Origin of the sequence: Actinoplanes sp. G11-F43, from assembly GCF_050589265.1 — a bacterium.
In the GTDB taxonomy this organism is placed as follows: Bacteria; Actinomycetota; Actinomycetes; order Mycobacteriales; family Micromonosporaceae; genus Actinoplanes.
This window is the reverse complement of sequence record NZ_JBNZCE010000030.1, coordinates 1-56,785: the sequence shown is the minus strand read 5'-3', so window position 1 is coordinate 56,785 and position 56,785 is coordinate 1. Positions and strand designations below refer to the sequence as shown.

At 71.7% G+C, this 56,785-nt stretch carries 49 protein-coding genes and 1 pseudogene (1 of these 50 cut by a window edge); 24 read left to right on the top strand and 26 right to left on the bottom strand.

The window, feature by feature from the left end:
* The 4 genes from ACQ0O7_RS32960 to ACQ0O7_RS32945 all read left to right on the top strand — a co-directional run.
* Positions 1-816, top strand: partial view of an alpha/beta fold hydrolase gene (locus tag ACQ0O7_RS32960; protein ID WP_430787966.1) — the 3' portion only. Its footprint begins 39 nt before the window's first position; the window shows 816 of its 855 coding nt (coding positions 40-855); its start codon lies beyond the left edge, outside the window; its stop codon occupies positions 814-816.
* Positions 817-837: 21 nt separating this feature from the next.
* The gene (locus ACQ0O7_RS32955) at positions 838-2,130 is read left to right on the top strand and encodes a glycosyltransferase (RefSeq protein ID WP_430787964.1); all 1,293 of its coding nucleotides are present in this window, start codon (positions 838-840) and stop codon (positions 2,128-2,130) included.
* Between the two features lie 150 nt (positions 2,131-2,280).
* Positions 2,281-3,336: a 4-hydroxyphenylpyruvate dioxygenase gene (gene hppD, locus ACQ0O7_RS32950; RefSeq protein ID WP_430787962.1), complete on the top strand. Its 1,056-nt coding sequence runs from the start codon at positions 2,281-2,283 to the stop codon at positions 3,334-3,336.
* A gap of 93 nt (positions 3,337-3,429) precedes the next feature.
* The gene (locus ACQ0O7_RS32945) at positions 3,430-4,566 is read left to right on the top strand and encodes an epoxide hydrolase family protein (protein WP_430787960.1); all 1,137 of its coding nucleotides are present in this window, start codon (positions 3,430-3,432) and stop codon (positions 4,564-4,566) included.
* A 72-nt stretch (positions 4,567-4,638) separates the two neighbouring features.
* On the opposite strand, the gene ACQ0O7_RS32940 is transcribed toward ACQ0O7_RS32945, so the two are convergent.
* Positions 4,639-9,912, bottom strand: coding sequence for a type I polyketide synthase (locus ACQ0O7_RS32940; RefSeq protein WP_430787958.1), 5,274 nt, complete (start codon positions 9,910-9,912; stop codon positions 4,639-4,641).
* 141 nt (positions 9,913-10,053) lie between these two features.
* On the opposite strand from ACQ0O7_RS32940, the gene ACQ0O7_RS32935 reads away from it, so the two are divergent.
* Both ACQ0O7_RS32935 and ACQ0O7_RS32930 read left to right on the top strand, forming a co-directional pair.
* Positions 10,054-10,986, top strand: a complete 933-nt coding sequence (locus tag ACQ0O7_RS32935) for a hypothetical protein (RefSeq protein WP_430787956.1) — start codon at positions 10,054-10,056, stop codon at positions 10,984-10,986.
* A 2-nt stretch (positions 10,987-10,988) separates the two neighbouring features.
* Positions 10,989-11,576, top strand: coding sequence for a GNAT family N-acetyltransferase (locus tag ACQ0O7_RS32930; protein WP_430787954.1), 588 nt, complete (start codon positions 10,989-10,991; stop codon positions 11,574-11,576).
* Here the strand turns inward: ACQ0O7_RS32930 and ACQ0O7_RS32925 are convergent.
* Positions 11,520-12,635: a hypothetical protein gene (locus ACQ0O7_RS32925; protein ID WP_430787952.1), complete on the bottom strand. Its 1,116-nt coding sequence runs from the start codon at positions 12,633-12,635 to the stop codon at positions 11,520-11,522. The genes ACQ0O7_RS32930 and ACQ0O7_RS32925 overlap by 57 nt on opposite strands.
* Between ACQ0O7_RS32925 and ACQ0O7_RS32920 the strand changes: the two genes are divergently transcribed.
* Positions 12,625-12,846 carry a hypothetical protein gene (locus tag ACQ0O7_RS32920; RefSeq protein ID WP_430787950.1) on the top strand — a complete coding sequence of 74 codons (222 nt, stop codon included), beginning with the start codon at positions 12,625-12,627 and terminating at the stop codon, positions 12,844-12,846. The genes ACQ0O7_RS32925 and ACQ0O7_RS32920 overlap by 11 nt on opposite strands.
* 157 nt (positions 12,847-13,003) lie before the next feature.
* On the opposite strand, the gene ACQ0O7_RS32915 is transcribed toward ACQ0O7_RS32920, so the two are convergent.
* Complete coding sequence (locus ACQ0O7_RS32915) at positions 13,004-13,717, bottom strand: HAD family hydrolase (RefSeq protein WP_430787948.1); 714 nt, start codon at positions 13,715-13,717, stop codon at positions 13,004-13,006.
* A 37-nt stretch (positions 13,718-13,754) separates the two neighbouring features.
* Positions 13,755-14,621, bottom strand: a complete 867-nt coding sequence (locus ACQ0O7_RS32910) for an aldo/keto reductase family oxidoreductase (RefSeq protein ID WP_430787946.1) — start codon at positions 14,619-14,621, stop codon at positions 13,755-13,757.
* Between the two features lie 70 nt (positions 14,622-14,691).
* Between ACQ0O7_RS32910 and ACQ0O7_RS32905 the strand changes: the two genes are divergently transcribed.
* A complete protein-coding gene (locus tag ACQ0O7_RS32905) occupies positions 14,692-15,123 on the top strand; it encodes a winged helix-turn-helix transcriptional regulator (RefSeq protein ID WP_430787944.1) in 432 nt (143 codons plus the stop codon).
* Positions 15,124-15,251: 128 nt separating this feature from the next.
* Complete coding sequence (locus ACQ0O7_RS32900; protein ID WP_430787942.1) at positions 15,252-15,578, top strand: hypothetical protein; 327 nt, start codon at positions 15,252-15,254, stop codon at positions 15,576-15,578.
* A gap of 39 nt (positions 15,579-15,617) precedes the next feature.
* Here ACQ0O7_RS32900 and ACQ0O7_RS32895 read toward each other — a convergent pair whose 3' ends face one another.
* Positions 15,618-16,043: a GbsR/MarR family transcriptional regulator gene (locus ACQ0O7_RS32895; protein ID WP_430787940.1), complete on the bottom strand. Its 426-nt coding sequence runs from the start codon at positions 16,041-16,043 to the stop codon at positions 15,618-15,620.
* On the bottom strand, positions 16,037-16,795 hold the full coding sequence (locus ACQ0O7_RS32890) for an alpha/beta fold hydrolase (protein ID WP_430787938.1): 759 nt from the start codon (positions 16,793-16,795) through the stop codon (positions 16,037-16,039). The genes ACQ0O7_RS32895 and ACQ0O7_RS32890 overlap by 7 nt, the downstream gene beginning before the upstream one ends.
* 81 nt (positions 16,796-16,876) lie before the next feature.
* Between ACQ0O7_RS32890 and ACQ0O7_RS32885 the strand changes: the two genes are divergently transcribed.
* Together ACQ0O7_RS32885 and ACQ0O7_RS32880 are read left to right on the top strand one after the other, a co-directional pair.
* Positions 16,877-17,707, top strand: coding sequence for an alpha/beta fold hydrolase (locus ACQ0O7_RS32885; RefSeq protein ID WP_430787936.1), 831 nt, complete (start codon positions 16,877-16,879; stop codon positions 17,705-17,707).
* Positions 17,700-18,257, top strand: a complete 558-nt coding sequence (locus ACQ0O7_RS32880) for a TetR/AcrR family transcriptional regulator (protein ID WP_430787934.1) — start codon at positions 17,700-17,702, stop codon at positions 18,255-18,257. Before ACQ0O7_RS32885 ends, ACQ0O7_RS32880 begins: the two co-directional genes overlap by 8 nt.
* 120 nt (positions 18,258-18,377) lie before the next feature.
* Here the strand turns inward: ACQ0O7_RS32880 and ACQ0O7_RS32875 are convergent, their stop codons facing one another.
* Complete coding sequence (locus tag ACQ0O7_RS32875; RefSeq protein ID WP_430788077.1) at positions 18,378-19,421, bottom strand: LCP family protein; 1,044 nt, start codon at positions 19,419-19,421, stop codon at positions 18,378-18,380.
* 891 nt (positions 19,422-20,312) lie between these two features.
* Positions 20,313-21,380 carry an ROK family protein gene (locus ACQ0O7_RS32870; protein ID WP_430787932.1) on the bottom strand — a complete coding sequence of 356 codons (1,068 nt, stop codon included), beginning with the start codon at positions 21,378-21,380 and terminating at the stop codon, positions 20,313-20,315.
* A gap of 51 nt (positions 21,381-21,431) precedes the next feature.
* Here ACQ0O7_RS32870 and ACQ0O7_RS32865 point away from each other — a divergent pair, with 51 nt between their 5' ends.
* Positions 21,432-22,640, top strand: coding sequence for an MFS transporter (locus ACQ0O7_RS32865; protein WP_430787930.1), 1,209 nt, complete (start codon positions 21,432-21,434; stop codon positions 22,638-22,640).
* A gap of 69 nt (positions 22,641-22,709) precedes the next feature.
* Here ACQ0O7_RS32865 and ACQ0O7_RS32860 read toward each other — a convergent pair whose 3' ends face one another.
* Complete coding sequence (locus tag ACQ0O7_RS32860) at positions 22,710-24,119, bottom strand: hypothetical protein (protein ID WP_430787928.1); 1,410 nt, start codon at positions 24,117-24,119, stop codon at positions 22,710-22,712.
* A 60-nt stretch (positions 24,120-24,179) separates the two neighbouring features.
* Between ACQ0O7_RS32860 and ACQ0O7_RS32855 the strand changes: the two genes are divergently transcribed.
* The 3 genes from ACQ0O7_RS32855 to ACQ0O7_RS32845 all read left to right on the top strand — a co-directional run bounded on the left by ACQ0O7_RS32855 (position 24,180) and on the right by ACQ0O7_RS32845 (position 25,151).
* A complete protein-coding gene (locus ACQ0O7_RS32855) occupies positions 24,180-24,506 on the top strand; it encodes a TraR/DksA family transcriptional regulator (RefSeq protein ID WP_430787926.1) in 327 nt (108 codons plus the stop codon).
* 66 nt (positions 24,507-24,572) lie between these two features.
* Positions 24,573-24,908: a hypothetical protein gene (locus tag ACQ0O7_RS32850; RefSeq protein WP_430787924.1), complete on the top strand. Its 336-nt coding sequence runs from the start codon at positions 24,573-24,575 to the stop codon at positions 24,906-24,908.
* Between the two features lie 72 nt (positions 24,909-24,980).
* On the top strand, positions 24,981-25,151 hold the full coding sequence (locus tag ACQ0O7_RS32845; protein ID WP_430787922.1) for a hypothetical protein: 171 nt from the start codon (positions 24,981-24,983) through the stop codon (positions 25,149-25,151).
* A 34-nt stretch (positions 25,152-25,185) separates the two neighbouring features.
* Here ACQ0O7_RS32845 and ACQ0O7_RS32840 read toward each other — a convergent pair whose 3' ends face one another.
* The 5 genes from ACQ0O7_RS32840 to ACQ0O7_RS32820 form a co-directional block, all read right to left on the bottom strand.
* A complete protein-coding gene (locus tag ACQ0O7_RS32840; protein ID WP_430787920.1) occupies positions 25,186-29,379 on the bottom strand; it encodes a trypsin-like peptidase domain-containing protein in 4,194 nt (1,397 codons plus the stop codon).
* A gap of 124 nt (positions 29,380-29,503) precedes the next feature.
* Positions 29,504-31,159, bottom strand: coding sequence for a lysyl oxidase family protein (locus tag ACQ0O7_RS32835; RefSeq protein WP_430787918.1), 1,656 nt, complete (start codon positions 31,157-31,159; stop codon positions 29,504-29,506).
* Positions 31,160-31,819: 660 nt separating this feature from the next.
* Positions 31,820-32,374 (bottom strand): hypothetical protein, encoded by a 555-nt coding sequence (locus ACQ0O7_RS32830; protein ID WP_430787916.1) that lies wholly within the window; start codon positions 32,372-32,374, stop codon positions 31,820-31,822.
* Between the two features lie 112 nt (positions 32,375-32,486).
* Positions 32,487-33,431 (bottom strand): LLM class flavin-dependent oxidoreductase, encoded by a 945-nt coding sequence (locus ACQ0O7_RS32825; protein ID WP_430787914.1) that lies wholly within the window; start codon positions 33,429-33,431, stop codon positions 32,487-32,489.
* Complete coding sequence (locus ACQ0O7_RS32820; protein ID WP_430787912.1) at positions 33,428-34,447, bottom strand: aldo/keto reductase; 1,020 nt, start codon at positions 34,445-34,447, stop codon at positions 33,428-33,430. The genes ACQ0O7_RS32825 and ACQ0O7_RS32820 overlap by 4 nt, the downstream gene beginning before the upstream one ends.
* Positions 34,448-34,567: 120 nt before the next feature.
* Between ACQ0O7_RS32820 and ACQ0O7_RS32815 the strand changes: the two genes are divergently transcribed.
* The gene (locus ACQ0O7_RS32815; protein WP_430787910.1) at positions 34,568-35,134 is read left to right on the top strand and encodes a TetR/AcrR family transcriptional regulator; all 567 of its coding nucleotides are present in this window, start codon (positions 34,568-34,570) and stop codon (positions 35,132-35,134) included.
* A gap of 231 nt (positions 35,135-35,365) precedes the next feature.
* On the opposite strand, the gene ACQ0O7_RS32810 is transcribed toward ACQ0O7_RS32815, so the two are convergent.
* The 6 genes and pseudogenes from ACQ0O7_RS32810 to ACQ0O7_RS32785 all read right to left on the bottom strand — a co-directional run bounded on the left by ACQ0O7_RS32810 (position 35,366) and on the right by ACQ0O7_RS32785 (position 42,406).
* Positions 35,366-35,827, bottom strand: coding sequence for a VOC family protein (locus ACQ0O7_RS32810; RefSeq protein WP_430787908.1), 462 nt, complete (start codon positions 35,825-35,827; stop codon positions 35,366-35,368).
* 507 nt (positions 35,828-36,334) lie between these two features.
* Entirely contained in the window at positions 36,335-37,666 is a 1,332-nt protein-coding gene (locus tag ACQ0O7_RS32805; protein ID WP_430787906.1) for an FAD-binding oxidoreductase, read from the bottom strand.
* A gap of 313 nt (positions 37,667-37,979) precedes the next feature.
* Entirely contained in the window at positions 37,980-38,804 is an 825-nt protein-coding gene (locus ACQ0O7_RS32800) for a sulfurtransferase (protein WP_430788075.1), read from the bottom strand.
* Between the two features lie 456 nt (positions 38,805-39,260).
* Positions 39,261-40,160, bottom strand: a pseudogene (locus tag ACQ0O7_RS32795) (ketopantoate reductase family protein); the annotation flags it as partial.
* Positions 40,157-40,732, bottom strand: coding sequence for a hypothetical protein (locus ACQ0O7_RS32790; protein ID WP_430787904.1), 576 nt, complete (start codon positions 40,730-40,732; stop codon positions 40,157-40,159). The pseudogene ACQ0O7_RS32795 and the gene ACQ0O7_RS32790, both read right to left, overlap by 4 nt.
* Positions 40,733-40,966: 234 nt before the next feature.
* Entirely contained in the window at positions 40,967-42,406 is a 1,440-nt protein-coding gene (locus ACQ0O7_RS32785; RefSeq protein WP_430787902.1) for a hypothetical protein, read from the bottom strand.
* 154 nt (positions 42,407-42,560) lie between these two features.
* Here ACQ0O7_RS32785 and ACQ0O7_RS32780 point away from each other — a divergent pair, with 154 nt between their 5' ends.
* The gene (locus tag ACQ0O7_RS32780; protein WP_430787900.1) at positions 42,561-42,689 is read left to right on the top strand and encodes a hypothetical protein; all 129 of its coding nucleotides are present in this window, start codon (positions 42,561-42,563) and stop codon (positions 42,687-42,689) included.
* A gap of 262 nt (positions 42,690-42,951) precedes the next feature.
* Here ACQ0O7_RS32780 and ACQ0O7_RS32775 read toward each other — a convergent pair whose 3' ends face one another.
* Entirely contained in the window at positions 42,952-43,950 is a 999-nt protein-coding gene (locus ACQ0O7_RS32775) for a coiled-coil domain-containing protein (protein ID WP_430787898.1), read from the bottom strand.
* Positions 43,951-44,041: 91 nt separating this feature from the next.
* Between ACQ0O7_RS32775 and ACQ0O7_RS32770 the strand changes: the two genes are divergently transcribed.
* Positions 44,042-44,716: a response regulator gene (locus tag ACQ0O7_RS32770; RefSeq protein ID WP_430787896.1), complete on the top strand. Its 675-nt coding sequence runs from the start codon at positions 44,042-44,044 to the stop codon at positions 44,714-44,716.
* Complete coding sequence (locus tag ACQ0O7_RS32765; RefSeq protein ID WP_430787894.1) at positions 44,713-46,434, top strand: HAMP domain-containing sensor histidine kinase; 1,722 nt, start codon at positions 44,713-44,715, stop codon at positions 46,432-46,434. Before ACQ0O7_RS32770 ends, ACQ0O7_RS32765 begins: the two co-directional genes overlap by 4 nt.
* A 62-nt stretch (positions 46,435-46,496) precedes the next feature.
* Here ACQ0O7_RS32765 and ACQ0O7_RS32760 read toward each other — a convergent pair whose 3' ends face one another.
* From ACQ0O7_RS32760 to ACQ0O7_RS32745, 4 genes are read right to left on the bottom strand one after another with little or no spacing between them, the layout of a single operon-like run.
* Complete coding sequence (locus ACQ0O7_RS32760; protein WP_430787892.1) at positions 46,497-47,750, bottom strand: MFS transporter; 1,254 nt, start codon at positions 47,748-47,750, stop codon at positions 46,497-46,499.
* A gap of 20 nt (positions 47,751-47,770) precedes the next feature.
* Positions 47,771-48,448 carry a 4'-phosphopantetheinyl transferase family protein gene (locus tag ACQ0O7_RS32755; RefSeq protein WP_430787890.1) on the bottom strand — a complete coding sequence of 226 codons (678 nt, stop codon included), beginning with the start codon at positions 48,446-48,448 and terminating at the stop codon, positions 47,771-47,773.
* Positions 48,432-49,283: a metallophosphoesterase family protein gene (locus ACQ0O7_RS32750; protein ID WP_430787888.1), complete on the bottom strand. Its 852-nt coding sequence runs from the start codon at positions 49,281-49,283 to the stop codon at positions 48,432-48,434. Before ACQ0O7_RS32750 ends, ACQ0O7_RS32755 begins: the two co-directional genes overlap by 17 nt.
* A gap of 59 nt (positions 49,284-49,342) precedes the next feature.
* The gene (locus tag ACQ0O7_RS32745; protein WP_430787886.1) at positions 49,343-50,632 is read right to left on the bottom strand and encodes a tetratricopeptide repeat protein; all 1,290 of its coding nucleotides are present in this window, start codon (positions 50,630-50,632) and stop codon (positions 49,343-49,345) included.
* An 83-nt stretch (positions 50,633-50,715) separates the two neighbouring features.
* On the opposite strand from ACQ0O7_RS32745, the gene ACQ0O7_RS32740 reads away from it, so the two are divergent.
* The 4 genes from ACQ0O7_RS32740 to ACQ0O7_RS32725 all read left to right on the top strand — a co-directional run bounded on the left by ACQ0O7_RS32740 (position 50,716) and on the right by ACQ0O7_RS32725 (position 54,961).
* The gene (locus ACQ0O7_RS32740; protein WP_430787884.1) at positions 50,716-51,048 is read left to right on the top strand and encodes a hypothetical protein; all 333 of its coding nucleotides are present in this window, start codon (positions 50,716-50,718) and stop codon (positions 51,046-51,048) included.
* Complete coding sequence (locus ACQ0O7_RS32735; RefSeq protein ID WP_430787882.1) at positions 51,048-53,264, top strand: CHAT domain-containing protein; 2,217 nt, start codon at positions 51,048-51,050, stop codon at positions 53,262-53,264. Before ACQ0O7_RS32740 ends, ACQ0O7_RS32735 begins: the two co-directional genes overlap by 1 nt.
* A 35-nt stretch (positions 53,265-53,299) precedes the next feature.
* Positions 53,300-53,536: a hypothetical protein gene (locus tag ACQ0O7_RS32730; protein ID WP_430787880.1), complete on the top strand. Its 237-nt coding sequence runs from the start codon at positions 53,300-53,302 to the stop codon at positions 53,534-53,536.
* Positions 53,537-53,614: 78 nt separating this feature from the next.
* Positions 53,615-54,961, top strand: coding sequence for a glycoside hydrolase family 6 protein (locus ACQ0O7_RS32725; RefSeq protein ID WP_430787878.1), 1,347 nt, complete (start codon positions 53,615-53,617; stop codon positions 54,959-54,961).
* Between the two features lie 42 nt (positions 54,962-55,003).
* Here the strand turns inward: ACQ0O7_RS32725 and ACQ0O7_RS32720 are convergent, their stop codons facing one another.
* A complete protein-coding gene (locus ACQ0O7_RS32720) occupies positions 55,004-55,711 on the bottom strand; it encodes a TetR family transcriptional regulator (RefSeq protein ID WP_430787876.1) in 708 nt (235 codons plus the stop codon).
* 70 nt (positions 55,712-55,781) lie between these two features.
* Here ACQ0O7_RS32720 and ACQ0O7_RS32715 point away from each other — a divergent pair, with 70 nt between their 5' ends.
* On the top strand, positions 55,782-56,186 hold the full coding sequence (locus ACQ0O7_RS32715; RefSeq protein WP_430787874.1) for a VOC family protein: 405 nt from the start codon (positions 55,782-55,784) through the stop codon (positions 56,184-56,186).
* Positions 56,187-56,785: the final 599 nt, after the last annotated feature.

The following is a 56,785-nucleotide window of genomic DNA, read 5'->3' as shown; positions in this document are numbered from 1 at the left end:
GCCGCGGAGCGTTTCGGCAGCCCGGCGGACCCACCGGTCCTGCTCGTCGCCGGCGCCGCGGCGCCGATGGTCTCCTGGCCCCGGGACTTCTGCGGCCGGCTGGCCGGCGCCGGGCGCTTCGTGGTCCGCTACGACCATCGGGATCTCGGGCGGTCCACGTCCTATCCGTGCGGTGCGCCCGGTTACCGTCTGGCCGACCTGGCCGGCGACGTGATCGGCCTGCTGGACGCCCTGGACCTGCCCGCGGCGCACCTGGCCGGCGTCTCTCTCGGTGGTCAGCTGGCCCAGCTGGCCGCGCTGGGCCATCCGTCCCGGGTGTCGTCGCTGACCCTGGTGTCGACCAGTCCCGCGGCGCTCGGATCGGCCGGCCGAGATCTGCCGCAGCCGTCACTGAGCGCCCTCTGCGCCCTCGACGACGTGGATCCGCCCGACTGGGAGCGACCGGAATCGGTGGTCCGTCATCTGATGGCCCTGGCCCGGATCCGGTCCGGCGGCGCCTTCGACGAGCCGGCCGCCCGGCGCGCCGCGGTCGCCGTCGCCGGCCACGGCGGTGACCTGCGGACCGCGGCCGCCAACCACGCGCTGCTCGGCGCGGGCACGCCGTGGCGGGAGCGGCTGCCGGAGATCGCCGTGCCGACGGTCGTGCTGCACGGCGACCACGACCCGCTGTTCCCGCCCGCGCACGGCCGGGCACTGCGCGACCTGATCCCCGGCGCCACGCTGATCACCCTGCCGGACACCGGTCACGACCTCTCCGGCGCCGGCTGGAACGAGCTGGAACGAGCGCTGCTCGCGGTCAGCGCCGGTTCATCCTGAACCCACGACATCGGAGGAAGCATGCAACCCCGTCCCTGCGACTGCACGCCGATGTGTGTGCTGCGCACCGAGAACCCGATGAACGTACGCCCGGCACGCAGCGACCGGGCCGCCCCGTCGGTCTACCGGCCGGACGGCGCGGCGCTCGCGGACCGGCTGACCAGTTACGCCGTGCTCGCCCATGATCCGGCCGTGCGGACCGTCGCCGCCGACTACTGGCTGCACAGCGAGCCCTACTACCGCGCGGTGATCGACGCGCTGCACCGGCTCACCGCCGGTGACGCGCCCGCCCGGGACGCGGTGCGTGAGCTGTCCGCCCGGCCCGACGACATCCGGGCCGAGCTGCGGGTTCATCGCCTCCTGGCCGGGCTGGCCACCACCCGGGCCGGCCGGGCCGACGCCGAACGGGCGGTCCGGGAGGCCGACGGCAACGTGTACATCGACTACCTGCGGGGCGCGCAGTACCTGCCGGCCCCCGCCCCGGCGACCACCGCCGCCCTGCGCGAGCGGGCCGGGCGGCTCGTGCCCCGGCCGGACGCCGCCCGGCCCGATCTGCTGGTCGTGGTGCCGCTGATGGACCGGGGCGACACCGGCCGCCTGCGCAACCTGCTCGCCTGTCTGCTGGCCCTGCGCGACCAGACGCTGCCGGCCTCGCGGTACCGGGTGACGGTCGCCGAGTTCGACACCGAACCGCGCTGGGAGACGGTGGTCCGCCCGCTGGCCGACCACTACGTGCACGTGCGCGCCGACGGCCCGTTCAACAAGTCGTGGACCCTCAACGCCGGGGTCCGGCACAGCCCGGGTCACGCGCCGGTGGTGTGCCTGCTGGACGCCGACATCCTCGCCGACCGGGACTTCCTGCGCCGCAACCTGGAGCGGTTCGGCGACGCGGGGCACGCCGCGCACCTGCCGCACACCGAGATGCTGTCGCTGGACCACGCCGCCAGTGACGCGGTCATCACCCAGCGCTGCCTGGCCGGCCGGGCGGAGGCCCCCCTCGGGCTGGCCCGCGGGCTGCTGCTGCGCGACGTGCCGGGAGCCTGTCTGTGGCTGCGGCGCACGGTGTTCGACGAGATCGGTGGCCTGGACGAGCGGTACCTGGGGTGGGGCGGTGAGGACGAGGACATGCTCGTGCGCACCTCCCGGGCCGGCGCCACCACCCAGTTCGACGACGTGCTGGTGCACCTGGCGCACACCCGCCCGGCGATGCGGCGTGCGGACGGCCGGCCGTTCAACGCCCATCTGGCGGTCGGCACCTGGCGGGGCACGGCCGGCTACGGCTCGCTGACCGGACCGGCCGCCGGCGTCCGGTAGCGCCCCGCACGCTGGGAGATGCCCAGGCGGAGGCCCCGGTGCGACGCTGAGGACGTCCTCGGTCGCCTGGCCCGTACCGCCGGCTCCGGTCCGGACGTTCACTCCGCGCGCCGACGCGACCTCCTTCGCTCTCCCGTCGGGAGTACCGCCATGACCTCAGCACCGTTCGGCGACCTGATCGTCGACCACGTCCGGTACTACACGGACGACCTCCGGGCCGTCGCCGCCTGGCTCGGCGACGGCTACCGGCTGCCCACCTTCGCCCGGTCCCGGCCGGGCGACCCGTCGCCCGCGCTGGGCATCGGCCGCGAGGGCATCCGCCTGCTGGTCACCAGCCCGGCGGACGAGACCGGCCGGCAGTACCTGCAACGGCACGGCGACGGTGTCGCCGACATCGCCCTGCGGGTGGACGACGCCGAGGCCGCGATGGAGGCGGCCCTGTCCCGTGGCGCCCGCCGGATCGGGCCGGTCCGGCACGAGGACGGGGTGACCACCGCGACCGTCGCCGGGTTCGGCGACGTCGTCCACACCTTCGTGGCGCGCGCGCCCGGGGTGGCCGGGCAGATCCTGCCCGGCCTGCTCCCGGTCACCCCGGCGGAGACCCCCGGGGGACCGCGCCTGCACGAGATCGACCACTTCGCGGTCTGCCTGCCGGCCGGTGAGCTGGACGCCACCGTGGAGTTCTACGAACGGGTCCTCGACTTCGACATGATCTTCACCGAGCACATCGTGGTCGGCACCCAGGCGATGAACTCCAAGGTCGTGCAGAGCGCGTCGGGTGCCGTCACGTTCACCCTGATCGAGCCGGACCCGCGGCACGACCCCGGCCAGATCAACGAGTTCCTGGCCCGGCACGGCGGCGCCGGGGTGCAGCACATGGCGTTCGCCACCGACGACATCGTGCACGCCGTCTCGGCGCTGGAGGCCGGCGGCGTCGCCTTCCTGGACACCCCGGACGCCTATTTCCAGATGATCGAACGGCGGCTGACCCTGGCCAAGCACTCGATCGCCGACCTGAACAAGCTCAACGTGCTGGTGGACGAGGACCACCACGGGCAGCTCTACCAGATCTTCGCGCGCTCGGCGCACCCCCGGGGCACCTACTTCAACGAGATCATCGAGCGGCTGGGCGCCCGTACCTTCGGCAGCGGCAACATCAAGGCGCTGTACCAGGCGGTCGAGATGCAGCGCAACGGCCTGCTCTGACCCCACCGTCCGTCCCGCCGGCACCAGCGGAGTCCAGGGCCGCCCGGCCGTCCGGCGGCCCTGCGTCATACCACCACCCGTACAGGAGGATCGATGCGCCCGTTCACCATCTCCGTCCCCCAGTCCGACCTCGACGATCTGCGGGCCCGGCTCGCGGCGACCCGGTGGCCGGACGAACTGCCCGGCGTCGGCTGGACCCGCGGGGTGCCCCTGGCGTACCTGCGGGAGCTGGCCGAGTACTGGCGTGACGGCTTCGACTGGCGGGCCGCCGAGCAGCGGCTCAACCGGCTGCCGCAGTTCCGGACCGAGATCGACGATCAGCCGATCCACTTCGTCCACCTGCCGTCCCCCGAGCCGGACGCGATGCCGTTGCTGCTCACCCACGGCTGGCCGGGCGCTTTCACCGAGTTCGCGGGAGTGGCCGAGCGGCTGCGTGATCCCCGGTCGCACGGTGGCGACCCGGCCGACGCGTTCCATCTGGTCATCCCGTCGCTGCCCGGGTACGGCTTCTCCACTCCGCTGCGCCGCCCCGGCTGGGACGTGCCCCGGATCGCCGCCGCCTGGAGCGAGCTGATGACCCGGCTCGGCTACCGGCGGTACGGCGCGCAGGGTGGTGACGCCGGTTCGCCGATCTCGCTGGCGCTCGGCGCCATGCGTCCGGAACAGGTGACCGGCGTGCACGTGAACATGCTGATGACCTTTCCGACCGGTGATCCGGCGGACCTCGCCGGGCTGGAGCCGGCCGACCTGGACCGGCTCGGTCTGCTGGCCCGGTTCGACGAGCATCTGTCCGGCTACATGAAGATCATGGCGACCCGGCCGCAGACGCTCGGCTACGCGCTCAACGACTCCCCGGCCGGGCTGCTGGCCTGGATCGCCGAGAAGTTCGAGGAGTGGAGCGACGGCGGGGTGGACCGCGACGAACTGCTCACCGTGGCCTCGCTCTACTGGCTGACCGGGACCGCCACCTCGGCGGCCCAGTTCTACTTCGAGGGCGCCGAGGGGGTGCGGGCGGCGGCGTCCGGGGTGGCCGGGCCGCCGGTCACCGTGCCGGTCGGGGTGGCGGTCTTCCCGAAGGACCTCTTCCTGCCGATCCGGCGCTTCGCGGAGCGTGATCTGAAGGCCGTCACCCGGTGGACCGAGTTCGACGACGGCGGCCACTTCGCGGCCCTGGAGCGGCCTCAGGCGCTGGTCGACGACGTCCGGGCGTTCTTCCGCACGGTGCGCTGACCTCTTCCCCACCCGAAAACGGCGTCCCCGACCGGAAGACCGGTCGGGGACGCCGTTTTCGGTGGACGCGGGTCAGGCCGGGACGGTCTCGGGACGCAGGACCTCCAGGATGTGACCGGACAGCCGGATCACGGTGGGTTTGTTCCACAGGATGTTCGGCGGCAGCTCGATGCCGTAGCGGCGGGACAGCCGGACCCGCAGCGACACCGTCATGATCGAGTCGAAGCCGATCTCGACCAGCGGCCGGCGCGTGTCGATGGCCGCCGACTCCATGTTGAGCTCGGCCGCCACCTGCTCGCGGACGTCGTCCAGCATGGTGCCGGCCAGGTCGTCCTCGGGCGACGTCCAGTCCAGCGCGAACCCGGCGGCCCGCTCGCCGTCCGGGCCGGCCGTGGTGGCCGTCAGGTCCCGCAGCATCGGCACCCGGGGCATGTTCGGCGGGGTCGGCAGCACCCGCAGCACCGCCTGGTACGGCAGGTGGAAGCGGTCCGCGAAGTCCCACGACCGGAACGCCTCGGCGGCCGACACCGCCTCCAGCCCGCGGCTGTTGGCCTCCATCATCGTGGTGCCGATCGACTCCGACATCCCGACGCCGCGCCACGACGTCCAGCCGAAGCTGGTGCTCCCGGCGTCCCCGGCCCGGTGCCGCCGGGCGGCGAGCGCGTCCAGGAACGAGTTGGCCGCCGCGTAACTCGCCTGCCCGGTCAGCCGGGCGAACTGCCCGCACGACGAGAACATCACGAAGAAGTCCAGCGTGCCGGGCGGGAACAGGCGGTGCAGCACCATCGCCCCGTCCACCTTCGGGGCCATCGCCTCGGCCAGCCCGTCCCGGTCGACCTTGTCCACCAGGGCGTCGCGGACCACACCGGCGGCGTGCACGATACCCCGTACCGGCGGCAGCCCGTGGGTGGCCGGGTCCAGCGCCACCGCCACCTGTTCGGCGTCGGTGACGTCCAGAGCGATCGGCTGGACGGTGACGCCGAGCGCCTCCAGTTCCAGCACACCGTCGATCTGCCGGCGGGTGGCCGGGTCGGTGACCTCGGCCCACCGGGTACGCGGCGGCAGCGCCCGCCGGCCAGCCAGCAGCAGCCGCCGGGCGCCCCGGTCGGCCAGCCAGCGGGCGACCAGCCGGCCCAGCGCCCCGAGGCCGCCGGTGACCAGGTAGGTGTCGTTCGGCCGGCATTGCAGGGTGGCGGTCTCGGCCGGCCGGTCGAGGGGCGCGAGACGGCACACCGCCGTCTCCTCCTCGCCCACACTGATCACGTCCTCGGCGCCGCTCAGGCCGGTCAGCGCCCCGACCAGACGGCGGGCGGTCTCCGGACCGTCCCCGTCCAGGTCGACGACACCACCGAACAACTGCGGGCTCTCCCCCGCGACGATCCGGGCGGTGCCCCACAGCGGCGCGTGGGCCAGGCTCTGCTCGGTGCCGGCCCGGCGCACCCCGGAGGTGACCGTCCAGAGCCGGGGCGGCACCGGGAAGCTGGCCGCGGTCTCGGCGTCGAGCATCCGCTGCACCGACTGGATCAGCGTCCAGGTGCACCGTTCGGCCGCCCGCTCGACCGGTTCGCCGGGCCCCGGCAGCGCCGGGGCGACCAGGACGGTGTCCACACCGGCCAGCAGATCCCGGGTCAGGTCCTCCGGGGCGCCGAGCGGGGTGACCGCCACACCGACCTCGGTGAGCACGGTGGCCAGCCAGTCCGCGGTGGCCCCGGCACCGACGACGGCCGCCGACCGGACGGTGGCCCGGCCCGCCGGCACGCCGGTGTCGGCCGGCCGCCACACCACCTCGTGCACCAGGTCACGGGGCGCCGCGACCACGTCGTCGGTGTCGTGGATGGCGGAGAACTTCAGCCCCAGCACCCGGCAGGCCAGCCGGCCGTCGTCGGCGTCGGTGATCCACACGTCGACGGTGTCCTCCGGCGACTTGGGGTTGCGGGCCGAGTGCACGATCAGCCGGGCCGGGGGCTCGCCGTCGAAGGCCACCGAGTCGATCCAGCACGACATCCACTGGTGCTTGGCGAACTCCGGGGTGACCATCACCGCGCTGATGGTCAGCGCGCCGTCGATCACGTGTGCCCAGCTCCCACTGTGCCGGGCCGGTGGCGCCGCCAGGGTCAGCCGGGTCAGCTGCTCGTCGTCGCCGCGGTGCATGGCGTCGAGCGTCCACGGGAACGCGTAGCCACCGACGCCCATCCGGCGGAACATGTTGTCGACCCGGGTGAAGTCCCACTCCTCGGGGCAGCGCGCCCGGACCGTGTCGGGGTCGCCGGGCCAGGTCAGCGGCTCGGTGCTCCAGTCCAGCGAGGCGGTGGAGTGGGTGATCCACTCCAGATCGGCCTCCGCCACGCCCTCGGTGGAGGCCAGCCGGGTGGACAGGCGCAGGGCGTTCTCGGCCAGCACCACCTGGACGACCCGGGCCGGTTCCACGGCGAGCGGGGTCCGCAGCACCACGTCGCTGAGCCGTGGGATCCGCCCGTCCCGGATGCCCGCGACGACGAAGCTGTTCAGCATCACCGCGGCCGGGGCGATCTCGACGTCGACCACCTTGTGTTCCAGCGGGTACGGCCGGCTCGACATGTCGAGATAGGTCTGCCAGACCTGGCGCGGCGGGGCCCCGCTGACCGTGGTCCGCCCGCCGAGCAGGTGGTGGGCGCTCGGGTCGTGGCCGCCGCCCCGCCCGCTCTCCTCCGCCTCGGCCGGGAAGATCCAGTACGGCCGGTGCTGCCAGGACATCGTCGGCAGGGCGGCCAGTTCACCGGGCGCCTGTACGGTCCAGTCGACCGCCGCACCGTGGCACCAGAGCCGGGCGGTCGCGGTGGCGAGCGCGACCAGCTCGTCGGTGTCGCGGCGCAGCGAGCCGGCCGCGAGACCGTCGTCGGCGCCCGACGCGGCGAGCACCTCGGTGATCGAGTGGGTGACCACCGGGTGCGGGGCGATCTCCAGGAAGAGCCGGTGGCCGTCGGCGACCGCGGCCTCGACCGCCCCGGCGAACAGCACCGGCTGCCGCAGGTTCGCCTGCCAGTAGGCGCCGTCCCGGGGGTCGGCGCCCCGCGGGTCGGCCAGGGCGGTGGAGTACAGCGGCACCACCGGCGCGGTGGCCGTCAGCTCGTCGGCGGCGGCCCGGACGGCCGGCACGACGGCGTCCACGTGCCCGCTGTGGAAGGCGATGTCGGTGTCGACCTCCCGCACCTCCAGGCCCTCGGCGCGCCAGGCGGTGACCAGGTCCCGCACCGCGTCCCGGTCGCCGGAGATCACCGTGGAGCCCGGGGCGGCCACGATCGCGGCGGCCACGTCGTCGCGCCCGGCCAGCCGCTCCCGGATCTCCGCGACCGGTCGCGACACCATCGCCATGCCGCCGTCACCGGCGAGTTCACCCAGCGCACGGGCCCGGCGGCAGGCGAACCGCGCGGCGTCCAGCAGCGGCAGGCACCCGGCGGCCACCGCCGCGGCGATCTCCCCGACCGAGTGGCCGATGATCGCGCCGGGGCGCAGGCCGCGGCTCTCCCACACCCGGGTCAGGCCGGCCTGCACCGCGAAGATGAGGGCCTGCACCTCGGACCCGGACCAGGGCCCGCCGGCGGTGAGCGCGTCCCGTGGGGTCCAGCCCAGCTCCTCGGTGTAGACGGCGGCCAGCTCGTCCACCGCCTCGGCGAAGGCCGGCTCCGACGCGAGCAGCTGACGGCCCATCCCGGACCACTGCGAGCCGTGCCCGGAGAACACCCACACCGGGTCGTCGGCCTGCCCGGCCACCGACCAGCCCTGGACCACGGCCGGGTCCCGTCGCTCGGCGGCCAGCGCCCGCAGGCCGGCGGCCAGGTCGGTGATCGGGCCGGCGACGACGCCGGCCCGCTGCACCAGAGGCGACCGGCGGGCGCCCAGGCTGTGCCGGACCGCTTCCGGATCGGCGTCCGGGTTCGCGTCGAGCCAGTCGGCCAGATCGCCGGCGGCGGCCCGCAGGCCGGCCTCGGACATCGCCGAGAGCGGGTGGAACGCGGGACGGTCCAGCGGGGCGGTCTCCCGCGCCTCCGGTGCGGCCGGCGCCGCGGCCGGCGGCTCCTCGACGATGACATGGGCGATCGAGCCGCCGACGCCGTAACTGGAGACGCCGGCCCGCCGGACCGGACCGCCGGCCGGCCACGGGGTACGGTCGGCGACCAGCCGCAGACCCGCCGACTCCCAGTCGAAACCGCTGGTGGGGGTGGTGTGCAGGCTCGGCGGCAGCTCCTCGTGCTGGAGGGCCAGCACCGTCTTGATCACCCCGGCGATGCCGGAGCCCGCCTCGGTGTGGCCGATGTTCGGTTTGATCGACCCGATCAGGCAGGGGTCGCCGGCCCGGCCCGCGCCGAAGACCTCGGCCAGCGCGTTCGCCTCCTCGCGGTCCCCGACCGGCGTGCCGGTGCCGTGGGCCTCCACGTACCGCACCGTCGCCGGGTCGATGCCCGCCCGCTCGTACGCCCGGCGCAGCATGTGCGCCTGGGCGTCGCCGTTCGGGGCCATCATCCCGTCGGAGCGGCCGTCCTGGAACACGCCGCTGCCCGGGATCACCGCGAGCACCGGGTCGCCGTCGCGCCGGGCGTCGGCGAGCCGCTTGAGGACGACCACACCGGCGCCCTCCCCGCGACCGTATCCGTCGGCGGCCTCGTCGAAGGCCTTGCTGCGGCCGTCCGGGGAGGTGGCGCCGGCCGCGTCCAGCGCGACGAAGAGCGCCGGGGTGGCCATCACGTTCACTCCGCCGACGATCGCCAGCGGGATCTCGCCACGGTCCAGACTCTGGCAGGCGACGTGCAGGGCGGTCAGCGATCCGGCGCAGGCGGTGTCCACCGCCATGCTGGGCCCGCGCAGGTCGAGGGCGTACGAGACCCGGTTGGCGATCCCGTAGTAGGTGGTGCCGTTGACCGCCCACGCGTTGGTACGGGTGATGTCCTCGAGCAGCCGGCGCCCGTAGTCGTTGGAGTTCGCGGCGACGTACACGCCGGTGTCGGTGCCGCGCAGTGACAGCGCCGGGATGCCGGCCCGTTCCAGCGCCTCCCACGCCAGTTCGAGGACGATGCGCTGCTGCGGGTCGAGGTATTCGGCCTCACGGGGAGAGATGCCGAAGAAGTCGGCGTCGAATCCCTCGATGTCCCGCAGGAACGAGCCGCGACGGGTGGTGCGGTTCAGGATCGCGGTGGCTTGCGGACTACTCGCCTTGTACGGTTCCCAGCGCTCGTCCGGCATCTCGCTCACGTCGCTGCGCCCGGCCACCAGGAAGTCCCAGAGCTTCTCCGGCGAGTCCAGATCGGGGGCGTAGCGGCAGCTGAGGGCCACCACCGCGATGGAGTGGGGAGGTTGGCCGTCCCGACTCATGAGGGCTCCTTTCGACCACCGGGCAGACCCCGGTTGGTGGAATCCTGGCTGCTCAGCCGACCGGCGCTCATCCGCTCGATTGCTGGCGATCGCGCACGCCGGAAGAAGTCCGGGCCCCGCCGAGTCAGCACACTCAGCGTCATGACTGTCACCGCAAGCAAGAATCCGGACGTCACCACCCCGCAACGCCCGCCGCGGCGCGGCCGGCTGGTGGCCCTCAGCGCCGTCGCGGGGCTGCTCCTGGCCGTCCTGTGGTCCTACGAGTTCGTCGATCACGTGATCGGTGACAACGTGGCCAACGCGCTGCTCGGGCACGACGCGAAGGCCACCGCGCTGGGCGGGACGATGGCCGGGCTCGCCTTCGCCTTCGTGTCCGGGCTGGCCGGCACGTTCACCGCCTGCAACATCGCGATGGCCGCCTCGATCGGCCCGCTGGGGCAGGCCAGCGCGCGGACCGGCACGCGCGGCGGACTGCCCGCCCTGCTGCGCCCGGTGGCCTGGATGACCGCCGGCATGGTGGCGGTGGCCGGCGTCTACGGGTTCGCCGGGGTGCTGATCGGCGACGGCCTGCCGCAGTTGTCCACCGCCACCGCCGGCGGGATGCCGGTGCGCCTGATCCAGTCGATGGTCGTCTTCGGTCTGATCGGGCTGGCTTTCGTCTGGCTGGGGCTGGCCACACTGGGTGTGGTGCCGGACCCGTTCGCGCGCCGCCCGGTCGCCCGGGTGGTCACGCTCGGTGCGCTGGTCGGCGGCTTCCTGATCGGCCGGCCCTACCCGCTGTTCAACAAGCTGTTCCACTGGGCGGTGGACAGCGGCAATCCGCTGTACGGCGCGGGCGCCTTCATCCTCCAGTCACTCGGCAACCTGATCATCGTGCTGGCGCTGTTCAGCCTGGTCGTGGTGCTCACTCGCGGGCGGGTGATCGCCTGGATGGCCGAGCGCCCGGCCACCACGACGGCCGTCACCGGTGCCATGCTGATCGCCCTGGGCACCTTCAGCGTCATCTACTGGAACGTCCGGCTGCCGTCGATATTCGGCTACGGCTGGTTCCCCACCATGTGGTACAACTCCTGACCGTGTCGCTGCCTTCACCGACCCTGCTCACCGCCCGGCTCCGGCTGCGCCCGTTCGCCGGCACCGACGCCGGTGACCTGTGGGGCCTGCACTCCGACGCCCACGTGCTGCGCTACTGGGACTCCCCGCCGTGGACCGGGCCGGAGCGGGCCGAGCGGTTCCTCGCCACCTGCCGGACGCTGGCGGCGGAGGGCACCGGCACCCGGCTGGCGGTCGAGCGGCTGTCCGACGGGGTCTTCCTGGGCTGGTGCGGGCTGAGCCGGTGGCACCCGGAGTACCGCAGCGCCGCCCTCGGCTTCTGTTTCACCCAGGCGTCCTGGGGTCACGGGCACGCGACCGAGGCGGCCCGGGAGCTGCTGCGGTGGGCGTACACAAGCCTGGATCTGAATCGGGTCCAGGCCGAGGCCGACACGCGCAACCTGGCGTGCGCACGCGTCCTGGAGAAGTTGGGTTTCGTCCGTGAGGGCACGCTGCGCGAGGATTGCGTGGTCGCCGGGGTGGTGTCCGACTCGTGGGTGTTCGGCCTGCTCCGGTCAGAATTCCCGGGTCTCGTCGAACCAGACGCCGGCCGGCCCGGACAGATCGCCTAGCGGGGTCACCGCGGTCAGCTGGGCGACGGCGACCTGGGCGTCCTCCCGTTCGGTGGTCTCGATGCGGGGCAGGCGGTTGATCGCGGCGACGAATCCGCGGACCGCCTCCTCGACCGTTTCCGGCCCGGCCGCCGCGTCGATCGTGGTCCGCGCGGCACGGAACGCCTTCACCGCGACCTTCGCGGACCTGGTCGGCCAGGCCGCGAACGGCAGACCGTACTCGCTCGCGAACCACTCACCGGTCCGCAGCCGCGACACCGACGCATACGCCCACTCCCGGGTCGACCTGCGCACCTGTGCGCGCAACGGTTTCCCGCCACGGTCGTCGACGTTCCACGCGATCAGCCGGGACAGTTCCGGCCACCCCTCCACAGACGGAAGACCAGCCAGATCAGGTACGAATCTCAGCTCCAGCCCGGTCAGACCGCGGAATTCGGCCAGCGCCTGCAGATTGGTGAGACTCCCGGACAGCTCCAGGTGGCGCAGATCCGGGAACTGGAGCAGGCTCGCGCAATCGAACGGCTGGCGCAGTGGGGGCACGTGCACCGCCACGGTGGTCGCGGCGGCCACCGCGGGCATCACCGGCAGCGCGACCGGTATGCCGGTCGCCGCGCTGGTCCGCGGGCTGAAGCCGAGTCTCGGGCACGGTCTTCCCCGCCCGAGCACCGGTGTGAACAGCGACAGGTCGCCGCCGGCCGAGAACCGGGTGGTCTCCGGCAGCACCACCCGGACCGGGGCGTGACTCAGCGTCAGGCCGAAATCGCCCAGCCCGGCCCGGCTCAGGTCGATGTCGTGGGCGGCGTGCGGAGTCCACGAGAACCCCTCGATCGGGCGCCCGGTGGACCACTCGATCCAGCCGGTGTCGTCACCCTCGTACCTGATCCATCGCGGCCACGGCGACCCGGCCGGGGTGCTGAACCGGTCGAAGACCGTCCAGTCCAGCCGGTCACCGGGCGCCACCGCCAGATCCGCGTGCGGGCCGCCGATCGCGCAACCGCCGACACCCGGGGCCATGATCAGCCGGTGGCTGTCCGGCCCGGTCAACGAGATGATCTCCATCAGTCAGGACGCCCGCCCGCGCGCCCTGCGAGCCGAACGCGTCTCCGTGACCACCGTGGTGCTCTCACCGGCCGAAGCTACCAGCCGGCCGGCGAGATCCGCCCAGGTGCCGGCCGGGGTGACCCAGTCCGGGAGCGGCGACCGGGCGGCGGTCAACTCCCCGCGCGGTCGTCCACCTCCCGACCCCACCCTGGTTCGGGCACACCGGTGACCGGCCGTGCGCGGGCGCAGACGTCCCGGGCACGGTGGGGCATCACGGTCGACCGGCCGTGTCCCCGCACCGGAGACGCACACGCCGGACCTGGGTGACGTGTGCGTGGCCCGTCACGGTCCGGTTCGGACCGCAGCGGGCCACGCTGAGGTCTCCGCTACCGCTCGGCCGTGCGCAGTACCCGGCCGTCCGGGTGCTGCGACGCCAGCAGCTGCGGCAGGGCGGCCATGTCGGTGAACGTGTAGGTGGCGCCGGCCTCCAGCATCACCTCCGGAGCCTGGTGGGCCAGGCTGTCCGGCGGGCAGTAACCGAACACCGTGGCACCGGCGGCCACCCCGGCCCGGACCCCGGTCGGGGTGTCCTCGACCACCGCGGCACGGGCCGGGTCGATGCCGAGGGCGGCCGCCGCCGCCAGATAGACGTCCGGCGCCGGCTTGGTGCGGGGTGTCTCCATGCCACTGAAGATCCGCCCGGCGAACACGTCGTCCAGGCCGACCTTGGCCAGCTGCATCTCGATCTTCGGCCGGTCGGCGCCGCTGGCACACGCGATCCGGCCGCCGAACAGCCGGTGGATCTCACGGACCGCCGGCACCGCTCCCGGGATCGGCAGCAGATCCAGTGCGAGGGCCTCGTTGCGGCGCCCCCGGAACGCCTGGATCCACTCGTCGGTCACGGTGAACCCGGTGTGCGCGTGGATCAGGTCGCTCTCGTCGCGCACCGCCCGCCCCACGAACAGCCGGAAGCAGTCCGCCTCCGACACCTTCCACCCGAGTTCGTGCAGCATGGCCCGGAGCACACCGTTGGTGATGCGCTCCGAGTCGACGAGCACACCATCACAATCGAAGAGCACGGCGTCGTACGTATCCAGCATGCCGCAGACCCTAACCAGTGCCGGATGACCGGCCGTGTCAGCCTCCGATCCGGTCCAGTTCGGTCACATCGGCGGCGGACAGTTCCAGCCCGGCGCCGGCGATGTTCTCCCGCAGGTGGGCGACCGACTTCGTACCCGGGATCAGCAGGATGTTCGGCGACCGCCGCAGCAGCCAGGCCAGCGCGACCGACATCGGTGTCGCCCCGAGCCGCCCGGCGACCGCGGACAGCGCCGACGACTGGAGTGGGCTGAACCCGCCGAGCGGGAAGAACGGCACGTAGGCGATCCCGTCCGCGGCCAGCTCGTCGATCAGTGTGTCGTCGTACCGGTGGGCCAGGTTGTACATGTTCTGCACGCACACGATCGGCCCGATCGCCCGCGCCTCGGCGACCTGGCCGGCGGTCGCGTTGCTCACGCCCAGGTGCCGGATCAGCCCTTCGCGCTGGAGTTCGGCGAGGGTGCCGAACGCTTCGGCCACAGGCTCCTCCACCGGCCCCTCCGCGTTGCCCAGCCGCAGGTTGACCAGGTCGAGGACGTCCAGCCCGAGCCGCCCCAGGTTCTCGTGCACCTGCTTGCGCAGGCTCTCCGGGTCACGGGCGGCAGGCCAGCCTCCCTGGGCGTCCCGGTTCGCTCCGACCTTCGTGACGACACGCAACCCTTGCCGGTACGGGTGGAGAGCCTCCCTGATCAGCTCGTTGGTGACGTACGGCCCGTACGCGTCGGAGGTGTCGATGTGGGTGATGCCGAGGTCGACGGCCTCGCGCAGCACGGCCAGCGCACCGGCCCGGTCGGCGGGCGGGCCCATCACCCGGGGCCCGGCGAGCTGCATGGCGCCGTACCCGAACCGGGTGACCTCCAGGTCGCCCATCGTCCAGGTGCCGCCGGGAAGAGAAGTTGATGTCATGCCCCCACTCTGACAAGGTGACTTCCTGTCGGGAAGCAGGCACCTGAAAGTGCGTAAGGGGTGTTCGGGTATGTCCACGACGTCGGCGGCCGGCAAACGGGCCCAGGCGAAGATCGAATATGACGCGTTCCTGGCCGTCTGCCCCAGCCGCAAACTGCTGGAACGGGTGTCCGACAAATGGGTCACGCTGATCCTGGCCGCCCTCGGCAGCGGCCCCGATTGCCAGGGCGGCCCCCGGCCGATGCGCTACTCCGAACTGTCCCGCCTGCTGGCGGGTGTCAGCCAGAAGATGCTGACCCAGACCTTGCGCGCCCTGGAACGCGACGGCCTGGTCAGCCGCACGGTCACCCCGACGGTCCCGGTGACCGTGACGTACGAGCTGACCGCCCTGGGCCTCTCCCTGCACGAGACGATGCGCACCCTGAAGAGATGGGCCGAAAGCCACATGGACCAGGTCCTCGCCAGCCGCGCCCACCACGACCGGGCCGCGCAGAGCGAATAGGGGGCCGTCGCCGCGGTAGAGGGCCCCGGCCCGGGAAGACGGGACCTGATGCCCCTCATCGACGGTGTTCTCCCGCCGATAGGAGGGGCAACCTAATCGCGCTGGTTGTGGCCAAGGGAGGCGACATCATGGTGCAGACGACATCATCACCGGTCCAGGATTCGGGGCAGGACGAGACACGCAACGGCTTCCGGGTCGGCAGCAGTCACGACGCGCCGGAGAAGGCGGGCGGCACCGCACCCGCGGCGGACCGGCCCAAGCTGCCGCCTATCGTGTGGTCGCGTCCGGACATGGGCAAGATCATGCGCCGGGATCTGCTCGGCGTCGGGGAGGCGACCGGGGCGGTCATCCTGGCGATGACCGCGCTGATCGCCACCTCGGTGGGGATCGCGCTCGTGGTCTCGGCGACTCTGAAGTTCCTCGGCGTCGACGTCACCGAGATCTACAACGGCTGAGTCCGTGTGACGACTCGTGGCTCGAACCGAGCCACGAGTCTAGGGCCGGCGGAAGCCGGCCACGGCCTCCAGATATGCGGTGAACAGGGCGGTCACGTCGGCCAGACGGCGGGCCGCCCGGTCGTCGTCGGCCAGCGGCCGGGCCGACTCCAGCACGCGCACGAACGCCCTGGTCCGCTCGTGGCCGGCGGCCAGCAGCTGGTCGAACCCGCCGGCTGCCTCGATCAGCAGGCGGCGGCTGCCGGGCTGGGGGATGGTGCGGGCCAGGCCCCAGGACACCAGGTCGCGGACGGCGGTGCTGACCGCGCCCGCGGACATCCGCAGCTCGGCGCGCAGCCGGTCGGAGGTGCAGGGTTCGCCGCGCAGCAGCAGGTAGCCGTAGACCCGGCCGGTGGTGCGCGGCAGGTGCCAGATGGCCAGCATGTCGCCCATCGTGTTGACGAAGCCCTCCTCGTCGGTCACCACCGGGCCAGCACCTCGATCAGCGCCTCCGCGGTGGCGCCGGGCGCGTCCAGGGTCACCACGTGTCCGGCGCCGGGTATCACGTACTCCATGATGTCCTCGCTCTTCGCCCATCGGGGCATGGCGGTGGCGATGTTGCCGGTCCGGTCGCGGGCGCCGCGGATCAGGGCGAGCGGGACCGGTGTGCGGTAGCCGGGCTCCGGCGCGACCAGGGACGCGGTGGCCCGCCACACGTCGAGGAACGTGCGTTTCGGCATCGCCGCGAACACCGCACGGGTCTGCTCGACGGCCTCCGGGGTGACCGCTGAGGCGCGGGCCATCAGGTCGGGCAGGCGGGCGGCCGGGATCATGGCGAGTCCGGGTGCGGCCAGTCGCAAGGCGATCGCCTCGGTACGGGTGAGGGGCCCCGCGTTCCACGTGGAGTCCAGCACGATCAGTCCGCCGGCGCGCTGGGCGTCGGCGCGGACCAGCGCCTGGGACAGGTTGCCGCCGAGGGAGTGGCCGATCAGCACCGGACGGTCCAGGTGCAGCCAGTCGAGCAGGGCGGCCATCTCGGTGAGGGCACCGGCGGCGGTGAACCGGCCGTCGAGGGGGCTGCGGCCGTGGCCGGGCAGGTCCCAGCGGATCACCCGGTAGCCGGCCTGCTCCAGGGCGAGCGCCTGCGGGCCGAACATCGTGTGGTCCATGCCGGCGCCGTGGGTGAGAACGACGGGCCGCCCGTCACCACCGCTGTCCAGGTAGGCCATCTTCAGCATTCTCTGAATATAACAAAGATTGACGTACGCGGCTAACGGTATTAGCTTTGAGCTAACGCAGATAGCCAACTGGAGGACGCAGTGACCGCATTCCTGACCGTCGACGGCGGAACCATCGCGTACGACGTGATCGGTTCCGGACCCCTCGTCGTGCTGGCCCACGGCATGGGCGACAGCCGCGAGGCCTACCGGTTCATCACCCCGGCACTGGTCGAGGCGGGTTACCGGGTGGCGGCCGTCGACCTGCGCGGCAGCGGCGAGTCGAGTGCCACGTGGCCGTCCTACACCCGGACCGACATCGCCGGTGACCTGCTCGCCCTCATCCGGCACCTGGGCGGGCCCGCGGTGCTGGCCGGCCACTCGATCGCCGGGGGCGCCGCCACCGTCGCCGCCGCCACCGCACCCGAGCTGATCACCGGTGTGGTCGAGCTGGCGCCGTTCACCCGGGCGCAGGGATTCCAGCTCGGCGATCTGCGGGTGGCCGCCTACCGCACCGGCGCGCTGCGGCTGGCCGGTGCCATGATGGGCAGTGTCGGTCAGTGGCTCAAATACCTGGAGCACGCCTACCCCGGCGTCAAACCGGCCGACTGGACCGACCGTCAAGCCCGGATCGCCGCCATGCTGCGCGAGCCCGGCCGGATGAAAGCGCTGCAGACCATGCTGACGACCTCACCGGCCGACGCCGGGGCGCGACTGGGGGACGTACGGCAACCGGTCCTGGTCGTTGAAGGATCCCTTGATCCGGACTGGGCCGACCCGGTTGCCGAGGGCGCGGCGATCGTCGCGGAACTGCCCGCCGGGGTGGGGCGGGTGGCGGTCGTCGAGGGTGCCGGGCACTATCCGCACGTGCAGTTCCCGGCCGAGACCACCGCTCTGGTGCTCGACTTCCTGCGGGTGAACGCCCGTGCCTAGGGCCGGTCTCGCCCCGGCCTCGGTGATCGCCGCCGGGGCCGACCTGGCCGACGAGGTCGGGCTCGCCGGGCTGACCATGGGCCTGCTCGCCGAGCGGGTCGGGGTGCGCACCCCGTCGCTGTACAAGCACGTCGACTCGCTGGACACCCTCCGGCGGGGCATCGCGGTCCAGGCCAAGCGGGAGCTCGGCGCGGCGCTGGCCCGGGCCGCGGTCGGCAGGTCCGGCGGGGCGGCGCTGCACGCGTTCGCCGCCGCCTACCGCCGGTGGGCACTGGACCATCCCGGGCGGTACGCGGCGACCGTCCGCGCCCCGGCCCCCGGCGATGAGGAGGACCTTCTCGCCGGCAACGAGACGTTACAGGTGCTGCTGGACATCCTGACCGGTTTCGACCGCCCGGACGACACCCGGATCGACGACGCGCGGATGGTCCGCTCCGCCCTGCACGGGTTCACCAGCCTGGAGGGCGGCGGCGGGTTCGGGATGCCGCAGGACGTCGACCGCAGCTACCGCCACCTGGTCGACGTCCTGGTCACCGCCCTGGAGCGCTGATGCTCCGTTTCTAGCTGTTGCCGACTTCCAGTTCCTGCCGACTTCCAGTTCCTGCCGACTTCCAGCTCCTGCCGACTGCCAGCTCCTGCCGACTTCCAGCTAGCTCTTGCCGACTTCCAGCTAGCTCTTGCCGACGAAGGTCGGGTTGTCCATCAGGAACTGCGGGACCTGCCCCTGCGCCACCGCGTCGAAGAAGCCGTCGACCGGGCCGGTGAACTGCTCGCCGGCGTACCTGCCGTTCAGATCCAGCCGCCCGCCCGGCAGACTGATCGTGATCATGTTCTTCGGGTCGACGTTGCGCATCGCGATCGCCCAGTCGACGATCGTGTGCCCGCCGCCGGAGAAGGTCAACGACTCCCCCGCCGCGTCGAGCACCTTCAGCAGTTTGGCGGGATTGGTGACCACGTCCTTGCTGAGCGCCTGCTCGGCGATCGCCCGGACGAATCGCTGCTGATTCTTCTGGCGGTCGTAGTCACCATTCTTCAGGCTGTACCGCTGCCGCACCACATCGAGGGCCTCCCAGGCCTTCAGATGATAGGTGCCCTTTTCATAGATTTTCTGTTCCCCGATGTACGGGTGTTCACAGCCGTGATTCGCACACTCCGGACGGCGGTCGCGGGGTTTGCCGTTCGGCTTCAGGTGCTCGGACTTGATCTCCTGGTCGATCGTCATGGTGACGCCGCCCATCGCCTCGACGATGCTCTTGAACCCGCCGAAGTTGACGATCGCGCCGGCGTCGAACGTCTTCACCCCGGTGACCTGGGTGACCGTCTTGGCCAGGTGCTGGAAGCCCTGGGTGACGCTCGGTTTACCGCCCGGCACCCGGCTGCCCAGGCTCATCGCGCCGTTGATCTTGCCGCGCCCGCCCGGGTACTGCGATTTGGCGTTCGCCGGGATGTCCACGTAAAGGTCCCGGGGCAGGGAGAAGATGTACGCCTGATCCATGCTCGCCGGAATGTGCGCCACCAGGATCGAGTCGGCCAGCGGCGGCGTGGTGTCGTCCCGCGGGTCGATGCCCACCAGCAGCACGTTGATCGGGCCCTTGATCTCGGACTTCTTCTCGGTGGCCTGGGCCGGCTCACCGATCAGGCCGGCGTCCTCGACCGCGCTGATCCGGGCGAACACCACCTCCTTGGTGACCAGCAGGCCACCACTGGTGATCATCAGGACGGCGCCGAGGCCGGTGGCGAGTTTCGCCCACAACGGCGCGCGGGGCTTTCGGGTCTTCGGCACTGATCATCCCATTTATTCATCGACTCCCGACGGTCCGCGAACTGTAGCCGACCAAGATTTCCCGCGCGTTCACAGAGAGCAGCCGAACCGATAGAGAAACGCATTATCGGGACTCTCCTCACCGTTTCCTGGAGATCCCCTGGCGAATCCCTCGCCCAGCTTGAAGACGATTCACAGGAGCGGATCTACGGTCGTCGGCATGAGTGTGCCCGCGAAGATCACCGCCAGCAAGCAGATCAGCCCGACCGTCATCTCCGAGGCAGACGCCTGAAAGGCCACGCGAATCCGCCGCAATCCACGGGCCGAGCTGGTCGTCGCTCCACAAACCGCGCGCCAACTTCCGGCGCGTTCCGCCCCAAAACTCGACACACAAACCCACATCCCACACCACGTGCCACCTTCCGGCGCGGAACGCGCCGGAAATCGACACACAAACCCACACCCCACACCACGTGCCAACTTCCGGCGCGTTCCGCCCCAAAACTCGACACACAAACCCGCACCGCAGACCGCGTGCCGAATTTTGGCGCGGAGCGTGCCGGAAGTCGGCACGCGGATCGTGCTGCGGGGCGGCGTGGTCAGATGTGGCGCGGAATGACCGCACCCTCGCCGGCGGTTTCCGCGACGACCCGGAACGGCCGGTGCACACGATCAGGGTTGGCGGCCGGGTGCCGGGGCGGCGCGCCTGGTGGGAACACCCGCCTGCGGGGCCGTGGCCGGCCGCCGGGCCTGGGACACCGGCGGAAGCACTCGGCGGTCACCGCGTGTGACTTGTGGGGCCGACCGTCGGATCGGTGAACGTCACCCGCTCGGCCCCGGTGTTCATACCGCCATGTCGGGGACTCCGTAGCGGGCGTCCAGGATCTGCATCGCCGCGCCGGCCGCGATCGCGTTCTCGCCGAGGGCGGACAGTGACACGTCGACGGTGAGCCAGTCGGCCCGCGGCACCTGGGTGCGCACCGCCCGGGTGACCGCCTCCCGGTAGACCTCGCCGTGCTGGAGCAGATCGGTGCCGGCCAGCACCACGTGCCCCAGGTCGAGGGTCTGCAGCAGGTTGACCACGCCGACACCGAGCACCCGGGCGGCCAGGTCCACGTCTCCGGCCCGGACCGCCTGGTCGTGCATCGCCTCCAGGCAGCCGTGCCGGCCGCAGACGCAGGGCGGGCCGTCGATCTGGATCACTGTGTGGCCGAACTCGCCGGCGTTGGTGTGTGCGCCCCGGTGCGCGGAACCGCCCAGCCACAGGCCGGCGCCGACCCCGGACTCGACCATGATCAGGGCGGCGTCGCGGAAGGCCGGCCCGCGCCGCCAGGCCTCGGCGGTGACCCCGGCGGTGACGTCCTTGTCGACGTGCACCGGCAGGCCGAGCGCCCGGTGGGCCAGGGCGGCGAGGGGCACGTCGTGCCAGTGCCGCAGCCGGTGGGCGTCCCGGACGGTGCCGGCCGCGTGGTCGAGCGGGCCGATCATGCCGATGCCGACGCCGGTGAGCCGGTCGTACCCGCCGCGCAGCTTCTTGACCTGCCCGGACAGGGCTTCGATCAGCTGGTCCGGGGTGAAGTCGGCGGGCAGTGGGACGACCGCGGCGTCCAGGACGGTGCCGGCCAGGTCGGTCAGGGCCAGCCGCAGCGTACGCCGGGAGACGTGCGCGCCGATCGCGTGCCGGCTGTCCGGGACCAGTTCGTACACCCCGGCGGCACGCCCGGTGGCGGGGCGGCGCACTCCGGCCGGGGCGACCACGCCGTCGTCGAGCAGCCGGGCGAGAACCTTGGAGACGGCCTGCGGGGTGAGCCCGGTGGCTTTGGCGACGTGGCCGCGCTCGAACGCGGGGATGGCCCGGGCGACCGCCAGCACCAGGGATTCGTTGTAGCCGCGGAGGAAGTTCTGGTGCACCGGGTCACCTTAGCTGGAGGGTTTTGCAACGGCGTTGCTAAAGTCCGCGCCATGGAACACCTCACCACCCGCCACCGCTGGACCGCACTGCTGGCCCTCGCTCTCGGCGGCGTCGCCATCGGCCTCACCGAGTTCGTCGCCATGGGACTGCTGCCGGAGATCGCCCGCGACCTGCTCGGTGGCACCTCCGCCGGTGAGGTCGCCGAAGCCGGCTGGACGATCACCGCGTACGCGCTCGGGGTCGTCGCCGGCGCACCGCTGATCGCCGCGCTGACCGCCCGCTGGCCCCGCAAACGCCTGGTCCTGATCCTGCTGGTGTTGTTCGCGGCAGGCACCGCCGCCTCCGCCCTCGCCCCCACCTTCGGCCTGGTCCTCGTCGCGCGCTTCGTCGCCGCCCTGCCGCACGGGGCCTACTTCGGCGCCGCCGGACTGCTCGCCGCGTCCCTGATGGGCAAGGGCAAGGAGGCTCGTGGGTACGCGGTAGTGCTCGGCGGCCTCACCCTGGCCAACCTGGCCGGCGTCCCTGCGATGACCAGTCTCGGACAGAGCGCGGGCTGGCGGGCCTCGTACGCGGTCATCGCCGGAGTCTTCCTGCTGACCCTGCTGGCCGTCGCCGTCAGCGTCCCCGACCTGGCCTCGGCCACCGCCGGCTCGGCCCGCGCCGAACTGCGCACCCTGGCCCGCCCGCAGGTGTGGCTGGTCGCGGCCACCGCGGCGATCGGCTTCGCCGGTTTCTTCGCGGTCAACAGCTACATCGCCCCGGTGACCACCGAGGTGACCGGGCTGGGCACCGGGGCGATCCCGTGGGTACTGGTCGCCTTCGGTCTCGGCATGACCGTCGGCAACGCCCTCGGCGGCTGGTTCGCCGACCGGGACCTGCGCCGCGCCCTGCTGTTCGGCTTCAGCGCGGTGATCGCCGCCATCCTGTTCTTCGCCCTGTTCGCCGACACCACACCCGGCCTGTTCGCCGGCGCCTTCCTGGTCGGCGGCACCAGCCTGTTCCTCGGCCCGGCCCTGCAGGCCCGCCTGATCACGGTGGCCCCCGGCGCCCAGCTGATGGGAGCCGCGGTCAACCAGTCCGCGATGAACGTCGCCAACAGCATCGGCGCGGCCCTCGGCGGCCTCACCATCGCCCGCGGCCTCGGCTACCTGTCCCCCGCGTGGACCGGCCTGGCCCTGAGCGCGGCCGGCCTGCTGCTGGCCGCAGTCAGCTTCGCCCTCGACCGCACTCCCGCCCGCCCCGAAGAGGGAGTCCGCTGACGAGCCGTTTCCGGAACGCCCGGCCACCCCGATGATTCTGGTCAGCATCATTGGCCTGACCCCGGCCTCTCAGTCGGCTGGGACTTCGGCCAGCAGCGCGCGATAGCCGTCCTTTCCGTGCGCGAGAGCCGCGATCCGCACCGCGTCGACAGCGGCCAGCAGCGGATTCTCGGCGGCCAGCGCCAGCAACGCCGGGAACGCCAGCGACTGCTGATGGAAATCGTCCGGCCCGCCGGGTGGGGCGACGACGGTGTTCGGCACGGCGGGATCGGTGCGCAGACGCTCCCAGGCGATCCGGCCGTACTCGTCGGTGAACTCGGCCGGCAACGCCCCGCCGGCCTCGACCGTGGCCAGCAGGTCCGCGATCCAGTCGAGATGCTCCAGGCCGGCCACCCGCATCGCCCGCCGGGCCGCCCAGACCGCCACCTCCCGTTGCCGGGCCGGTGGCAGCGCGTCCAGCCGGTCCAGCAGCGGCCGGTCCATCCGGGCCAGCGATCTCGCATCCCCGCCGGCCGCGCGCAGAGTGTCGGTCGGCGGGGTGCCGCCCCAGTCGCGGGCCTCCCGCTCGGCGGCCTGACGACGCCGGCGTTCGTCCTGCTCACGCTGCTCGGCGGCACGTGCGTGCAACACCGACTCCCATGCCGGCGGCGCGTCCGGATCCTTCGACAGCAGGTGGTCCCAGACCAGGCCCAGCATGATCGCGTGCCGGCCGGTCAGCCCCTGATGGCAGATCTCCGCGCCCTCCCGCCGGACGATGCTCGGCCGGTCGTCCGGCGGAAACCCGTCCTCCGGCAGCCACCGCCACTCCAGCGTGTCGTCGTCGATCCGGATCAGCTCCACCGCGAACGCGCCGACCGGCAGCCGCCCCGGCGGTGGCAGCTCACCACGACGGCGCACCGAGACCCGGGGCAGATCAGGATCAAGTTCTTCATGCTTGTCGTACGGCCGGATCACGTCGAGCATCGCGTACTCAGCGGCCCGGTCTGTTTTGATCTCCCACTCCCGGCGGGTCGGACTGGCCCGAAGCGTCCGCGGCCCGACATCCTCGGTAACCGGCCAGACGAGTAGTTCGTGCTGCTCAGGCCGGTCGGTGTCGGTGCGGACGCTCTCGTGGACCCGGTTACGGGCGTGCGCCCGGACCCGGATCAGCCCGGCCGGCACAGCGATCTCACTGAGCTCGTCGGTGGTGCTGCCCATCATGCTGTGCACCGACAGCCGCCCGTGCGGACTCCACAGTGTCGTCTCGCTGATCGCCTCCCAGTCGTCAACGGCCGACCCGGGCGGACCGTCCAGGACGATCACCCGCATCTGGATCCAGCCGGTGTGGGTGGCGGCGAACCCGGTGCACTCGGTAGGGCTGCCGACATGCAGCAACTCGTCGCCGACCAGGTAGATGTGCATGCCGGTCCGCCAGTAGGGCGCCGACCGCACCTGATACTGACAGTAGTCGACGAACTGCCGCACAAACCCCGTGTCCATGTTCCGCATTCCACCACCCGGGTACGACAAGAACCCGGCGGCGAAACCTAGGCTGTGTGGATGGTGCGGGAGGAGCTGTTGCGGCTGCGGGCGAGTGCGGAGTCCGAAGCCGCCACCCTGGCGCGGGATCTGGCGGGCCTGTTCGAGGCATCCCGGGACTCCAACGCCGACGACGAGCACGATCCGGAGGGCGCGACTATCGGGTTCGAACGGGCACAGCTGACATCGCTGCTGGCCGCCGCCCGGCAGCGGATCGCCGAGGTCGACGACGCTCTGCGCCGGGTGGACTCGGGCGGGTACGGCGTCTGCGAGGGCTGCGGGCGGCGGATTCCCGGGGAGCGGCTCGCGGTCCGGCCGTTCGCGCGCCGCTGCGTGGCCTGCTCGTGACGGCGGCGAAGAAGCCCCGCACCAGGTCAACGCTCTCGGTACGTCGCGGTCGACGGAAGCGCCGAGATGCTCGCCATCGCCGAGGCCAACGTACGGTCCTGGCTGAGGCCGGACGCCCGCCTCGAATTCCACCGGCGGGACTTCACCGTCGATCCGCTCACCGACCTGCGCGGCCCGTCGACGCTGGCGCTGGTCACCGGCGGGACCCTGCTGAACTTCACCGATCCGGTGGCGGTGCTGCGGCACCTCCGACATGGGGCTGACCTGCTCGCCTGGGTGGCGCGGGTGGACACCGTGACCAACCGGACGGACTTCGCGTCCAGCCGTACCGGCTCGGGGCAGGACATCCCGGAGAAGAGCCGGCTGCTGCTCGACGCCCTGAACGTGCCGCGCGACTGCTAGCAGCCGGAGTTCGGTTTCGACGACCTGACCCGTCAGCGCTTCCTGCGGATCCGGCTCACCGTTCCGGTCACCGTGGCCGGGCGTCTCAGGCTGCCGGCCGGCCACCACATCCGGTTGTGGCGCTACCACCACCGATCCGCCGAGGAGTTGGGCTCGATGCTGGTGAAGGCCGGCTACATCCCGCGGTACGAGCACCGCAGCCCCGACGGCGAATACCTTCTCCTCACCGGCACGACGGGTTGAGAACGAGCACACCGGTCCGATCCCCCGCCCGCACTCAGCCGTCGCGGAAGTCGGGCAGGTCGTGGTCACGGGTGTTCAGGTCGAGGACCAGGGAACCGGCGGTCAGGCCGACGAACAGCAGGCCGGACACCTCCAGGCAGGTCAGCACCGGGTAGTGCACCGGGATCGACAGCACCGGCGAGCCGCCGGACGGTTTCCACAGGCGGATCGTGCGGTCCTTGCCGCCGGACGCCAGCAGGGTGTGCCCGCCGACGGTGACCGGGCAGAGGGCGTTCACCCCGTCCAGGTGGCCGGTCAGTTCGGCGGTGCAGGTGCGGTCGTGCACGTCCCAGATCCGGATCGAACGGTCGTCGCCGGCCGAAGCGAGCAGGGTGCGGCCGTCCACGGTGATCGGCGTCAGGGCTCGCACGGTGTTCCGGTGGCCGGCGAGGCTGTCCAGGTAGCGGCCGGTGGAACTCCACAGCATGACCAGGTCGTCACCGGCCACCGCGAGCAGCGACTCCGGGACGTGGATCTGCCGGATGGCGTTGATCCGCTGGACCGGCTCGCCCGGATCACTGAAGAGCCACCGGTCGGTGAAACGCTGGCGCTGCACCAGGTTCCCGGTGTCCGGCCGGCAGAAGTGCACCGACGTCCGCTGGTTCCGGGCCCCGGCGAAGGCCAGCAGGTCGAAGCCGTCCTCGGTGTGGAAGGTGCACACCGCCTGAAGGTACTCGTACCGGCGGATCTGTCTCAGCAGTTGCTCGCCGTCAGCCGGATCCCAGACCTGGATGGACCCGGCGTCGCTGGCCACCGCCACCAGCTCGCGCCAGCCGTCGTTGAGCGAACAGAGGCTGTGGACCGTGCCCAGGCCACCGCCCATCACCCGGATCTCCTCGCCGGTCTCGGCGTTCTGCAGCCGGATCGTGCCGTCGGTACCGTCCACACCGGCGACCGCGTCGGCGCGCAGCCGGACATGACACGCCGCGCTGGTCCGGCCACCCCGGCTGGTCTCGGTGCGGCGGCCCTCGTCGGCGGTCAGATCCCAGAGACGTACGGTGCGGTCCCGGCCACCGGTGGCCAGATACTCGTTGCCGTCCATCAGCACGGTGCAGACCGTGTTGATCACGTCGGTGTGCCCGGCGAGAGTCCGCAGGCAGGCCCCGGTCTCCGGATCCCACACCCGGACGTCACCGTCGCCGGCGACGGTGGCCAGCGCGGTACGCCCACCCACCCGGCACGAGGTCATCCCGAGAATCGCCCTGGTGTGCCCGGTGGTGCCGAGGGCGTACGTGGCGTCGGTCCGGTGGTGGATCAGCACGCTGTCGTAGGCCGCGGCAGCCACCGAGAACCGGTCACCGACGGTGATCGCGCAGGCGGCCCGTACCTGATCGGCATGCCCGGAGAACGCGGTGTACAGGTGCCCGTCGGACGGATCCCACACCCGGGCCAGCGCGTCGTCCCCGGCCGACAGGATCGCCGGGCGCCCCGGGAACCGCACCACCGACACCGACCGGACCCGGCCCTTGTGCGCCACGAACGCACGGATCTGGACACCGGCCACCACGTCCCAGATCCGGATCATGCCGTCCTCGCAGCCGGCCACCAGATAGGACCGCTGCCCGATGGTCAGCGCGCAGAGCGATCGAATCGCCTTCCCGGAACCCGGGTACGTGCCCTCCAGACTGCGGCTGGCCGGATCGACGAAGAAGATCCGGCCACTACGGCCGGCCGCCGCCAGCAGCACCCGGCGGCCGGCGGTGAGCGCGCACACCGCGAACAACGGCCCCGGCGGCACCTGATCCCGGTCCCGCCTGACCGGCACCACCCAGTTGCGGCCGGTCGCCGGATCCCACAGCCGTACGTGGGTGAAGTCGCCGACCGAAGCCACGTGCGCCCGCCGCTCCACGGTCACCGCGCAGATCGCCCGCACCGCACCCGCGTGCCCCTCCAGGATGCTGCGCTCGGCCCGGCTCGGCACCGCCGCCCACCGAGCGCGGTACGGCACACCGGACCGGACCGCGAACGGATCCGGCTGATGCTCCAGCGCCGCCGTCACCCCGAACAGCGCCGCCCGCTCGGCCGGGGCCGCGTTCAAGGCGTGCGGGGTCAGCCGCAGCACCCGGGCGCGGGCGCGGCCGTCGGCGGTCCGGGCGTACTCGGCGAGCTGGGTCAGCCGGGGCAGATCCGCGTGCAGCAGAAAATCCTCGTCGGCGAGCAGCTCGTCGATCAGACCCGCCCGGGCGGCGTACGTCGGAAGCGTCCGCAACAGGTACGGGTCAGCCCGCCGCCAGCCCGCCTGACGGCCGAACCCGATCAGATGCCGGGCCAGCGCCAGCTCGTCGGAGTCCCGCCGGTCACCGAGCTGCCGCTGCTTGACCAGGGAATCGTTGAGCGCCTGATGGAACAGACGGTACCGGGGAGTCCCGGCGTCGTGACTGGACTCGACCAGGAAGTTGGCGGCCGACGAACCGGCGAACACCCGCAGCGCGTCCCGAGCGACCCGGACACCCAGCGCCTCCAGGGCCACCCGCCACAGATCCAGCGACATGCCCGGCGGATGGGCGTACGCCAGAGCGACCAGCAGATCCGTCGCCGGCACACCGTCCACCGGCTGCAGGCGGTTCAGGTATTCGGCAAGGGCCTGATCGATGTTCGCGGTGAACGACAGCGAATCCGGATCGACCGCCTCCTCGTCATACAGGCCGTGCGACCGCGCGATCAGCCCGGCGATCAGGAAGTTCCGGTCCGCGAGCGTCGCGATCCGGGCCGCCACCGGGCCGGCCACCTCCTCGTCCGCGTACGGATTACCCGGCCGCTCGGCACCGACCAGAGCCAAGGTCACCCGCGCGTACGCCTCCAGATCCGCCTCGGCGAAATACTCCTCCCGATCCAGATCGATCAGATGTACGCCCTTACCGAACGTGTGCAGCAACGGCCCCCGGTCGTCGGCCCGGCGACTGCCCACGATCACCTGGGCGCCGAACGGGGCACACGTCCGCGCGATCGGCAACAACAACGCCGACACGATCAACCGGGCCTGCGCCGGACTGGTCGCCTCATCCAGAGCGTCCACCACCAGGTTGAACCGGCCCGGCATGTGCGACAACCGGTCCCGCAACTCCGGCACCAGATCGTCCACCGTCCGCGGCATCCGCACCGACGCCGCCCGGGCGATCTCCACCGCCACATCCAGGGCCGTCTTGCCCTTCATGTGCACCGCGCACGCCACCGAACCGACCGGCGCCGTCACATTCGGGTCGTCGTCCGGCAGCGCCGCGCGCACCCCCGCATCCGCGGTCGTCACGATCCGGCCCAGCACCGCCGACTTGCCGACACCCGGCGAACCGGTCAACACCAGGATCCGGCCATCCGGTACGGCACGGCCCAGCCAGTCCACGATCTCGGTCAACGCCACACTCCGGCCCCGGAAGCGGTAGCCGCCCTCGGTGTCGATCGACACCCCGCGCGCCCTCGGCCGCCAGTGCCGCACCGCCTCCACGTCACCGCTCAGCGACCAGCCCCACGCCTCCAGCGCGGAATCCCCGGCCGCGGCGATCGACCACGCGGCCAGCGACTGCAGGTCCTCACCCGGCAGGTCACGGATGATCTGATGCAACGTCAGCGCCTCCGCGTCACCGGCCGTCCGGCCACCGGCCTGCGCCCGCACCACCAGGCCGACCACCGCGTGGAAATCCCGGGACCAGACGCCGGTCCCGCTGAAACCCGGCTTCACCACATACCGCTGGTTGGTGTCCAGGCGCACCCTGCCGTACGCCAGCGGAATGCCGATCGGGCCGTGCGCGTCCGCACCCGACTCGGCGCCCTGCGGGAAACCGAACGCCCACCACCGGTCGCCGATCAGGTCCCTCGGCCGCGGTGACCGCAACGGCGCCGGGGTCACCTCGGGCGGGGCCTCGGCGCTCAGCCGCAGCACCGCCACATCCGACTGCCGGTCCGCGTACGACTCGGTGACCGCCACCCGGACCGATCGCGGCACCTCGGCCTTCGGGAAGCCGACACTCAGCCCGGTCTGGCCCTCGATCACGTGCGCGCAGGTCAGGACCCGCCGCCGGTCGATCAGCACCCCGCACCCCAGTGGAGTCTCCGCCGTGTCGGAGGCGAAGATCGTGACCGTCCACGGGTCGTATCCGGGTCCGGCGAATCGGCGCTCGATGACCATGCGTCGATGTTTCCAGTACTGCCCGCAACCGTCCAGGCCGATGATGAGCGGACCGTCCCCGCTCATCATCGGCCTTGTACAGCTTCACTCAGCCCTGCTGTCTCAGCTCAGCCCCGCTCAGCCCTGCTGTCTCAGCTCAGCCCTGCTCAGTCCTGCCCAGTCCTGCTCAGTCAGCCCTGCTCAGCTCTGGTCAGCCCGCGATGCCGTTCACCTTCGGGACGGTCAGGGTGCGCTTCTTCGCCGTACCCCCGATAATGATCTTGCGCAGTGCGGTGTTGTTCTTCGTGGTCAGTTCGGCCAGCCGGTTCGACGGGTTGGCCTTCACCTCGATGTAGTAGGTGCCGTTCTTCAGGTTCGTGATGTCGAACGACTGACCCGGACGATCCTGGCTGTACGTGTCACCGTTGCCGATGTCCAGCACCTCCCGCACCGCGACCACCGTGTTGGCCCCGCACGACGTCTCCAGGGACGTGTTGTCCGGGCGCCACTTCGCACCGGCGATCGTGTAGTCGACGGCATCCGTGTTGGCCAGGCAGAACGCCTCCTTGCCACTGCGGACCGCGAACTTCTTGTCCGCCTTCAGCAGGTTGTACTGCGCGAAGTCGGTGAAATGCCAGTGGTTGTGGCCCTCGCGCGGGTCCCACTCCATGGTGCCCGCCGCCTTCGAACCGACCTGCTTGCCCTTGGCGTCGAAGTAGTACTGGTACGCGTCCATCAGCCCCGTGCCGGACCGGCGGAAACCGTCCACCACCAGCGGAGACGTGCCGGCGTTCCAGACCGTCGCGCCGAAGTTGACATACCACTTGCCGTCCGGCTGGCCGGTCTTCTCGTCGGCCCCCTGGGAGATCGAGATGCCCCACGCCGGCAGCGACCGCAGATCCGGCTTCGGGCCGGTCTTCGGGGCCGCGCTCATCGTGACCGGGCGGCTGGCGGCGGCGCGGAACTCCGGCAGGTACGACGACACCTGACGCGATTCGTCGCCGGCACCGTGCACGTGCGCACCGGCCACTCCGGCCCGCAGCGCCGGCTCCTCCTTGGCGTCACTGGCCCGCGCCGAGGCCAGCTCCTCCTCGTCGGCCTTGACGTCGACCACGTTCACCGCCACCTTGGCAGTGCCCTTGGCCGCGGGAATCCCGAAGATCTTGCGGTACTTCGGGTTGACCGTCGCCGTCGCGGTGTACTTACCGGCTTTCAGCTTCGACAGCCCGGTGCCCGACGTCGGCTGGTCGGCGACCGGCGAGTTCCAGCCGGCCTGCACACCCCACACCGCGCCGAGAGTGAACGGGTTCTCCCCGCCACACCGGGTCGGGTACGGGTTGGTGGCCGGCGCGTCCCGCCTGGTCCGAGCCGAACTCCAGGCGTTCCCGCAGAACGCGGTCGAATACTTGGCGACCGTCTTACCCGCCTTGTCGGTGATCACGATCGTGGTGAAGTCCTTCAGCCCGGTGAAGTCCTTGACCGTGCCCGCGGGCAGCGCCACCCGCGTCTTCTTGCCCTTCTTCACCACCAGCCGGGTCGCCTTGATCGGCTTGTCGTATCCCGCTCGGGTGGCCCGCACCTCGAACGGGTCCTTGCCCGCGATGACGTGCAGCCCCAGATCCAGCGAGAGGTAGACGTCCCCGTCACTGTCGTACCGCTCCGCGGTGACCGTCTTGGCCGCAGCCACGAACGTCATGGAGGACGGTGCGGCAGCCGCCTCCGCGGCCCCCACGCCGACTCCGGTGAACACCAGAGCCCCCACCGCAACCCCGACAACCGGCCAGCGCTTACGCCGCCGGCTCTGCCCGTCAACCATCGGATCCCCCCAGTAGTCCGCCGACCGCACGTCCGGCCGGACAACGCTCATCTCACGGCAGTGGCTGTGAGATCCCTGTGAAGTAGCACTTGCATGGCACAAATTAGGGAGTAAATCCGGGATAATGCGGCACCCCGGCACCCCGGCACCCCGGCACCCCGGCACCCCGGCACCCCGGCACCCCGGCACCCCGGCACCCCGGCACCCCGGCACCCCGGCACCCCGACACCCCGACACCCCGACACCCCGACACCCCGACACCCCGACACCCCGACACCCCCCCCGCACCGGGTGGGTGCGCACGTTGACTGATCGGGTGCTCCGTCGGTGTCCAGGGCCCGGCATGAACCCACCGTCTGGCGTGTGAGTGACGCCGTCGGGTGAGGCGCCGGACGTCTGCGCACGAGCCGGGCAGTGTGTGCGTTCGGCGGGGTCCGGAGATGGGGCGACCCTGACGGCTGCTCAAGGAAGGCCGATCACCCACGGAGGCGTCATGGAAGCCGCGTCTGGCCCGCCGTTGAACCACGCTCCGGAGCAGCGGAACCCTGATCAAGGTCCGATTCCCGGTGCCCCAGGACTCGCGGGGCCAGGCCTGCCGAAGGGCGTCTGCGCTCAGTACGCACTGACCCGAAGGCCTTCCCCATCAACAATCAGGGTCAGCACCGAGCCACAAGTCGTCACACCAACTGAAGGCCCTGACGCCGAAGGTCTCTATGAACTCTTCCGGCGGCGGGTGGACAGGAACAGGGCGATGACGGCCACCGCGATCACGGCTGGGACGGGCAGGCCGGTCAGGCGCTCGTGTGGCAGGGCCAGGAAAGCCGTGACCGCGCCGACGCCGAGGACCCCGGCCGTCACGCGGCTGGCGCCGGCGAGGGCTGGGCGGCCGGCGGCCCGGAGCGCCTGTGGCACGCCCCAGGCCGCGAACGACGCGGCGATCAATCCGGCCGCACTGGTCAGGCCCGCGACGCTCACCGGGACCTCGAGGGTGCGGTCGACCATCGCGAACAGCACGGACACCGCGATCCCGCCCAGGGACAGCAGGAACAACTGCGCCGTCAAGTAGGCGCTGGGACGCTGCATCCGGCTGCGGACCGCCGCGTTGGCGAACTCCTGCGGATCGCCGAACGCCTCGACCGGTGACTGACCGGTGTCCCTGCAGTGCGCCCGTGCGTCCGCGATGATCGGCTCCGACGCGTAATACCCGATCCCGCGGTCGGCCAGGGCGAACCGGGCCGGCAACTCCCACTGATCAAACGTCACCATGATCGGTTCTCCCCCGGTCGTCTCGTGGAACCTCGCTGACGTGGGAAACGCTACGGGCGCCGGGCCGCCGGAACATCGGACCACGGTCCGATTCGCCGACGGCACCTGAGTACTACTTTCGGTGGAGCGAGCGAACGATCTCGTCAACCACCCACTGACCGATCCCTTCCGGGAACGGCGCGGGCAACCCGAGCACCACGTGCCGGAATCCGGCTGCGGTGGCTTCGCGGACCATGGCCCGGGTGACGTGCGGCTGATCAAGGAGGACGGGTAGATGAATGGACCGGACGATGGACGCCGGATCACGGCCGATCTCGGCGCAGTAGCGGTCGAGCAGCGCACTTCGCCCGATCGCGTCGGCGATGTCGCCGCCCGGGATGTTCCACACGTCGGCGTGCTCGGCGACCACCCGCAGGGTCGCGGCCGAGCGCCCACCGATGACGATCGGCGGATGTGGCCGTTGCACCGGCTTGGGGCTGCCGAAGGCGCCGGTGAGCTGGACGTGTTCGCCCGCGAAGTCGAACGGCGCGTCCTCCGTCCACAGTCGGCGGATCACCGTGCACGCTTCGGCTAGGCCGGCGGTGGCCCGGGCCGTTTCGTGGAAGGGCAGGCCGTGGGCCAGATACTCGCGCAGGGCGAGCGGATGGCCGGGCCGCGATCCCACGCCGATGCCGAAGTCGAGCCGCCCACCCGAGACGATGTCGACAGTGGTAGCGATCTTGGCCAGCATCGCCGGTGGGCGGAAGCGGTTGCTGGTGACGAGCAGGCCCAGCCGCAGCCGCGTGGTCTGCGCGGCCAGCGCGGACAGCAGCGTCCACCCTTCGAGGGCGGGCCCGCCCGGGTCACCGGCGATCGGCATCAGATGATCGAAGAGCCAGGCGTGTTCGATCTCGGGGAGGCCGTCCGCCTCGCGCCACACCCGCAGGACGTCCTGATAGGAGACCTGTTGCGGCGCCGTCATGATCCCGAAACTGATCCCCGCAGGCATGGTTCCGGGAAGCTCGGCATCCACTGTGGTCACCGGCATGCCGGGAAGCTCGGCATCGGCGGTGGTCACCGGCGGCGCAGGGACGGGTCGAGGAGGGCGGGCGGGGTGTCGAACTTCTCGTGGGGCGCGAGATCGAGGCCCGGCTCCACGATCGCGTCGATCGCGTCGAGCACGTCGGCGGGCAGCACGGTGTCCGCGGCGGCCAGCTGGGAGCGGAGGTGTTCGGCCGTGCGGGGGCCGATGAGCGCGCTGGTCACCGCCGGGTGCGCGGTGACGAAACCGAGTGCCAGCTGGATCAGGGTGAGACCGGCCTGGTCGGCGACCACGGCGAGCTTCTCGACGGCGTCGAGTCTGGCGCGGCCGGACGGTGACGTCATGTCGTAGCGGTGCGGCAGGATCACCGACCGGTTGGTGGCGAGTTCCTGCCCGGCACGGATCGCGCCGGACAGCCAGCCGCCGGCGAGCGGGCCCCAGACGAGCACACCCATGCCGTACTCCTGCGTCACCGGAAGCACGTGCGTCTCGGCGGCGCGCTGGAGGATGGAGTATCCGGGTTGTTCGGTGACGTACCGGCTCAGGTGGTGTTCCCGTGACGCCCACTGGGCCTGGACGATCCGGTGGGCGGGGAAGGTCGACGAGCCGAAGTACCGGATCTTGCCGGCGCGCTGGAGGTCGGTCAGCGCCGAGAGGGTCTCCTCGTCACTGGTCCGGGGGTCCCACCGGTGCATCTGGTAGAGGTCGACGTGGTCGACGCCGAGCCGGCGCAGGCTGTCGTCCAGGGCGGTGACCAGCCATCGGCGGGAGCTGCCCTGATGGTTGCGTTCGGTGCCGATCGGCATGGTCGCCTTGGTGGCCAGCACGATGTCGTCACGGCGGCCGGCGATGGCCTTGCCGACCATCTGCTCGGACTCGCCGTCGCCGTACATGTCGGCGGTGTCGATCAGGTTGATGCCGGCGTCCAAGGCAGTGCCGACCATGGCGTCGACGTCGTCCTGGCTGGTCCGGCCCAGTCTGCCGAAGTTCATCGCGCCGAGAGCGAGAGTGCTGACCTGCACACCGGTACGTCCGAGGGGGCGGTATTGCATGAGAGTTCCTCCGAGTAGCATCGGCAGTAAGCGGAACCATGTTCCGCAGACGACGATACGGAACATGGTTCCGTTTACCAAGCCGCATGGTGAATCAGGCTGTGTGACGGAGGCAACTGCATGGTCGAGGGCGCCAAGAAGCGGTCCGATGCCCGCCGCAACGAGCAGACGCTGCTGGAGGCCGCCGCGGCGGCTTTCGTCGAATCCGGCGTCGATGTGCACGTCCGGGCGATCGCCGAGCGGGCCGGGGTCGGGGTCGGCACGATCTACCGGCACTTCCCCACCCGGGCCGATCTGATCGTCGCCGTCTACCAGCACCAGGTGGAGGCGTGTGCCGAGGCCGGGCCGGCCCTGCTGGCGGAGGGCGGCTCACCGCACGCGGCGCTGGGCCGGTGGATCGACATGTTCGTCGACTTCCTGGTGACCAAGCACGGGATGGCGGCGGCGCTGCGTTCCGACGACGCCGCCTTCCAGAAGCTACACGCGTATTTCATCGGCCGCCTCGAACCGGTCTGCGCGCAGCTGCTCGCCGCCGCCACCGAGGCCGGCGAGATCAGGCCGGGCACGGTCCCCCTGGAACTCATGATGGGCGTCGGCAATCTCTGCATCGGCTCGGAGAACAACCCGATCTACAACGCCCGCAACATGGTCCACCTGCTGATCGCCGGCCTCGCCGCCGACCGATGAGATAGCCGCCGCCCCGGACCTGCGAGAAGAGCAGGCGGCAGACGAGCGGAGCAGACGGCAGGCAACAGGCGACAGACGAAACGGGGCAGGCGGCAGACGGCGAGCGGCAGACGAACGGGGCAGGCGAGCGGGGCAGGCGGCAGGCGAGCGGCAGGCGGGTGGGACAGCGCCTGTGTAGCAAGCAGGTGAGGCCGGGGCGGCGGGGTAACCGATGCCGCCCCGGGGCACCGGTCAGGCGGAGTAGGGGGCGGTCACCTGGAGGATCCAGGTGATGCCGAAACGGTCGGTGAGCATGCCGAAACCGGGGGCGAACTGGGACGGGCCGAACTTCTCGATCACCTCGGCGTCCGCGGCGAGGGCGGACCACAGCGGGTTCACCTCGTCCAGGGTCTCGCCGCTCACCGAGACGAAGAAGCGGTCGCCGGTCAGGGTCAGGCCGTTCGCCCTGGTGGTGGGGGCCGGCGGGAGTGCGGCCGGGGACTGGCTGGGGGCGTCGTAGGCCATCAGGCTGAAACCGTTCCCGGTGGCCAGCTGGCCGAAGACGATGTTCTCCGCGTCCGGCAGGTCCGCCGGCATGCCGAAGTCGCCGTAGGTGACCAGTGTCAGGTGGCCGCCGAAGACCGAGCGGTAGAACTCCAGCGCCTGCCGGGCGTCGCCGCGGAAGTTCAGGTGGGTGGTAGCGGTGATCGCCATGTCGCTTGCTCCTTGTGATCGCCCGCTGCATGCCGGTGACATGGTGCGGGCCTCGTCGAGGGGATCCGGGGGCGAGTGCCCCTGGCCTGCGACAGAGGCTTCCAGTAGTAGGTGCCAGGAAGTGGCACCTACCACTGACGGGATCAGATCAGCTCGGAGAAGGAAACGACCAAAAGGGCCACCACCACCATCGATCGATCCGGCACCGGACGACCCGCGCGCCAGCCCTGTGGCGGGTTCGGCTCGGCGACGAAGTAGCCGTGGCGGGCCACCTTCCGCGAGTACCCGTTCGACCCCGGCATGTCGAGGGCCTGGCGGACGGTGGGGCGGGACAGCGCGAACGTACGATGCGACTCTCTCTCGCCGGGCGGCTCTCGCCGACCGGGAGCTCGCCCGACGGGAATCGGGGCGCTGGCGCTCGCCCCCGCGAGGTCCGCGTCACCCCGGACCGCCCGGCGGCCACCGGGTGAATGCGGTCGTCACGACAGGGACCACACGCGGTACGGCTCAGATCGCCTTGCCCGGGTTCAGAATGCCGTGCGGGTCGAACAGCTCCTTGATCCGCTGCTGGAGCAGATGCTGATCGGCGCCCAGTTCCCGGCCCAGCCAGTGCCGTTTCAGCACACCCACCCCGTGCTCGCCGGTGACCGTACCGCCCAGATCCAGGGCCAGCCCGAAGATCTCGTCGGCGGCCCGGTGCGCGGACTCCGGAATCGGCTCACCCCACCCGCCGGCCACCACCACCGGGTGCAGATTGCCGTCCCCGGCATGCGCGACGGTACAGATCGGCACGTCATGACGCCGGGCGATGTCCGCGATCGACCGCACCGCGACGGCCAGCGCCGACCGGGGCACCGCGATGTCCTCGATCAGCGGACGGCCGAGCCGCTCGATCGCCGGGAACGCCTGCCGCCGGGCCGCCAGCAACGCGTCCGGGTCGTCGTCGTGGCGCACCGAGGTGGCACCCCGTGACAGCGCCCCGACCGCCCGGTCCACCTCGGCCGCGGAACCACCGTCGGTCTGCACGATCAGCAGCGCGCCACCGTCCTGCGGCAGCCCGTGCCCGGCCAGCGCGGCCAGGGTCGCCTCGTCGAGCAGCTCGGCCAGAACCGGCTGGACCCGGGCCTCGGCCAGCGCCACCGAAGCCGCCGCGGCACTCTCCACATCGGGATAGCAGGCGGCGATCGTCGCGGTCGGCGCGGGCAGCGCCCGGAGCCGCAGGGTCGCCCCGACCACCACGCCCAGAGTGCCCTCGGAGCCGGTGAACAGTCCGGTCAAGTCGTACCCGGCAACGCCCTTGAGCGTGCCCCGGCCGGTACTGATCAGCGTCCCGTCGGCCAGCACCACGTCCAGCCCGAGCACCGAATCACGGGTCACGCCGTACTTGGCACAGCGCAGCCCACCCGCGTTCGTGGCGATGTTGCCGCCGATCGTGGACAACTCCAGGCTGGCCGGATCCGGGGCGTACCGTAGTCCGTGCGCGGCGGCGGCACGGTCCAGATCGGCGGTGATCACGCCCGGTTCGGCGACCGCGACACCGTCGTCTGCCCGGATCTCCACGATCCGGTCCATCCGCGACAGATCGAGGACGACGGTTCCGGACCCGGCGGCACTCCCACCGGTGAGGGCGGTGCCGGCCCCTCTCGGCACGACCGGAGTCCGGGTGGCGAGCGCCCCACGCATCACCCGCTGAACCTCGCCGACGGTCCGGGGCCACACCACCGCGACGGGCATCCCCTCCGGTTCCCACCCCGACCGGTCGAGGCGCTTCTCCCCCAGCACCGCCGGGTCAGCGCTCCACGCGACACCACTGTCCGCAAGCCACGGGAGGGCGTCCACGGCTGCCGTCCCGGCCCCGTCGCCAAGTCGGCGCCCAGCTCGATCGGCCGGCCCGCCGGCAGCCACCGTCATCCCCGGCCGCCGCGGCGGGCCACCCCACCGAACCCCACCGGGCGAACCGGGCGTACGGGATCCGGTGGCGGTGTCAGGGCCGGTCTCCGGTGGCGGCTGGACGCTGCGGGTCTGCGGACCAGTAACCCGGATACCGGTCCGCCTGGAGAGCTTCCGTGGTCGAGGTCAGACCGTGTGCCGATTCGTGGCTCGATTCGAGCCACGAATCGGCACACGCCGCCCGCGGGATCCGGTGGCCGTGTCACGGCTGGTCTCCGGTGGCGGCCGGACGCTGCGGGTCCGCGGACCAGGCCGACCAGGAGCCCGGGTAGAGGGCGGCCTCGATGCCCAGCGTGGCCAGTGCGGCGATCTGGTGGGCGGCGGTCACACCGGAACCGCAGTAGACGCCCACCGGGGCGGGCAACCCGGCGAAGCGGGCCCGCAGTTCCGCGGCGGGGCGGAACAACGGGACTCCCTCGGTCAGGTTGCCGCCGGTAGGACGGCTGATCGCACCGGGAATGTGGCCGGCTCTCGGGTCGATCGGCTCGACCTCGCCCCGGTAGCGTTCGCCGGCCCGGGCGTCGAGCAGGGTTCCGATGGTGGGCAGGGTGGCCACCTCGTCAGCCGTCAGCGTCGGCAGGTGGCCGGGGCTGAGGACCACGTCGCCGGCCGGACGGGGGTGGGCGGTCCCGGTCGCCTGCGGGTATCCGGCGGCCTTCCACGCGGCCAGCCCGCCGTCCAGAATGCGCACGTCGATGACACCCGCCCAGCGCAACAGCCACCAGGCACGACCGGCGGCCAGGCCACCGCTGTTGTCGTAGACCACCACCGCGCTGTCCCCGCTGATCCCCCACCGCCGGGCCGCGGCCTGCAGATCGGCGATCGACGGCAGCGGGTGGCGGCCGGCGCCCGGCTCGTGCGGTCCGGCCAGTTCGGTGTCCAGGTCGACGTAGACCGCCCCGGGCAGGTGCCCGGCCCGATAATGCTCGGCACCATGCGGGTCACCGAGCGCCCACCGCACGTCGAGAAGCACCGGCGGCCTCGCCCCGGCCGCGAGCCGCCGAAGCTCATCGGCCTCCACCAGCACCGCAGCACGAACCTCATCGGCAGACCCACGCGCCACGCCGTCAGAGGGAACGACACCGGTGGAGGTTCCGCCATCGGAAGAGGCTCCAGCGTCGAAGCCGGCCGGACCGTCCACGATCACACCACCATCCGAATCGGCGACACCACCCGGACTGTCCACACTGTCAGAGATGGGGCCGGGGATGGGCGGATCCACCGAGGAAACGGCGGGAACTTCGACACCCCGTCCACGTGAGCCGGCGACCGGAGAACGGGACGCACCCACCGCCGTGAGCCCCGGAACACCGGCCGGGGCGGCGGAAGGGTTGGGCGGGGCCGCGAGGGCGGAATCCGCCGGAGGGGCGGGTGCGGCGCCGGGAGTACGGGTGGCCGCCACCGCGGGCAGGGTGGCGGCCAGGTCGGTGTCGGTGAGGGAGGCGGCCGGGGTGGACTCGGCCACCGCTCGGTGCACCCTGGCCTGGATCGCCTCGGACAGCGGCGTCGGAACCCCGTGCAGGCGGCCCAGCAGCACGATCTCGCCGTCCAGGTAGTCGGTTTCCGGGATCGCGGCCCGGGTCAGGCTCTGCCGGGTCGAGTTGCCCACCCGGTCGTAGCCGGGGATCTCGGCGGGGACGAAATCCGCCACCTCGGGGACGATCGGGACGATGCCGGCCGCCGCGTACACCGCGTGGGCCTCGGCTCGCAGCGCCTCGACCGCGGCGTCGCGCAGGTGACTGGGGGCGTACAGCGCGTCCAGGCTGTTCACCAGGTTGCCCAGCAGCTTGCCGGCCTTGTTGGCGGCGATGTCGGCGACCTCGTACACCCGGAAACCGGCCCGGCGCAGGTCGGTGGCGGCGGGGACGGCTGTCGGGTACGGGCCGGACGGGTAGCGGCCCAGCCACAGGATCGCCGGGACGGGGGCGCCGTGGTTGACCACCTCGCCGGGGGTGACGAAGGTGGCCGGGATCCAGATGGTGGCGCCGATGACGGTGGCGAACGAGCGCAGCGCGATCCGTTCGGTCTCCAGCCCGTTCTGCGGGGTGATCAGCGGCAGGTCGGTGGCGGCCACACCGGTGCCGCCGCCGGCGTGTGCGACCGGCTGCCACGCCCATTCGGTGAGGGTGGCGGTGCTGTCGGTGGTCTTGGTGGCCAGGATCAGCACGTCGTCGCCGGTGAGGGTGACGTCGGCGGGGCCGGCCGCGACCGGCAAGCGCAGCCGGTGCACACCGTCGGGGCGCACGTACCGGAGTCCGCCGTCCCGCAGCGCCGCGAGGTGGGCGCCCCGGGCGACGAGCACGGTGTCGATGCCGGCGCGGTGCAGTTCGGCGGCGAGTGCGGCGCCGACCGCCCCACCACCGATGATGACGTACCGGCTCACTGAGCCACCTCCGAGACGATCACGACCAGAACCGGGATGATCGTCTCAGTCACCGGGCGGTGTGCGACGCCGTCACCGCTGTCGTGTCGGCCACCCGGCGACCGTGATGCCGGTTCGGCAGCGAGCTGTCGCCGGGCGCTCAACCACGGGTGACCTCGGCGAAAGTGCCCCGCCCCGTCGACCGGGTACATGGCGTGTCCCAGGACATCCCGCAGATGTGCGATCTCACTCTGGGAGCCGTGCACATAGGCGCTCGGCCCCAACGAGCCGAGGATCGCGGCCAGATCACCGTGATCACACCAGTGGACCAGGGAACTCGCGAGCCCGTGCAGGCCACGGGGGTCGCACTGCCGGTACCACTTCACCCACTCCTGGTGGCTGCGGTCCGGCGAGTGCTCGAGCCACCGGACGAAATCGGAGAATCCTCGTTCCTTGAAGTCGTCGGCGCTCTGTTCGGCCACACCACGGCTGACGAGTCCGCAGTCGTCAGCGATCAGGTTGCCTTCCACGCTGATGAACCCGGCGAGGTCGGGCAGTCTCCGCCCGGCCACCACACCGATCGCACCACCCATGCTGTGGCAAACGAGATACAGATGCCGCCGGCCGAACTCGCTCAGCAGCTCCGTGACAACCTCAGCGGCGCCCTCGATGTCGGCACCCCGGGAAGCGAACCGGACTCACCGCGCTCGGGGAAGTCGAAGGTCAGCAATGAGTACTCCGCCAGCGCCGGGGTGGTGAAAGCCCCGGCGAAGCTCTCCTTGGCGCAACCGAAGCCGTGCAGGAACACGAGCGGGTCGGCGCCACGGTCAGTTGACGAGTTTGCGGAACTCCGCCCACACCCGGTCGGGGTTCAGGCCGGCGGCTTTCATGTCCTGGTCGATGAAGACGGTCAGGCCGCTGGACAGTTGGCTGTTGTTGGTCAGCGCCACGTACAGGTCGGCGGCCTTCTGCGGGTTTCCGGCGCGCTCGGCGGCCAGGAAGAAGGCGGCGCCGATCTCGTAGTTGAAGGTGGTGCGGGACGCGTCGTCGGCGTAGAAGTTCGCGTTGGTCGGGAACGAGCCGTTGGCGGGCAGGTACTTGCGCAGGTTGCGGCGGACGAAACCGGCGCCCTTGACGGCCGAGCCGGGTTCGGTCTTGTGCTCGACGTAGCGGGCGAAACCCTCGATGGCCCAGGACGGCTGGTCGGTGGCGCCGTCGCCGGAGAAGTCGGTGCTGGAGCCGTTGATCAGGTGCGGGCCGAGGGCGTGGGCCATCTCGTGCGCCATCACGGCCTCGGCGTACTTCATCGTCTTGATCTTCGACATCCGCAGCAGGATCCGGGTGCCGGCGGTCCGGTCCAGGTAGCGCGGCTTCTTGGTGGCGCCGAGGCCCAGGGTGGTGTCGGGGCGGGTCGGGTAGCGCACGCCCTCGTCGTCGACCATCTTCGGGAACAGGGCCACCCCGGTGGTGCCGCCCATCGGCACGCCGTCGTTGTCGAACCAGCCGCGGAACTGCTCGTCGTCGACCAGGAACACCACGAAACCGGTGGCGCCCTTGCGCTTGCCCCAGTAGGTGCGCACCAGTTTCGCGGCCCGCTCGGCCGCCGCCAGGTAGGTCTGCGGGTCCCAGGCGCTGTCCCGGGCGGAGAGCACCACGGCGCCGTCACCGCGGGCCGATCGCAGGTCGGTCTGGTCCCAGGCGGGCCGGCGGGCCGGATCGTGGCCGACCGGCAGAACCCGCTCGGTGACCTTGCCGATCACCAGGCGGTCGTCGTGGACGGTGAGTTCCCACTGGTATTCGTTGTGCGAGTTGCGCACGTCCTCGGGCAGCCGCAGCACCTGCTTGACCAGGGCGGTGGTCTGCAGCGGGGCCGGGTCGTGGCCGCCGACCAGGCTGCTCTGATCGATGATCCGGTAGAAGGCCGGGTTGAGCTGCCGCAGGTTCTGGAAGCGTGTCCGCTCGAACGCCACCGTCTCGGCCCGGGCCGGATCGATGTCGGCCAGCCAGGCCGCCTCGTCGCCGGCCAGCAGTGCCGCCGACCGTTTCGCCACCAGGTCGGTGAGCATCTGCTTGCGGTGCTTCTCCAGGTCGGCCCACCGCTCCTGGATGGCCGAGGCCCGGGAGCCGGCGTCGGACGGGCCGGCCGGGGCGGACTCGGTGTCGACGGTGAGCACCGCCGCGATGCCCGCCGCGACGGCGACCGCCACCGCCGCCACCAGCCCGATCCACCGGCGCTGCGGTTTCACCGTCGTCACTTCGTCGCTCATGCACGTCCCCCGATGGTTTTCGACGGGCGATCATAACGGCTGCCGACGCCTGCCCAGGGCGCCTGGAGTCGCTGGTCACAGCAGAGGAGAGGGTCGATGAATTTCAGACGCGGGCCGCTGTTCCAGACCGGTGCCGCCGTGGCGGTGGCGGTGGGTGCGGCCCGGCTGGACGGCTCCGGGCTGGTTCGCGGTCGGGGCGGTCGCGGTGCTCATCGGGCTGAGCGTGGCGGCCGGGGTGGTCGCCGCGATCGGGTTCGGCGTGCGGGGCCGCCGCCGGGCCTGAGTTCGGTGTGCCGCGTTCCGGTGCGGATCGCACCGGAACGCNCACGACCTGGACCACCGCGCGACCGCGACCGGGGCGCACGACCTGGACCACCGCGCGACCGTGACCGGGGCGCACGACCTGGACCACCGCATCCGGCCGGGGGCACCGGATTCGCCCGGCGGTCGCCGGACGGTCCGGTGTGCCGCCCGGCTCGCGCGGACGAGACGGGGCGACCCGATCTCGTGGGGCCGTGGAGCGTACCCCCGCACGGTTTTGATCTTCAGAGCATGGAGATGTGGACGTGGTCGGTGTGGGCGCTCGGGCCGGAGTACGACCGCCACTCGTTGCCCGCCGCGAACCAGATCTGCTTATACCAGATGACGTAGTAGATGCCGAGGCGGTCGGCGTTGCGGACCAGGAACGCGGTCAGGTCGTTGCCGTAACGCCGCATGTCGTCGTTGTGCGCCACCGCGAAACCGCGGTTCTGCAGCGACCAGTCGCAGGCCCGGCCCTTGGGGTGTTCGAACGGGCCGCCGGTACGGTGACAGCCGGCGAACCGTTTGAAGCCGGCCTTACGCACCTCCTTGTACATGTGCAGGGTGCGCTTGGTGACACAGCCGCTGGTGGTGAGGTCCTTCTCGGTGCAGCCCTCGGGCGAGAACCCACCGCCGGCGTTCCGGGGCGCGGGCGCCGCGATCTTCGAGTCGGCGTCGACGAAACCGCTGGTGATACTGGGGTTGATCCCGGTGCTGCCGCCGATCAGTTCGAGCTGCTTGCGGGCCGCCTCCCGCTGCCGGGCCAGTACGGTCAGCTGTTCCTGCTCCTTCTTCACCTCGGCGTCGATCTGCCGCTTGCTGGACTCGACGGTGTGGATGGCCGCGTTGAGCTCCCGCAGTCTGCCGTCGTGCAGCCGGTTGATCTCCTCCAGTGAGACAGCCTTGCTGAGGAAGTCACCGGACGAGCCGGCGTTCAGCAGGTAGCCGGCGGTGCCCAGGTCACCGATCTGGTACTGCTGGCGGGCGATCTGGTTGACCTCGGGGATCAGCGCGTCCCGGCGGGCCTCGGCGGCACGCAGCCGGGAGGTCAGCTGCTTCTGCTTCTTCCGGGAGGCGGTGACCGCGCCCTTGGCCGCCACATACTTCCGGTTGGTGGTCTCCAGCACCGCCGACAGGTCACCGTCACCCTTCTCGTCGGGCGCCGCGGAAGCCGGGGCGGCCAGCAGCGTCACGGCTGTCAGACAGGCCAGCGCGGCGGTGAGTAATCGTCGAAGGTCAGACATGTCCGACGATCATCACCACCGAATGTGTGAATCCTGTGCGATCGGATCTGTGATTTCGGTCCGGGCCCGGCGCCCCCTACCATCTCCGACCATGTGCGCGAACGTGCTCGTGGCGGAGGACGATCCCCGGCAGGCGGAGGTGCTGCGCCGCTACCTGGAGGCGGAGGGCCACCACCCCATCATGGTCACCGACGGTGAGCAGGCGGTGGCGCGGGTCCGGGCCGGTGGCGTCGATCTGGTGGTGCTGGACGTGCTGATGCCGGCCCTCGACGGGGTGTCCGCCTGCCGCCTGATCCGGGACCGGTCGGATGTGCCGGTGCTGATGCTCACCGCGCTCGGCGAGGACGACGACGTGCTGCTCGGGCTGGACACCGGGGCCGACGACTACGTGACCAAGCCGTACAGCCCACGGCAGTTGATGGCCCGGATCCGCGGCCTGCTGCGCCGGGTGCCGGCCGCCCCGCGCGACGTCCGGCGGGCCGGTGCGCTCACCGTCGACCGGGACCGGCACCGGATCCTGCTGCACGGCCGGGAGATCCCGTGCACACCCGACGAGTTCGGCATCCTGGCCGCGCTGGCCGCCGCCCCGGACCGGGTGTTCACCCGGATGCAGCTGCTGGAACGCACCGCCGGGCGGAACCGGGAATCGACCGAGCGCACCATCGACTCGCACATCAAGAACCTGCGCCGCAAGATCGAGGACGATCCGCGCCGGCCGGCCCGGCTGGTGACCGTCTACGGTGTCGGCTACAAGCTGGCCGGGTGAGGATCCCGTGGCGGCGGCGTCTGGTCGTGCGCCTGCTCGCCACCTCGATCGTGATCGCGGTCTGTGCCATCGCCGCCACCGCCTGGCTGGCCGTGCAGACCTCCACCAGCGCCCTGCGCCAGGAGCAGGGCCAGGTGCTGGCCGACGACCGGGCCCTCTACGACCTGCTGATCGCGCACGCGGCCACCACCCCGAACTGGGCCGGGGTGCGGCGGATCCTGGCGAGCGGCCGGACGGACCGCCGGATCACCCTGCTGACCCAGGACGGCACACTGATCGCCGAGACCGCGCCCGGCCCGGACCTCGGCGACGCCCGGCCGTCAGCGCTCGTCGACCCGCTCAACGTCGATCTGAGCATCTCGTCCGGGACCGAACGGATCGACCCTCGGGTGGTCGGCCCGTACCGGCTGACCGACCCGGAGATCGGCCGCCTGGACCGGGCCGCCGACGCCGACCTGTGGTGCCTGCTCAGCGCGGACGCCGACGCCCGGCGCACCACCCTGCCCAGCGGCCGGGCGATCATCCTGGGCGGCAGCGACCCGCAGTGCCGGGCCACCGCCGAGATCATGCCGACCGAGCGGGCGCCCCTGCGGGAACTGACCGCGGCGACGGCACGCTGCGCCGGGTTGACGGTCCCCGACGGGGCGATCTGGATCAGCCCGGCCGACTTCACCCTCACCGGCGCCGCGCCCGCCGGAAGTCAACGGTTGCGCGATTGTGCCGTCGAGGCCCGGCAGGCCCAGTTGCGGCCGTACGTGGCACCGGCCGCACTGTTGTACGTCACCGACCCGTCGTCGGCCGCCGCGCCCCCGGCCTACGACCTGTCCCGGGGCAACCTGACCCGGATCGTGGTCGTCACCGCCGCGGTACTCACCGCCGCCGTCCTGATCACCGTGCTGGCCGGCCGCCGCCTGATCCAGCCGCTGACCCGGCTCACCGAGGCCGCCGTCAACGCCGAGGGGTTCCCGGTCGTCCCGGCGGACCGCCGCGACGAGATCGGTCACCTGGCCGCCGCCCTCGACGACCTGGACACCCGCCGGCTGGCCACCGAACGGCGCCGCCGCGAGATGATCAGCGACGTCGCCCACGAGCTGCGCACCCCGCTGACCAACATCCGCAGCTGGCTGGAGGCCGCCCAGGACGGGCTCGCCCCGATCGACCGGCCGCTCGTCGACCTGCTGCTGGAGGAGGCGGTCCTGCTCCAGCGGGTGATCAGCGACCTGCGGGACCTGGCCGCCGCCGACGCCGGTGAACTGCGCCTGCACCCGGTCGACTGCGACATGCGCGAGGTGCTGCGCCAGGTGGCCGACTCGCACAGCGGCACCGCCGGGCCGGCCGGGGTCACCCTGACCATCCCGGACGGCCCGCCGGTACGTGTCACCGCCGACCCGGACCGGCTCCGCCAGATCATCGGCAACCTGGTCTCCAACGCGATCCGGCACACCCCGGCCGGCGGCACTGTCACCTTGCGGGCGCTGCCGGACGGCGCCGAGGTGGAGGACACCGGCGGCGGCATCAGCCCGGAGGACCTGCCCCGGGTCTTCGACCGGTTCTGGCGGTCGGACGGCTCCCGCAGCCGCAGCACCGGCGGCAGCGGCCTGGGCCTGGCGATCGCCCGGCGGCTGGCCCAGGCCCACGGTGGCGACCTGACCGCGCGCAGCCCCGCCGGAGCCGTCTTCACCCTCACTCTTCCGGCGTTCTCGACGGCGCCACGATGATGGGGAGACGGTCCACCAGCGCCTGGCCGGCGCGGGCGGAGCGTGCCGGACGTGGGCACGTCTCAGCGGCGGCGGGCGCTCCAGGCCCAGACGGCCAGGGCGGCCACGCACATCGTCGCCGCGCTCGCTGCCAGCGAGGTGTGCACACCTACCACCGCGCCGGCCGCGCCCACCGTGAAACCGCTGCCCAGGCGCAGGCCGCTGGACGACATGCCGTAGAGGCCGAGGACCCGGCCGCGTTCGGCGGCGGGGGCCCGCAACTGGACGACGGTCTGCGCGGTCGAGGTGGCCACCAGGTTGGCGACGCCGCTGAGCACCAGCATGCCGACCGCGATCCGGTAGTCGTCGGTGAGGGCGAAGAGCATCGTGGTCAGGCCGTACAGGATGGTGGCGGCGACGGCCACCGGGACGCTGCCGCGGATCCAGCCGGTGGCCTCCAGCACCAGGCCACCGAGCACTCCCCCGGCGCCGGCGGCGAACAGCAGGGTGCCGTAGGCGGTTCCGGCGTCCCCGGCGCCCAGGTCGTTGGCGAACACCGGCATCGTCGACTGCAGGGACGCGCCGACGAAGAACGCGCCCAGCCCGGCCAGCAGGATCATGCCGACCAGCAGGCGGTCGCCGCGGACCTCGCGCAGCACCCGGACGGTGTCCCGGAATCCGGGGCGGGACGGCTGCCCGCCGGAGTCGCGGACGTGACCGGTGAACCTGGTCCGGAACAGGAAGACGGTCAACGGCAGGTAGATCGCGATGTTGGCGAAGATGCCGCCGGTCGGGCCGAGTCCGAGCAGCAGCAGGGAGCCGACGGCCGGGCCGCACAGCACGCCGAGGCTCTTGAAGGTGGCGTTGAGGCGGACCGCGCTGGGCAGCGCCTCCCGGCCGACGAAGTCGTGCAGCATCATCTGTTCGGCCGGGCCCCACAGCACGCCGGCGCAGCCGTGCAGGACCAGCAGGACGCAGGCGTGCCAGATCTCCAGCTCACCGGTCAGGAACAGCACGCCCCAGGCGGCCGACACCAGCATGAACAGCAGCTGACCGGCCTGGATCACCCGGCGGCAGTCGTAGCGGTCCGCCAGCGTTCCGGAGAGCAGCGAGAACAGCAGGAACGGCAGCCAGTGGCTGACCACCTGAAAACCTGCCAGAGCCGGCGAGTGGAACTTCTCCCACAAAACCCAGTAAGTGATGACATGCTCGATGTTGTCGGCCATCATCGCCAGCCCGGCCCCGGCCAGATAGGTCCGGCTGTCCGCGTTCCGCAACGCGGCGAACCGGCGCGGTGGAACGGGTGTCGACAGGGGCGATGACTCGGCGGCGCACATTGCGCCGATCATACGAGCCGTCAGGCCGGGACCGGCACGACGATCGCGCAGACCAGCAGGCCCCGGTGGTGCAGCCAGGTGCCGGTGAACCCGGACAGGGTGCCCTCCGGGGTCACCGGGCCCGGCACCAGCAGGCGGGCCGCGAACGTGCCGGCGCCGAGGGTGATCCTGGCCTCGCTGAAGTCCAGCCACTCACCGGTCAGCGGGAACCACGCCTTGTAGACCGCCTCCTTGGCGCAGAACAGCAGGCGGTCCCAGGCCACCCCCGGGTCCGCGGCGGTCAGCGCGGCCACCGCGGTCAGCTCCTCGGGCAGCGCGATCGCCGCCAGCACCCCGTCCGGCAGCGGCCCGGCCGGTTCCGCGTCCACCCCGATGGTGCGCACCCGCGACGCCGGGGCGACGGCGGCGGCCCGGTAGCCGTCACAGTGGGTCATGCTGCCGACCACACCGTCCGGCCAGCCGGGCGCACCCCGCGGACCGGGCACGATGGGTACGGCCGGAACCCCCAGCCCGGCCAGCGCCTCCCGGGCACAGGAGCGGACCGTCGCGAACTCGCGCCGCCGTTTGTCCACCGCCCGGGCGATCACCGCCTGCTCCTCCGGGAACAGTTCCACCCCGTCCAGGTCGCCGAACACCTCACGCACCTGGACCGGGTCGGGCAGCAGCCGTTCGAGCGGGCCGTCACCGAGTAGCAGCATCGGCCGCCCCCGCGAGCAGCACCGGCCGCAGCCGGCCCGGCTCCGACGAGCGGGTCCGCCACTCACGCGGATAGCCGACCGACACCTCCTCGAAGCGGACCCCGTCGTACCAGGTGGTCCGGGGGATGTGCAGATGGCCGTAGATCACCGTGGACACCGGGAAGCGGGTGTGCCAGTCGGCGGTGCGTTCGGTGCCGCACCACTGGGCGAACTCGGGATGCCACAGCACCCGGGTCGGTTCGCGGACCAGCGGATAGTGGTTGACCAGGACCAGCGGCACGTCCGGAGCGCAGGCGGCGAGCCGGGCCTCGGTGTAGGTGACCCGCGCCGCGCACCACGTCTCCCGGTCCGGGTAGGGGTCGGGGAAGAGCATCACCTCGTCGGTGCAGACGATGCCGGTCCGGTGGGCGTAGGCGAGGGATTCCTCTTTGGTACTGGTCCCGGGCGCGCGGAAGCTGTAGTCGTATCCGACGAACAGTGGCGCCACCCGCACCGGCCCGCCCGCACCGGTCCACACCGGATAGTCGTCCTCCGGGGTCGACACCCCGAGCCCCCGGCACATGTCGACCAGCTTCTCGTAGCGGGCCACCCCGCGCTGGGCCGCCGGGTCGTCGCGGGGCGTCCACAGCTCGTGGTTGCCCGGCGCCCAGATCACCTTGGCGAACCGGCTGCTGAGCAGGCCCAGCGCCCATTCGATGTCGGCGAACATCTCCCCGACGTCCCCGGCCACAATCAGCCAGTCCCCGTCGTCGTGCGGTCGCATGTCCTGCACGATCCGCCGGTTCTCGGCGTACACCACATGCAGATCACTGATCGCGAAGAGCGTGCCGCTCACCGTTCCCCCGTCCCGTAGCCCTCCCCCATCATGGCGAACCACCCGGGACCGGAAAACCCCTAAAGCTCCTTGCGTACGCGGTCCAGCAGCGCGACGTCGGCCTCCAGGTCGGGGCGCTCGGTCCGGCGGTCGAGTTCGACGACCTGTTCGAGTTCGGCCACGGCTGCCGTGAGGTCCCCGAGCACCCGGTGGGTCATCGCGATGTTCCGCCGGGTGGCCGCCTCGCCGTCCCGGTCGCCGATCTCCTGCCGGATGGCCAGAGTCTGCCGGAAGTGCTCCAGGGACTGCCTCTGATCGCCGAGCCTGTCGTGCACACCACCGATGTTGTTGAGGATGGAGGCCTCGCCGGCCCGGTCGCCGACCTCCCGGGCGATGGACAGGGCCAGCCGATAATGCTCCAGGGCCTGCGGTAGTTCTCCGGCCCGGTGGTGCAGAAGGCCGATGTTGTTGAGGGTGGAGGCCTCCGCGGCCCGGGCGCCGGTCTCCCGCATGAGCGACAACGCCAGCCGGTAGTGGTCGGCGGCCTGGTGCCGGTCATCGCTTCTTTCGAACACCGAGCCGATGTTGTTGAGGACGACGGCTTCACCCGCCCGGTCGCCGATCTCCCGCCGGACGGACAGTGCCAGCCGGTAATGGTCGAGAGCCAGCCGGAGATCGCCGAGCCCCTGGTGCACGATGCCGGTGTTGTTGAGAACGGCCGCCTCACCGGCCAGGTCACCGACTTCACGCAGGATGGACAGCGCCCGCCGGTAATGGTCGAGCGCCTGCCGCCGGTCGCCCAGGCCGGCGTACGTGTAGCCGATGTTGTTGAGGGTGGCGGCTTCGCCCGCCCGGTCGCCGATCTCCTGCCGGATGCTCAGCGCCCGCCGATAGTGGTCGACCGCCTGCCGCGGGTCACCGAGCACGTCGTACACCCTGCCGATGTTGTGGAGGGTGGCGGCCTCGGCCGCCCGTTCACCGGTCTCCAGCGCGATGGGCAGGGACTGCCGGAAGTGGTCGAGGGCCTGCCGTAGCTCACCGGTGCTCTGGTGGACGGTCCCGATGCCGTTGAGGGTGGCGGCCTCGTTGCCGCGGTCACCGGCCCGCCGGTACAGCTCCAGCGCCTGCCGGTAGTCGCCCAGTCCGGGCCCCGGGCGGCCGGTCGCCCAGCGGGCCCAGCCACGGTTGTAGAAGGAGTAGGGGTCCGGGCCCAGGGTCAGGGTCGCGGTGGCGATGCTCTCGGCGTCGGCGAAGTGCGAGCGGGCCAGCAACCACAAGCCCAGCCGCCGGCCGGTGTCGCGGGCGATGTCCGCCTCGGCGCCGGCGACCGCGAGCCGGTGCACCTCCCGCCACCGGGTGACGTCCACCATCCGGCGCCCCTCTCGCGCTCCGCCCACTGTGGCCGGAGGTACGTAGAGTATCGACCATCCCCGCAGTCGGTGAGGAGGACGGGTTGACGATGGTGACTGCCACGGTCGAGGTGTCGGGTGGGCGGGCGCAGGCCTGGGCCGCCGAGTTGCAGGCCGTGCTGGCCGGCCGGGCGCGGCCGGACGAGATCGTGTCGCAGGTGCAGGTGCTGCGGGACGCCGGGCTGTCGGTGGCGATCATCGCGCTGGTGTTCGCCGGGGTGGACACGGCGAAGACGATCTGGGACTGGTGGCGGGAGACCCGTCCGGAGGAGACGACGGTGACGATTCTGCTGGCCGACGGCACCCGGATCGAGGTGTCCGGGGTCAGCCGGGAGGAGCTGGACGCCCTCGTGCAGCGGGCGGTGTCGCAGCGCTGATGAGGGTCGTCGAGGTGGAGGTGTTCGAGCCCACTTCCACGTACCGCGAGCTCCGTCTCCGCGTGGACGGCGGCCCGCCGGTGACCCGCGGCCTGGACGCGGTGGCGGCCGCCGCGCTGGCCGGGGCCGTCGAGCGGGACTACCAGCCGGACGCGGTGGCACAGCGGGTGTTCGGGTCGCCGCTGCTGGGTGAGCTGGGCGCGCGGCTGTTCGATTTCCTGGACGGCGACCAGCGCTGGCTCACCCCGTTCCTCGGGGATCCGGCCGGGATCACGCTGCGGATCAGCACGTCCGACCCGCGGTTGCGGCATCTGCCGTGGGAGCTGCTGGCCGGGGACGCCGGGTTCCTGGCGGTGGCCGGCCGGGCCCCGGTGCTGCCGGTGCGGGTGGTCGGTTCGCACGCCTCCCGGCCGGCCGGCACCGGGCCGGCGAACCGGCCGTTGCGGGTGCTGTTCATGGCGACCTCCCCGGAGGGAGTCGAGCCGGTGCTGAGTTTCGAGGCCGAGGAGGCGGCGATCCTGGCGGCGACCGCGCGGACCGGCACCGAGCTGGTGGTCGAGGAGAGCGGCACGCTGGACGGGCTGCGGACGCTGATCCGCGACTACGGTGAGGGCTATTTCGACGTCCTGCACCTGAGCGGGCACGCCATCGTGGACGGCGGCGAGCCGGGGCTGGTGATGGAGGACGAGTTCGGCGGGGCCGTCGTGGTCACCGCCGAGCGGATCGGGCAGGTGGTGTCCGGCGGCTGGCCGCGGCTGGTGTTCGTGTCCGGCTGCTGGACCGGTGGCGCCCCGGACGGCGGGTCGGTCCCGTCGATGAGTGAGAGCCTGGTGCGGGCCGGCGCCCCGGCGGTGCTGGGCTGGGCGCTGCCGGTCGGTGACGTGTCGGCGACCGATCTGGCGGGGCGACTGTACGAGGCGCTGGCTGACGGCGTACGGCTGGACCGGGCCGTGATCGACGCCCGCCGGCACCTGTTCCACGACCGTGGGAGCCCGTTCTGGCATCTGTTGCGCCTGCACGCCGACCGTTCGCCGCTGACCTCGCTGGTCACTCCCCGCAACACCAAGGGCCGCTTGCTGGTACGTGTCCAGCCGGCCGCCCAGGAGTTCCTGGACCCGCAGACCCAGCTGTCCCGGGTGGCGTCCCGGGCCACGTTCGTCGGCAGGCGTCGTGTCGTGCAACGGTGCCTGCGGGTTCTGCGCCCGGAGGCCGAGCCGGCGGCGCTGGTCCTGCACGGCATGGGCGGCCTGGGCAAGAGCAGCCTCGCCTCCCGGCTGCTGGAGCGGATGCCGGCACATCAGCGGGCGGTCTGGATCGGCCGGGTCGACCTCCCCCGGTTCCGCGAACTCACCACCAGGATCCGATTCGGTACGCCGGAGGAGCAGATCGAGGCGGCGAAGCTCCTGGACAACGAGCAGATCCCGCTCACCTCCCGGCTGCGCTACCTGCTCGACGTGGACGGCCCCCTCGGGCGGATCCCGTGCCTGTTCGTGTTCGACGACTTCGAGGAGGGCAACCTCGACGACCGGGACGGCGGCCACGTCCTCGCCCCGCCGATGGCCGCCCTGCTGCCGGCGCTGCTGACCGCGATCCGGGACACCGGCAGCCACAGCCGCGTGATCATCACCAGCCGGTACCGCTTCCCCGCGCCGCCCGGCACCCGGATCACGGTGGAGTCGCTGGAGACCCTGACCGAGGTCGAACGGGTCAAGAAGATCACCGGCCTGGCCAACCTGCGCCCCGGCTCACGCCTGGACCGGGCCACCCGGGAGCGGGCCGTGCACGCCGCGGACGGCAATCCCCGCCTGCTGGACTGGCTGGACCGGATCGTCGCCGACCCGGCCCTCGACGTCGACGGCCTGCTCACCGCGATCGAGAGCGAGACCGCCCGGTTCCGCGAGGACATCCTGGCCGCGCGACTGCTCGACGCCCAGGACCCGGAGCTGCGCCGGATGCTCGCGCTGGTCAACGTGGTGGAGCTGCCGGTCCCGGCGGAGACGGTGCACGCCGTCCACGATCACCCGGACACCGCCCGGCATCTGTCCCGCGCCGCCGCACTCGGCCTGATCGAGGAGGGCGTCGATCCGGCCACCCGCGAACACCGCTACTACGTCTCCAACATCCTGCGCCCACTGCTCCCTCTGACCGCCGGGGACCACACCCGGGCGTGCGCCGCCGCGGCCCGTTCCTTGTACCCGCTATGGGTCGCCCGGTGATCGGCACCGTTTGACAGCCGGGTGATACTGCGCGGGTGACTGACAAGAACGACTCGCCCGAACCCGCGCCCCGTAAGTCGCTGACCAGCGGTTGGATCTTTCCGATCGGTGGAGGGGTGATCGGTGCCTACTTCCTGATCAACGGAGCGTTGAGCGTACGGGAATCGCAGGGTAACGGGGTTTTCGCTCTGCTGATGACGGTGATCGTGGTGTTCCTGGCGGTCCTGGGCACGATGATCTACCGCACGTATCGCGCCGACCGGAGCCGCTGACCGGCTTGATGTTGCCGCCAGGCATCGATGTTGTTAACTTTGGGAGCGCTCCCACATCCCATTCCCCAGGGAGGCCCCATGTCCCGTTCCCGCATCCTCGGCGTCGCCGTCGCCTGCGCCACCGTGGCGGCGACCAGTGCCCTGATCGTCACCGGCTCCGCCTCGGCCGGCACGATCTCCGGAACCCTCTACCGCGACCCGGACACCCCCGTCGCCCGCTGGCTCCAGTCCAACCCCGGCGACTCGCGGGCCACCGTGATCCGCGACCGGGTCGCCAGCCAGCCGGCCACCCGCTGGCTGTCGAACTTCAACATCAACACCGTCGGCGGCGAGGTCGCCGCCTACGTCAACGCCGCCGCCTCGGCCGGGCAGATCCCCGCCCTGACCGTGTACGGCATCACCAACCGTGACTGCGGCGGCGCCAGCTCCGGCGGCGCGCCCGACCTCAACCAGTACCAGACGTGGATCGGCAACATCGCCCGCAACCTGGGCACCCGCACCGTCCTGCTCAACCTGGAACCCGACTCGATCGCCCTGCTCACCTGCCTCAACAGCAGCGAGATCGCGGCCCGCAACCAGGCGCTGCGCACCGCCGCGCGAACCCTGAAGGCCGCCAACCCGAACGCCAAGGTCTACCTCGACGGCGGGCACTCCGCCTGGAACAGCGCCGGCGATCAGGCGTCCCGGCTCGTCGCCGCCGGGATCGCCGAAGCGGACGGCTTCTACACCAACGCCTCCAACTTCCAGCCGACCAGTGCGGAGGCGGCGTACGGCCGCTCGATCATCTCCGCCCTGAACAACCAGGGCGTCAGCGGAAAACGGCAGGTGATCGACACCAGCCGCAACGGCGGCGCCAGCGGCGACTGGTGCGGCGACGACAACACCGACCGGCGGATCGGCCAGTACCCGACGGTCAACACCAACGACGCCAACATCGACGCGTACCTGTGGATCAAACCGCCGGGCGAGGCGGACGGCTGCCGGTACGCGGCCGGATCCTTCCAGCCCGACCTCGCCTACAGCCTGGCCGGCAGCGCACCCAACCCGCCGTCGTCGCCGCCCACCTCCCCGTCGGCGTCGACCTCCCCGTCATCGTCGGCCTCCCCGTCACCGTCCACGTCACCGTGGGTCCCGCCGGGCGCGTGCACCGCGACACTGCGAACGAAGACCTGGAACGGCGGCTACCAGGGTGAGGTCACCGTCCGGTCCGGCAGCGCGACGAACGGATGGACGGTCTCCTGGACCCTGCCGTCCGGCTCGGCGATCAACCAGCTCTGGAACGGCACGCTGACCACGTCCGGTTCCACGGTCAGCGTCCGCAACGTCGCCTGGAACGGCGGCCTGCCCGCCGGCGGATCCACCATCTTCGGGTTCACCGCCAGCGGTACGCCCGGAACCCCGGCCCTCTCCTGCACCACTCCCTGAGCGGTCCGCTCGAACCCGCCTGGCCCCCGTGATCTTCGGGGGTCAGGCGGCCCGCAGGCCGTCCAGCAGTCGTTCCAGGTCGGCGAGGGCGTCGTCCAGATCATCTGGTTCTTCTTGTCTCGGGGACGGGCTCTCCGGGCCGCTGTCATGGCTTGCCGGTCCCGCGTGCGGGTTTTCCAAGCCCGCCGGGCTTTCCTGGCCCGCCAGGCTCTCCTGGCCCGCCAGGCTTTCCGAGCCCGCGGCCAGGCGCAGGGCGGCCTCGTTCATCGCGCCGGACAGCAGGGCCGCCGTCATCCGTACCGACCGGACCCGGATGATCCCGGCGGCGGCCAGTTCCGCGATGCCGTCGGCGAGGAGACGGCCGGACGCGTGGTCGTCCTGCGCCCGCCAGGTGGCCCAGTCCAGCACGGCGGGCGCGTCGATGAGCAGGATCCGCCGATTCTCCGGGGCGACCGCGGCGGCCAGGAACGCCCGGCAACCCAGGAGTAGCCCCTGCCAGGGATCGGCCGCCCCGTCCGCCGCCCGCCGCACCCGCTCGGCGATCCGCTGCTGGGCCGCCGCGGTCACCGCCTGGAACAGCCCCGGCTTGCCGTCGAAATGGTGATAAACCGCCCCACGGGTGACCGAGGCCGCAGCCGCGATCTCCTCCAGCCGCACCGCCGCGTACCCACGCCCCGCGAACCCGGCGGTGGCCGCGTCGAGGATCCGCTGCCGGGTGATCTCGGCTTCTTCCTTGGTAGCTCGTGCCACGACCTTCACTTTACATACGTCGTGTAGGTATAGTCGACTTACAAACACGGCGTATGTAAGAGGAGGAATCATGCCCCTGAAAAGCTCGTACCCGGTGCTCATGACCCGTGACGTGGCCATCGTGGCCGACTTCTACCGCACCCGCTTCGGATTCGAGACCACCTTCGAGGCCGACTGGTACGTGAGCCTGCGCCGCGACACGTGGGAGCTCGCCGTCCTGAACTGCGACCACGAGACCATCCCGGCCGGCCACCGAGGCCGGGCCGCCACCGGCATCCTGCTGAACCTGGAGGTGGACGACGTCGACGCGGAATACCAGCGGCTCGTGGTGGACGGGTCACTGACACCCACCCTGGACATCCGCACCGAGGACTTCGGCCAGCGCCACTTCATCATCGAGGGCCCCGACGGCGTCCTGATCGACGTCATCACCAACACCGAACCCACCAGCGAGTACGCCACCAGCTACCAGTGAGAGGCATGGGACAGCTCGCACGAAGCCGACCGCAATCCGCGCCCCGCCCCCACCCCAGGCCCCTGGCGATTGATCAAGGGAGCCCGCTCACCCGCGGAGACGTCACGCCGACCGCGTCCCACCCGCCGTCGAACCATCCTCCAAAGCAGCGGAACCCGTGAACAAGGTCCGATCTCCGCTACCCGAGACTCGCGTGGCCAGACCTGACGATGGGCAGCTGATCCGAAGACCTTCTTGAGTGATCGTCGGGACCTGAGGTGGATGAACGTCGTTCCGGCACGCCTGCGGGACTCGGTGGGCACGCACGCACGTTCGCGGCGCGGGACGACGCGGGCCCGGGGTCGGCCCGGATGAGCACACACGTTCGCGGCTCGGGTGCCCACGTCGGCGCCATGGGCCCGGCATGCGCCCACCGTCCGGCGTGTACGTGACGCCGTCGGGGTGAGCCGCCGAACGCCCGCGCACAAGCCGGACATTGTGCGCCATCGGCGGGTTCCGGGCGTAGGGCGCCCCTGACCGGCCATCGAAGCCAACAAGACAGAACGTTCTGTACCGGAAGCACAAGGCATACCGAACGACCCACGCCGCGCGACCAGCCA

Excerpts from the sequence above, each read along its gene's own strand:
- ACQ0O7_RS32925 (WP_430787952.1), bottom strand. The coding sequence starts at position 12,635 with ATGGAGATCATCTCGTTGACCGGGCCGGACAGCCACCGGCTGATCATG.
- ACQ0O7_RS32790 (WP_430787904.1), bottom strand. The coding sequence starts at position 40,732 with ATGGGTGGTGCGATCGGTGTGGTGGCCGGGCGGAGACTGCCCGACCTC.
- ACQ0O7_RS32890 (WP_430787938.1), bottom strand. The coding sequence starts at position 16,795 with ATGCTGAAGATGGCCTACCTGGACAGCGGTGGTGACGGGCGGCCCGTC.
- ACQ0O7_RS32920 (WP_430787950.1), top strand. The coding sequence starts at position 12,625 with ATGATCTCCATCAGTCAGGACGCCCGCCCGCGCGCCCTGCGAGCCGAA.
- ACQ0O7_RS32735 (WP_430787882.1), top strand. The coding sequence starts at position 51,048 with ATGAGGGTCGTCGAGGTGGAGGTGTTCGAGCCCACTTCCACGTACCGC.
- ACQ0O7_RS32725 (WP_430787878.1), top strand. The coding sequence starts at position 53,615 with ATGTCCCGTTCCCGCATCCTCGGCGTCGCCGTCGCCTGCGCCACCGTG.
- ACQ0O7_RS32860 (WP_430787928.1), bottom strand. The coding sequence starts at position 24,119 with ATGGACACGGGGTTTGTGCGGCAGTTCGTCGACTACTGTCAGTATCAG.
- ACQ0O7_RS32830 (WP_430787916.1), bottom strand. The coding sequence starts at position 32,374 with ATGGTGACGTTTGATCAGTGGGAGTTGCCGGCCCGGTTCGCCCTGGCC.
- ACQ0O7_RS32875 (WP_430788077.1), bottom strand. The coding sequence starts at position 19,421 with ATGATCACCAGTGGTGGCCTGCTGGTCACCAAGGAGGTGGTGTTCGCC.
- ACQ0O7_RS32815 (WP_430787910.1), top strand. The coding sequence starts at position 34,568 with ATGGTCGAGGGCGCCAAGAAGCGGTCCGATGCCCGCCGCAACGAGCAG.
- ACQ0O7_RS32840 (WP_430787920.1), bottom strand. The coding sequence starts at position 29,379 with ATGAGCGGGGACGGTCCGCTCATCATCGGCCTGGACGGTTGCGGGCAG.
- ACQ0O7_RS32915 (WP_430787948.1), bottom strand. The coding sequence starts at position 13,717 with ATGCTGGATACGTACGACGCCGTGCTCTTCGATTGTGATGGTGTGCTC.
- ACQ0O7_RS32810 (WP_430787908.1), bottom strand. The coding sequence starts at position 35,827 with ATGGCGATCACCGCTACCACCCACCTGAACTTCCGCGGCGACGCCCGG.
- ACQ0O7_RS32745 (WP_430787886.1), bottom strand. The coding sequence starts at position 50,632 with ATGGTGGACGTCACCCGGTGGCGGGAGGTGCACCGGCTCGCGGTCGCC.
- ACQ0O7_RS32955 (WP_430787964.1), top strand. The coding sequence starts at position 838 with ATGCAACCCCGTCCCTGCGACTGCACGCCGATGTGTGTGCTGCGCACC.
- ACQ0O7_RS32775 (WP_430787898.1), bottom strand. The coding sequence starts at position 43,950 with ATGTCTGACCTTCGACGATTACTCACCGCCGCGCTGGCCTGTCTGACA.
- ACQ0O7_RS32770 (WP_430787896.1), top strand. The coding sequence starts at position 44,042 with ATGTGCGCGAACGTGCTCGTGGCGGAGGACGATCCCCGGCAGGCGGAG.
- ACQ0O7_RS32945 (WP_430787960.1), top strand. The coding sequence starts at position 3,430 with ATGCGCCCGTTCACCATCTCCGTCCCCCAGTCCGACCTCGACGATCTG.
- ACQ0O7_RS32910 (WP_430787946.1), bottom strand. The coding sequence starts at position 14,621 with ATGACATCAACTTCTCTTCCCGGCGGCACCTGGACGATGGGCGACCTG.
- ACQ0O7_RS32850 (WP_430787924.1), top strand. The coding sequence starts at position 24,573 with ATGCTCGCCATCGCCGAGGCCAACGTACGGTCCTGGCTGAGGCCGGAC.
- ACQ0O7_RS32785 (WP_430787902.1), bottom strand. The coding sequence starts at position 42,406 with ATGAGCGACGAAGTGACGACGGTGAAACCGCAGCGCCGGTGGATCGGG.
- ACQ0O7_RS32865 (WP_430787930.1), top strand. The coding sequence starts at position 21,432 with ATGGAACACCTCACCACCCGCCACCGCTGGACCGCACTGCTGGCCCTC.
- ACQ0O7_RS32835 (WP_430787918.1), bottom strand. The coding sequence starts at position 31,159 with ATGAGCGTTGTCCGGCCGGACGTGCGGTCGGCGGACTACTGGGGGGAT.
- ACQ0O7_RS32760 (WP_430787892.1), bottom strand. The coding sequence starts at position 47,750 with ATGTGCGCCGCCGAGTCATCGCCCCTGTCGACACCCGTTCCACCGCGC.
- hppD (WP_430787962.1), top strand. The coding sequence starts at position 2,281 with ATGACCTCAGCACCGTTCGGCGACCTGATCGTCGACCACGTCCGGTAC.
- ACQ0O7_RS32900 (WP_430787942.1), top strand. The coding sequence starts at position 15,252 with ATGGTGCAGACGACATCATCACCGGTCCAGGATTCGGGGCAGGACGAG.
- ACQ0O7_RS32820 (WP_430787912.1), bottom strand. The coding sequence starts at position 34,447 with ATGCAATACCGCCCCCTCGGACGTACCGGTGTGCAGGTCAGCACTCTC.
- ACQ0O7_RS32715 (WP_430787874.1), top strand. The coding sequence starts at position 55,782 with ATGCCCCTGAAAAGCTCGTACCCGGTGCTCATGACCCGTGACGTGGCC.
- ACQ0O7_RS32905 (WP_430787944.1), top strand. The coding sequence starts at position 14,692 with ATGTCCACGACGTCGGCGGCCGGCAAACGGGCCCAGGCGAAGATCGAA.
- ACQ0O7_RS32855 (WP_430787926.1), top strand. The coding sequence starts at position 24,180 with ATGGTGCGGGAGGAGCTGTTGCGGCTGCGGGCGAGTGCGGAGTCCGAA.
- ACQ0O7_RS32755 (WP_430787890.1), bottom strand. The coding sequence starts at position 48,448 with ATGCTGCTACTCGGTGACGGCCCGCTCGAACGGCTGCTGCCCGACCCG.
- ACQ0O7_RS32940 (WP_430787958.1), bottom strand. The coding sequence starts at position 9,912 with ATGAGTCGGGACGGCCAACCTCCCCACTCCATCGCGGTGGTGGCCCTC.
- ACQ0O7_RS32935 (WP_430787956.1), top strand. The coding sequence starts at position 10,054 with ATGACTGTCACCGCAAGCAAGAATCCGGACGTCACCACCCCGCAACGC.